Annotated in this window: 27 protein-coding genes and 3 pseudogenes; 12 read left to right on the top strand and 18 right to left on the bottom strand. The window is 35.2% G+C overall.

All coding sequences use genetic code 11. The features are described 5' to 3' along the window. Positions 1-216 precede the first annotated feature (216 nt). Complete coding sequence (locus SAGCYANO_RS08855) at positions 217-411, top strand: hypothetical protein (RefSeq protein ID WP_202219729.1); 195 nt, start codon at positions 217-219, stop codon at positions 409-411. A 208-nt stretch (positions 412-619) separates the two neighbouring features. Here SAGCYANO_RS08855 and SAGCYANO_RS08850 read toward each other — a convergent pair whose 3' ends face one another. Together SAGCYANO_RS08850 and SAGCYANO_RS08845 are read right to left on the bottom strand one after the other, a co-directional pair. Beyond that, positions 620-6,151: a CHAT domain-containing protein gene (locus SAGCYANO_RS08850; RefSeq protein ID WP_237395987.1), complete on the bottom strand. Its 5,532-nt coding sequence runs from the start codon at positions 6,149-6,151 to the stop codon at positions 620-622. A 496-nt stretch (positions 6,152-6,647) separates the two neighbouring features. Continuing rightward, positions 6,648-7,820, bottom strand: a complete 1,173-nt coding sequence (locus tag SAGCYANO_RS08845) for a transposase (protein ID WP_237395985.1) — start codon at positions 7,818-7,820, stop codon at positions 6,648-6,650. Between the two features lie 505 nt (positions 7,821-8,325). On the opposite strand from SAGCYANO_RS08845, the gene coaE reads away from it, so the two are divergent. Together coaE and SAGCYANO_RS08835 are read left to right on the top strand one after the other, a co-directional pair. Continuing rightward, positions 8,326-8,958, top strand: a complete 633-nt coding sequence (gene coaE / locus SAGCYANO_RS08840) for a dephospho-CoA kinase (protein WP_202219728.1) — start codon at positions 8,326-8,328, stop codon at positions 8,956-8,958. Positions 8,959-9,713: 755 nt separating this feature from the next. After that, the gene (locus SAGCYANO_RS08835) at positions 9,714-10,661 is read left to right on the top strand and encodes a DMT family transporter (protein ID WP_202219727.1); all 948 of its coding nucleotides are present in this window, start codon (positions 9,714-9,716) and stop codon (positions 10,659-10,661) included. A 145-nt stretch (positions 10,662-10,806) separates the two neighbouring features. Here the strand turns inward: SAGCYANO_RS08835 and SAGCYANO_RS08830 are convergent, their stop codons facing one another. The 5 genes from SAGCYANO_RS08830 to SAGCYANO_RS47435 all read right to left on the bottom strand — a co-directional run bounded on the left by SAGCYANO_RS08830 (position 10,807) and on the right by SAGCYANO_RS47435 (position 17,961). After that, entirely contained in the window at positions 10,807-11,811 is a 1,005-nt protein-coding gene (locus SAGCYANO_RS08830; protein WP_202219726.1) for a hypothetical protein, read from the bottom strand. An 880-nt stretch (positions 11,812-12,691) separates the two neighbouring features. Then, positions 12,692-14,083 carry a hypothetical protein gene (locus SAGCYANO_RS08825; RefSeq protein WP_202219725.1) on the bottom strand — a complete coding sequence of 464 codons (1,392 nt, stop codon included), beginning with the start codon at positions 14,081-14,083 and terminating at the stop codon, positions 12,692-12,694. A 490-nt stretch (positions 14,084-14,573) separates the two neighbouring features. Further along, the gene (locus SAGCYANO_RS08820) at positions 14,574-15,809 is read right to left on the bottom strand and encodes an LL-diaminopimelate aminotransferase (RefSeq protein WP_202219733.1); all 1,236 of its coding nucleotides are present in this window, start codon (positions 15,807-15,809) and stop codon (positions 14,574-14,576) included. Positions 15,810-16,816: 1,007 nt separating this feature from the next. Continuing rightward, the gene (locus SAGCYANO_RS47440; protein WP_255502503.1) at positions 16,817-17,236 is read right to left on the bottom strand and encodes a metallophosphoesterase; all 420 of its coding nucleotides are present in this window, start codon (positions 17,234-17,236) and stop codon (positions 16,817-16,819) included. Positions 17,237-17,325: 89 nt separating this feature from the next. Beyond that, positions 17,326-17,961: a metallophosphoesterase gene (locus tag SAGCYANO_RS47435; RefSeq protein ID WP_202219724.1), complete on the bottom strand. Its 636-nt coding sequence runs from the start codon at positions 17,959-17,961 to the stop codon at positions 17,326-17,328. Between the two features lie 482 nt (positions 17,962-18,443). Between SAGCYANO_RS47435 and SAGCYANO_RS44445 the strand changes: the two genes are divergently transcribed. Both SAGCYANO_RS44445 and SAGCYANO_RS08800 read left to right on the top strand, forming a co-directional pair. Beyond that, entirely contained in the window at positions 18,444-18,734 is a 291-nt protein-coding gene (locus tag SAGCYANO_RS44445) for a phosphodiester glycosidase family protein (protein WP_202219731.1), read from the top strand. Positions 18,735-20,625: 1,891 nt separating this feature from the next. Continuing rightward, positions 20,626-22,134 (top strand): diguanylate cyclase domain-containing protein, encoded by a 1,509-nt coding sequence (locus tag SAGCYANO_RS08800; protein WP_202219723.1) that lies wholly within the window; start codon positions 20,626-20,628, stop codon positions 22,132-22,134. Between the two features lie 1,162 nt (positions 22,135-23,296). On the opposite strand, the gene SAGCYANO_RS08795 is transcribed toward SAGCYANO_RS08800, so the two are convergent. The 5 genes from SAGCYANO_RS08795 to SAGCYANO_RS08770 all read right to left on the bottom strand — a co-directional run bounded on the left by SAGCYANO_RS08795 (position 23,297) and on the right by SAGCYANO_RS08770 (position 30,776). Continuing rightward, positions 23,297-23,656 carry a hypothetical protein gene (locus SAGCYANO_RS08795; RefSeq protein ID WP_202219722.1) on the bottom strand — a complete coding sequence of 120 codons (360 nt, stop codon included), beginning with the start codon at positions 23,654-23,656 and terminating at the stop codon, positions 23,297-23,299. A gap of 334 nt (positions 23,657-23,990) precedes the next feature. After that, positions 23,991-24,161, bottom strand: coding sequence for a hypothetical protein (locus tag SAGCYANO_RS08790; protein ID WP_202219721.1), 171 nt, complete (start codon positions 24,159-24,161; stop codon positions 23,991-23,993). Positions 24,162-24,407: 246 nt separating this feature from the next. After that, on the bottom strand, positions 24,408-25,844 hold the full coding sequence (locus SAGCYANO_RS08785; protein ID WP_202219720.1) for a DUF5009 domain-containing protein: 1,437 nt from the start codon (positions 25,842-25,844) through the stop codon (positions 24,408-24,410). Between the two features lie 1,648 nt (positions 25,845-27,492). After that, a complete protein-coding gene (locus SAGCYANO_RS08775) occupies positions 27,493-27,789 on the bottom strand; it encodes a hypothetical protein (RefSeq protein ID WP_237395981.1) in 297 nt (98 codons plus the stop codon). A gap of 947 nt (positions 27,790-28,736) precedes the next feature. Then, positions 28,737-30,776 (bottom strand): AarF/ABC1/UbiB kinase family protein, encoded by a 2,040-nt coding sequence (locus SAGCYANO_RS08770; RefSeq protein WP_202219717.1) that lies wholly within the window; start codon positions 30,774-30,776, stop codon positions 28,737-28,739. A 1,084-nt stretch (positions 30,777-31,860) separates the two neighbouring features. Between SAGCYANO_RS08770 and SAGCYANO_RS08765 the strand changes: the two genes are divergently transcribed. From SAGCYANO_RS08765 to SAGCYANO_RS08745, 6 genes and pseudogenes are all read left to right on the top strand, one after another. Continuing rightward, positions 31,861-32,778 (top strand): DUF4407 domain-containing protein, encoded by a 918-nt coding sequence (locus SAGCYANO_RS08765; RefSeq protein ID WP_307785850.1) that lies wholly within the window; start codon positions 31,861-31,863, stop codon positions 32,776-32,778. Between the two features lie 590 nt (positions 32,779-33,368). Continuing rightward, the gene (treS, locus tag SAGCYANO_RS50175; protein WP_375339908.1) at positions 33,369-35,234 is read left to right on the top strand and encodes a maltose alpha-D-glucosyltransferase; all 1,866 of its coding nucleotides are present in this window, start codon (positions 33,369-33,371) and stop codon (positions 35,232-35,234) included. Positions 35,235-35,278: 44 nt separating this feature from the next. After that, positions 35,279-36,700 (top strand): phosphotransferase, encoded by a 1,422-nt coding sequence (locus SAGCYANO_RS50170; protein ID WP_375339907.1) that lies wholly within the window; start codon positions 35,279-35,281, stop codon positions 36,698-36,700. Positions 36,701-37,350: 650 nt separating this feature from the next. Further along, positions 37,351-37,902: a PEP-CTERM sorting domain-containing protein gene (locus tag SAGCYANO_RS08755; protein WP_202219715.1), complete on the top strand. Its 552-nt coding sequence runs from the start codon at positions 37,351-37,353 to the stop codon at positions 37,900-37,902. 3,967 nt (positions 37,903-41,869) lie between these two features. Then, entirely contained in the window at positions 41,870-42,601 is a 732-nt protein-coding gene (locus SAGCYANO_RS08750) for a PP2C family serine/threonine-protein phosphatase (protein ID WP_202219714.1), read from the top strand. A 188-nt stretch (positions 42,602-42,789) separates the two neighbouring features. Next, positions 42,790-43,934 (top strand): annotated as a pseudogene (locus SAGCYANO_RS08745) (anhydro-N-acetylmuramic acid kinase). 281 nt (positions 43,935-44,215) lie between these two features. On the opposite strand, the pseudogene SAGCYANO_RS08740 reads toward SAGCYANO_RS08745, so the two are convergent. Beyond that, positions 44,216-44,918 (bottom strand): annotated as a pseudogene (locus SAGCYANO_RS08740) (IS1 family transposase). Positions 44,919-45,248: 330 nt separating this feature from the next. On the opposite strand from SAGCYANO_RS08740, the gene SAGCYANO_RS08735 reads away from it, so the two are divergent. Next, positions 45,249-45,752 carry a DinB family protein gene (locus tag SAGCYANO_RS08735; RefSeq protein WP_202219713.1) on the top strand — a complete coding sequence of 168 codons (504 nt, stop codon included), beginning with the start codon at positions 45,249-45,251 and terminating at the stop codon, positions 45,750-45,752. An 878-nt stretch (positions 45,753-46,630) separates the two neighbouring features. On the opposite strand, the pseudogene SAGCYANO_RS08730 reads toward SAGCYANO_RS08735, so the two are convergent. The 5 genes and pseudogenes from SAGCYANO_RS08730 to SAGCYANO_RS44435 form a co-directional block, all read right to left on the bottom strand. After that, positions 46,631-47,360, bottom strand: a pseudogene (locus tag SAGCYANO_RS08730) (DNA adenine methylase). A gap of 159 nt (positions 47,361-47,519) precedes the next feature. After that, positions 47,520-47,651, bottom strand: coding sequence for an HNH endonuclease (locus tag SAGCYANO_RS50165; protein WP_202219730.1), 132 nt, complete (start codon positions 47,649-47,651; stop codon positions 47,520-47,522). 351 nt (positions 47,652-48,002) lie between these two features. Continuing rightward, positions 48,003-49,403: a reverse transcriptase domain-containing protein gene (locus SAGCYANO_RS08720; protein WP_202219712.1), complete on the bottom strand. Its 1,401-nt coding sequence runs from the start codon at positions 49,401-49,403 to the stop codon at positions 48,003-48,005. 1,367 nt (positions 49,404-50,770) lie between these two features. After that, entirely contained in the window at positions 50,771-50,929 is a 159-nt protein-coding gene (locus SAGCYANO_RS44440) for an HNH endonuclease (protein ID WP_237395989.1), read from the bottom strand. Between the two features lie 212 nt (positions 50,930-51,141). Then, positions 51,142-51,402, bottom strand: coding sequence for a group II intron maturase-specific domain-containing protein (locus SAGCYANO_RS44435; RefSeq protein ID WP_237395979.1), 261 nt, complete (start codon positions 51,400-51,402; stop codon positions 51,142-51,144). Positions 51,403-51,573 lie beyond the last annotated feature (171 nt).

Raw genomic sequence — 51,573 nt, 5'->3', positions numbered from 1 at the left:
GGGAAATATTTGGTAATGGTTGAAGATGGAACATTTTTTTATACCGAATTAAACAGATTTGATATTACCTAAGCACGAAAATCATAGCTAAATTCACCAACACCAAATATAACAGAGTTTAAATTTATTTTATGAAATATTGAGATTAATGACCGGAGGGATTGATTAATTCAATAGTAGGTTAATGTTAAATTAGCCAATAATTTGGATCGAAAAATGACTGAGAAAGAAAAAAATCTCCTACAAAATACTTTGAATAACGTAACTGAAAAACAACAAATTCAAATTAACAATAACTTAAAATCTCTGGTAGCTGTGTCTGATGATGAGAGACTAACAAAAGCAGACCCTTTTGAAACTATGAGAGGGTGGAACTATGGTATCCCTGGATGGTATGTAGAACGGTATTGAATAGCGATCGCACCAGAGCAACGTTTAATTTACTATTTTATTTCCCTATTTTTCCTTCTGCCTTCTTTTACCGAAAAATTGTGGGTATGCGCCTCCCTTTTAAGGGGATACAAAAAAGAACATATTCCATATTTGAAGCCTTTTGCTTTCCTAGGTCATGCTGCGCAAACAGCTAGAGGTACTGATAACTGATAACTGATAACTGATATTACCATGGCGAACCAATCATCGTAAATGCTGCCCAATAATAAGGATGAGATAAATCCCTTCTACCTCCTCTAGCTAACTCCCGTGGTAGAGACAGATGTTGATTACCATTTCGGAGTATATGACCATCTTGTAAATGCACCTCTCCCCGTAACATTGCTAACTGTGCTTGTCGTAATGCTGCTGCTTTAATTGGTCTGTTAGATAAACTCTGATAAAACTCAGTCATTAAAGCTAATGTACCAGTATCACTAACATACCAAAGACTTGCTAAAGCAGACTTGACTCCCGCTTGTACTGCTAACCCAGCAAAACCTAACTCTGCTTCTTCATCTCCGACTGCAGTAGTACAAGCGCTCAAAACTAATAGCTCTACCTGTGCATTATATAAACGTAATTGCCGTAATTGATTTAAGCGTAACTTAGTATCCCAGAATTGAATATAAGAATTGTCAGCACCCCCTGGATGAAATTCTCCATGGGTAGCTAAATGAATAATTTTGAATTTTTCTTTGCTACTTTGCTCCTTTAAATTTTCGAGAGTAAATCCTTGATTCAAAAAAGATTTACCAGGCCAAATATTATTCACGATGGTTTTAAGTTCTACAGGAACTGCAGGTAGAGGAGTTTGCTCGATATTACCAGGAAATTCAGATGCTCCCATTGCCAAAACTTGAGAACCATTTAATCCCACATAGCTTGTATCAGTTAAAGTAAAACTAGGAATTAATCCCAAACTATATTTTTCTACCAGGAACTGTTGACCATCGTGTAGAGCTGCTATAGGAATAGTTCGCAAACCTCTACCCATAGAAAAAACGATTGTATTAATATTATGATTTGCCAACTCTTCAGCAATTGGTGCAATTAACCATTGATGTAATTTTTGAGCATTTTGTAAATAATTATGAGAATTTAATTGACTGGGAGTCCTAATCTGATTTGTAAATTTTTTGGCAACCTCAATCACTTCATCTCTTTTTTGCCCACTACTTTTGACAATAGGTTTACCGTTTGGCAAAAACAATTGCAGTTCTAAATTATTGGGTTGCGCAGATACATATACAATTGCTGGTCTAATACCAATTTTTTCAACGCTACTGAGAGTATTTCGGATATTTGCTGCTGTGGCAGTTTTTTTAGTAATATTTTTTCCTAAATAACCAGCGAATTCTCTACCTCTGTTTAACTCTATTTGCGATAGGGTATCAGTTAAACTAATTTGATTGTAATTATCGTTGGGAGAAATTTCGGAAGCAGTGATAGTTATATTTTCTTCTACTACTATAGTTGGAGTTGGTTTCTGAGAGGACTTACCTTGGGCGGGATTTTCTATAGCAACAGTTGGTTCTAATACTGGTGGAATTGAACTGGAGTTAGTATCTTCTACAAGAATATTTGTCTCCACATTTTCGGCAATCATAAGTTGAGAGTTATTCGGTTGTTCAAATTCTAATGTAGTTTGATTTTGATTTTGATTTTCCACAACTAATGGGAGAATTTGTTCCCCTGAACTACTCATTGGTAATGGAGTGTTTTCTTCTATTGGCATAATTTGTTCGTCTGAACTACTCATTGGTAATGGAGTGTTTTCTTCTATTGGCATAATTTGTTCGTCTGAACTACTCATTGGTAATGGAGTGTTTTCTTCTATTGGCATAATTTGTTCTTCTGAACTACTCATTGGTGATGCAGTGTTTTCTGTTATCGGGGTTGTAGGTTCAGAATTATCTAAAACTGGTGAGTTTGATTCGTCGTTGGGGTTTTGAGATACTATCTGTATATCTTGCTGTATATCTTGATTTGTGTTTGAGGGTTCTTCGTTATCTGCATCAGGGGGAATTTGAGTTTGCGGTTCCTCTATATTGTTGTTTGACTCCTCAACTAATTCTGGTTGAGTTTCGGTAACGGTAGTAGTTTGATTTTCCTCAGAATTACTAGATTCTGTTGATTCTGGTTGAGTGACATTTTCAGGGGTTGATTCTTCTGACTGAGGTTGATTTTCTTGACTTTCTGATTCGGTTGTAGTTTCACTAGACTCAGATGTTGTTTCAGTAGACTCAGATGTTGTTTCGCTAGACTCAGATGTTGTTTCATTAGACTCAGATGTTGTTTCGCTAGACTCAGAATTTTGTGATTGAGAGTTTTCTACTTCTTTGAGTTCAAAACTACTAGGTAGAGAGCGGTCTGGTGAAACTGTTGATTCTCCATCTGTAATTGCTCCTACAGAACCATTGATTGTAGCATCTCCGACGATAAAAGGTGTATTTCCGGTGCTAATAGCAATATTCCCTCCCACTAACTCACCTGCGGTAGAAATACTTGCAATATTCTGATTTTGGTCTAAAAAAGTACCTGTTATCCTGAGAGTATCACCTGTAGTAATTTCGACATTCCCTCCACTATTTCCACCTTCTGCTTGTATAGATATGACCTCAATACCGTTTTCCGCATTCAGTTTAACTTCTCCTGCATTTCCTGGTGTAGCGCTAGAATTTATTCTACCTATAGTCATACGATCGCCTGCTTGTACATTAATATTTCCTCCTGCTGTTGTTCCTGTGGTGGTTAATTTTCCTGTTTCGATAGAACCGCTACCACTGGTAATATCAATATTGCCAATACTATTATCTGATGTATTTGCCGTCACATCTCCAGTCTTAATATTGCCTTGAATACTGGTAATACTAATACCTGTGGATGTGGAAATATTGCCAGTGGAAATATCGCTATTAGCATTTATAGTAATTTGGGCATTATCTACCCCAGTTATTGTACCTGTACCTGTAATTGTTTCTGCTTGAATAGCTGTGGGGTCATTGAATACAACTCCATTTGTACTGCTGTTTTCTGTAGAAGCAATAGTAATATTGCCAGAATTTTCAGATTTGCCAATGGTAACGGACTCAAAACCATTTGCTAAAGTTGCTAAATCTCCTGTTGTCAAGTGTAGAGGCAAATTGCCGTCTGTCCCTTCTATATTTTCAAATCCTCCCAGAGTAATATTTTGATTTTCTGATGCTGGTTGTAAGATAAGTCTCCCATTACTACTGACACTGTTTTCTCCACCTAAAAGGTTTATTTCATCTCCAGTAATAGTAATGTTGCCAGTTTCTCGACTACCGCTTGATGTGGATATTCCTCGCAAGTTGAGAGTATTTCCAGCTCTAATATCGATATTCCCGCCACTTTGTGTACCTTCAGCATGAATGCTTTCTGTATCAATATTAGTAGCAGCATTCATAGTAATATTCCCACCTCTAGAGTCTCCACTCGCATCAATTTCTCCTGTAGTAATATCTCCCTGTGCTGTAATATTAATCTCTCCACCACTTTGTTGACCTTCAATATTAATGCTTTCTGTATCAATATTAGTAGCAGCATTCATAGTAATATTCCCACCTCTAGAGTCTCCACTCGCATCAATTTCCCCTGTAGTAATATTTCCCTGTGCTGTAATATTAATCTCTCCACCACTTTGTGTACCTTCAACATTAATGCTTTCTGTATCAATATTAGTAGCAGCATTCATAGTAATATTTCCACCTCTAGAGTCTCCACTCGCATCAATTTCCCCTGTAGTAATATCTCCCTGTGCTGTAATATTAATCTCTCCACCATTGCTTTCTACTGTCATATCTGAATTGGCAGTAGATAAATTATTAGTCATCACAAAACCTTGACTACTGGTAATATTAAGTTCTCCTCCTTCTGTATTAATATCTCCAGTATTTATTATCGTGCCAGAAATATTAACTGCTGCTCCTTGAGTATTGATAGTATTTTCCGAGTCTATTGTCAAAGACCCCAAACCATTTTCGTCACTATCTGCAACAAATGAGATTTCACCTTTTGTCTGAGCAAAGTTTAATTGAGTTTCAGATAAATTGTTAACAGTAATATCATCGGATGCTTGAAAAGTAATATTTGTACTATCTGATATGTTTTCTATTGATGATTTTGATATTTGAGATTCTATTGCCGTTTCCCCTCTTAAAGGATTATCTGCTACCTCAATATTTGCATCTACAATATTAATATTTTCAGCCTTAAATGATAAACTACCCAACACATCTGGAGAACCTAAATTAACAGTACCATCAAAAATTAAATTTCCTTGACTAGAAACTTCTACTAGATTTTTGCTGGAATTTTCTTCTGCCGATATAGACTGTTCCTCAATCCGACCAATAGCTTCTATTTTGCCAAAAAAGCTAGTTTCTTCATCACTCCAAATAACTATATTGCCTCCCTCACCCCTGAGAGAGCTAGCAAATATTTCTGTATTTTCATCTACATAAGTACGAGTAGCACGAGGAACTGTTCCTAAACCTTGAGAATCTCCACCAATTCTAATATTGCCACTACCATAGAGACCAGAAGCATTAAGTTTGGCATTAAATAATCCTACTTTTTCTCCAAAAATATTAATTCTACTTGTATTTGCCAATTCCGAATTTTCTGCCAAAGAAACATCAAGAGAACCAGATACAATCGTTGTACCTAAATCTGTCGGAATTACTTGATTTGAACCTGTTAAAACTACTTCATTATTATCATTAACTCTAACTCCAGTAGCCATTTCCATCACTTCACTATTACCTGTTAAAAGCTCTGGTATAGATAAGGCATTTAAACTGTTTAATTCTTCTGGTAAATCATTAGAACTTTCTCCATTCTCCGTCGCTATTTCTAAATTTAATAAACGTCCTTCTTGACTAATACGGACTAAATTTTCTCCAGGAACTGTAGAGATCGTAATTTCACCACCTGGTGCAGAAATTTTACCTGTATTAATAATTGTTCCCCCCAATAAAGTGACACTTTCTCCTGCTTCCACAGTCAGCTCACCTTCATTTAAAATTACTCCAGGATTCGTCATTGGGAAAGAAAAAGCACTGGGATTTCCTGTTAAAAGATCGTAGTTATTTTCACCTATGCTATTGAACCAACCAGAGTCAAAACCAATACCTGAACCAGTAGTTACGACAAAAGATGCAGGGATATTCAATCTAGCATTTGCACCAAAAATTATACCCGCAGAATTCATCATCAGTAAGTTAGAATTGCCCCCTGTTACCTGAATTAGACCATTAATTACAGAAGCATCTCCACCAGTAACACGAGTCAGAATATTTTTGATATTTGGGTTAGAAATAAAATTAACAATTTGGTTTTCTCCCACATTAAATTTCTCAAAGCTATGGAAAAGATTCGTATTATCTTTTGATTGCTTCCCACCTGTAATATCAAAGCGAGTTTGAGAGGAATCTGGGGATGGTGTTACCGGAGTTACTACTGTATTGGTTGAATTTGCTTCGGGAACTATTGGTGGAGTTGATGTTTGAGCTGATGCGATTTTAGGGGAAAAAATTTTCCATGAAATCATTCTTAATCTACCATTATTTTCGTTGTCATGGAATGGTAGGAGGGCAGCAGTATCCAATACCCAAAGTCCAGTTAGAGGGACAGCTATGAAAATCTGGTAAATTTTATAGATGGGTGCATAGTTCATTGGTTTGCGGTCTTTCATTTATTATCATATAACTACTCTTTAGTCAAGCTTTTTGACCCTCTAATGATTAAATTACATCTAAAATCAAATCAAATCAGTATTATATAGCAAGGAGCGAGTTAGTGTTTGAGTTATGTTGACGATAACCTGAGACAGAAAAAAGCTTTTGTCAATGTTCCCTGTTCCCTGCTATAGAGAAAATTTCTGTTTGAGCTACTTTACTTTACATTTCTACTGTAATCTAAAATTTCAGTAACTTGCTTGTAATTTGCTCGGAAAAATAAAAGTGATTATATTATATAGAAGAGAGCATATAAAATGAAATAACTCATTTGTATATTGACACTCTCACCGTTAAATCGGAGATTATAACGGGAGATTCTTGTATCACAGATTCTCGGGCTAGATAACAAATCAAACAAGTTGAGTTGCACCCCCGCTACTACCATCTCCACAAGCTTTCTTGCTCCGTCTTTACGCTGAGGGAACCTCAGCGCAGGCGGTGCGCTTTTCTTTAACCGTTTGCCCCACGGCTATTAATCCTCACCCACCCCTCTTGCTCCCTCCCGGGAGGGGATGGGGTGGGTGCAGCAGCTACATCCCGATTCAGTTGATAACCACAGTTGCTGCAATTATGTTTTCTATCAGACAACTTCTTCTTCTGAATATGGCCACATAACGGACATTCTTGAGAGGTATAATTCTTGTTAACTTTTGCATAATACTTACCTCGTTTCCAGCAAACATACGGCAATATTTCGTTGATAAACTGACCTATACCACTGTCATTAGATTGTTTTCTGACAATACCTCTAGAGCAAGATTTAAAATTGATATCTTCAACAAAAATATTATCTGTAAAATCGCAAAGTTGATGAGCTAGTTTGAAATGCCAATCACGTCTAGTATTAGCTATTTTTTCATGTAGTCTAGCTATTTTATTCTGGAGTTTTAACCAGTTATTTGAACCTCTTGTTTTCTTCTTAAGTCTTCTTTGCAGCAATTTCAGCTCGCGTAGTGAACTCAATAAAAACTTAGGAGATTTGATTAACTTTCCAGTGGAAGTAGCTACAAAAGATTCTATTCCTGCATCTATACCTAATGATCTTTTACCTATTGGATTTTCTGGCACTGACTCTGATGAAAAAAAGGTAATCATCAGATAATAACCACTAGCTTTTCTAACTATCCTAGCTTGTTTAGCTTGAAAACCATCTGGATACGGCCTACTTTGTTTAATCTTAATCCAACCTAGCTGAGGTAGTTTAATTCTATTATTACCTAGACAATTTTTCAGCATGGCAGGAAAAACAAAGCTTCTCATCTTTTTCTTAAATCTAGGGAAACCTTTACCCAGAGATTTCATTTCCGAAAATGCTCTATCTAAAGTTTTTAAAGTTTGTTGTAAAACTTGAGCATTAACTGACTTTAATCTAGGATTAGTTTTCTTAGCTATTGTTAAGTTTTTAGCTTGATAATTATAATTAGGGTAAGAAGTATCAGCAGGGATAATATATTCAGTTAGGATGGAACAACTATTGATTGATGACTTCCTTGAACTTAACCAATCTTTACGCTCTCTTAAAGCGTAGTTATACACGCTTTTACAGACATCAAGAATATGATTAATTTCTGCCTCTTGATGCCAAGTTGGTTTAAGCTTGTACTGGTAAGTAAAAGTAATCAAGTTTGTGGTTTTTGCTGATTTCTAAACATTATATAACCCTAACACAAAAATTGTTTCGTTATCACTCAATTATTTTTCTGGTTGAAATTCATGAGGGGCTGTCTGCGTGGGTTTCCCGCGCAGTTTATACGCCCCGTCTCACTGCTAAATTAAAAATTATAACGGGAGTCCTCTTTCAACATTCTCTGATAGACATCTCCAAAAATCCAAAATTAAATCAATTCTTATCCATACTACTTTTAACTTTTGACTTTTGACTTTTATTCCTGCCTGTTCCCTATGCGTGGAGGAGCTGTCTAATAGACATCTCCAATAATAAAAAATCAAATCAATTATCAGACATAAATTATCAATTCTTTCCCCTCTACTGCCTACTGCCTACTGCCTACTCCCTATGCATGGAGGAGATGTCTAATAAATGCTATAAATTAAGCTAAACCACTGAAAGTTAGGCTCTGTCTATACTACTTTTAACTTTTGACTTTTAACTTTTGACTTATTTATAATGCGATTCATTGGTTTAACCGGGGGTATTGGTACAGGAAAGACTACTGTATCAAATTATTTGAACAAAACTTACCATCTGCCAATTTGGGACGCAGATATTTATGCTCGCAAAGCCGTACAACCAGGTTCATTGATTTTAGATAGTATAATAGAACACTATGGTACTGATATATTGTTACCTAATGGTAATCTTAATAGGCAAAAATTAGGAGAGATTGTTTTTAACAATCAAGAGGAGTTATTCTGGTTAGAGAAACAAATTCATCCTTATGTACGCGATCGCTTCGAGCAGAATATTCAGCAGTTTGTCAAAAAAAATAATGAACCTGGGTATCAGACCTCCGAGCGATACCCCACAGCAATATTAGTAGTACCATTGTTGTTTGAGGCCAAAATGACTGATTTAGTAACAGAAATTTGGGTTACATACACTTCACCTCAACAACAAATAGAAAGATTGATGAAACGGGATGGGTTAAGTCAAGAACAAGCTTACACTCGAATTAATAATCAAATACCTCTAGAAAATAAGTGTCAACAAGCAGATGTAGTTTTGGATAACTCCTCAACCTTAGAAACTTTGTTGCAGCAAGTAGACTCAGCGATCGCTCATTCCTCATCACCTGAATAACGGAAGATCAGGACTTACGCACGCACCACCAAATATAGTAGGGGTTAACGGCCGTTAACCCCTACAAATTGTAATTATTAATTATTAATTATTAATTATTAATTATTAATTGTTGAACTTGGCTATACAATACCGATGCTACCGGATATGATATAATTCTCTATTTTGCATAAGTCCTGAGTATCTGGCCGCAATTTTCCGGGAATAGGTAAAACATAGGTAAAGACACTGAATTGTATCCTGAAAAGATGATATAACTGCCGTATTTAGTAGTAGAAACTCCTGAAATGAACAATAAAAACTCCTATGAGTCTCTACTTATTTATTTACATTTCCATCGTAATTTCAACGATCTTATTTCGTAGTATCTGCAGCTGGCAACTCAATTACTCAATCTCAAATACCCAACTATCTTTCGCTCAAGTTAGGGTTTACTGTGATGAAAGAGGTAGTGGACGTGGCGAAGCATAATGCATTGGCAACAATGCATAGACTCTTGTGTACTTTCCTATCCACATTACCAGACATATAAATTTCCCAACATCCTGACTTCTGCTCGATCAACTACTTTCTTATTTTCTAGTTATACCAGTAGTTGCTAATATAGTGCTCATGGATGTGATATGATTCATCGGAAATCATATAATACTTTTAGCTATTGGGTAGTTCCTGCAATTTGTAAACATACCAGCACGCACTACTAGAATTAATGACACAATAGTAAAGGTCTTGAAACTGTCCTTTGCTATAATTATATGTTTGGTTTTTTCATTGTTATACTTGCATCATTCTGTTTCTGTTTTCAAAATGTAATTGTCAGAATTTTATTCAATGAACAGACAATTTTGGGCATTTTTCAGACAGGGGGGTTTGTTACTCCCACTCTACAAAATTCTTTTTTGCTCATGTTCATGCGAATGGTATTGGTCGTTCCATTGATGGCATCCTTTGCCACAAAACTCTACCCGCACACTTGGCAAAATGTTAGAGATTTAGGAAATACTGAATCTCGTCCCCTTTTGTGGCGATCGCTAGGTGGCGGGATACTTATGTTTCTTTACTTAGCGCTGCTTTATGTGTCTATTGGATCAATTGAAACTGGAGTTGCATTAACTCTATTTTTTACTTACCCAATGTTCACTTCCCTATTTTCTTGGCTATTGTTAGGTATTCCCCCTACTCGCTTTCGCTGGATGGTGATGATAGTGGTATTAGTAGGAACTTTTTTGACTATTCCCTACAGTCAAACTGCATCTGATAGTTATAATGCGGTCGGAGTAATTTTCGGTATTGGTTCTGGACTTACCTATGCACTTTATACAGTAAATGCACAAAAAAGTTTTGAAACTCTGCATCCAGTACCTTTTACTTGGATTAGTTTTGCTACTGCTCTAGGACTATCTGCTTGTAGCTTATTCATTTGGCAAGGAAGTAGCGGTCTTAATTGGACATCTCTCTGGATTGGCGGATTTTTCTCAGCAATTGTCACTTTGGCTGGCCATTTAATGTTTAATTACGGCATTAGTCTGATTGGTGCTACTTCTGCTGCAACAATAGGTGCGACTAATCCTAGTTTAACTGCTATTTTAGCATGGTTGACAATTCAAGAAACTCTCAATAGTTTACAACTGCTTGGTATAGTTATTGTCACTCTGGGTGTGTTGTTACTAAGTCAAGAACATCGACGTTTGGTGAAAGAGTAGGGGAGTCATTTCAGTTATCAGTTATCAGTTATCAGTTATCAATACCTCTGCAATCAGGAATTTTGTACCTCACCAGCATGGGAATTGCTTTAACGAAGTCAGAAGTCAGAAGTCAGAAGTCAGAAGTTATTTTTGTAACGGGGATTTAAGCTCCGCTCCAAAAATATTGCGCCTTAAAAGGCGGGGTTGCGCGACCCATATTATTTTGATAACTGAGATAATTACCAAAAACTTGACTCAAAGCATCAGCTTTTAAATGATAATTCCAACGACACATTTGTATCATTACTTTCATCAAACTATAACCAATCTCAATACCATATTTGAGATGAGAAAATTTGATAATATCTTGACCAGAAGTTCGCTCTTTTTGATGATGATTTAAGAGTCTAATTAGGCGATAAATACTGCCAATAACTCGCCGAAAAAATGAATTACCAAAACCCCATCTGGTGATTCCCCAAAACTTAGCCAAATGATTAACTTCATCTTGTAAAGGTTGAGCGATCGCCATTTGTAACGCCCCAGTATAATGAGACATTAACCATATATAAATAGATACGGCACTCCATTCGGAACTAATTCTACTTACTCCATGATTATAGATTTCTGCCCGTACATTTCCAGTAGGTTGATAACCATGAACGGTATTAGGTTTTTGCTGTAATTTTTTCCCTGTAAGTTGTTGATAAATCTTGCTAAAAGCAGGGGCGTGTTGTCGTTCTTCTTTTTCCCAAATACCAACTTCAATTATGTTCCCATTTTCATCAGTTACACCTCCTATAAATCTAGCTAGTGGAGGATGAGCAGTTTGTAAATAGCCCCAACTTTCTTGGGAATAGGAACGAATGGGTGCTTCTATTTCTACAGCGGAGGCAATTACTTGTAAAAATAATTTTGGTTCTATGCCAACAATTTGACTATGATTTATAGCTTGCAAATTAATTTTTTGCCAAGGTCTTTGTTGAGGATTTTCAAATTGTTGAGGTAAGTCTAATAGTCTTTCTGTAAGAATGTCTTGAGAAAGATAGCGTTCAAGTAAATAATTAATTCTGGCTCTGGTTTGTAGATAGTTAGGAGTGGAATGACAATAACCAGCTAGGTCAAATTGGGTCTGATTAGAGGAATTAATTGTTGTTACTAAGTTCATAGTTTTTCAGTTAAGTTATTTTTGGTGTAATGATTTATATTATGTTCGGATAAACACTAACTATAAAGTCATTGCGACTGGAACGCAGTGGAAGGAAGCAATCTCAGGGGTTTGAGATGTTTCTTACATCTATACCCTAATCATAACTATTCAACCGAACATGATATTAGAGGCATATTTGAAAAAGTGTTACCCTATCTCTGACAGATTATTAATAGAAACTGACCAGATGAAAAAGTGTCACTCTTGTGTTTTTGCCTTTCTTAATACCAATCCTAAGCTAACTATTAAGGTAGAACTTAGTATGTAGGTGACAGTTATTTAGTTGTCATAGAAGATGGTAGACAGTTGTAGTTATTTTTCTAAACTGGCACAGTTGAAATAATTTCAATATTTAAGCAAGATAGAGAGGAGAAGTTTTTTTCATCACTAATTAAACTGACTTAATATTATCAAGACTTACGCACAACCACTATATATAGTAGGGGTGTTAGGAAGTATGCGAAGCAAACGGCCGTTCGCCCCTACAGATTGTGTATAATTTGATATGCGTGCGTAAGTCCTGGTTATACTATTTCATTAAAAGAATTGGTATGACAACTGGTATTGGCGATCGCTCTCAACCTTCAACCCCCAACTTCTGGTCAAACCAAAACTAAGACATTGGGCATTGGTGAATCAAGCTATGAAATCTAAATTTGGCAAAACATAAAATGCTTTTCAGTTAATAGTTAGGCAATAGCCATTAAAGCACAATCATAGCCACGCATCACCAACACCAGACATTGAAACTATATTTAACATCTGCTTATACGTCGAGCGTTGTTTTGTCTGCTTGCTGTCGCAACGCTTTATTCTAAGATATTTGACCCAAATTAGTTTACGAAACTTTTTCTAGCTCTTTCTCTAGAGATTTGGAGGATTTCAGTTTGCGTTTGAGGGTTGATGCTGATCCTAGAGTACCGAGAGCGATAAGGCTGAGAGTAGAAGTTGGTTCAGGAACCTTCTGCATAAAAACATCAGCCTGTATATAATCCAAAGATACTGTATTGTCAAAACCTGAATTAACAGTTACATCCAACTGAATTTCACCATCTGCTAAGATTTGTTCTAAGAGTGGAATCCCTAAGAATGATTCTAGATCAAACCGAAGACTTGTAAATAAGCCGCCTGATTGATTCAATGGATTTCCATCCATTCCAGAAGTTAGTAATAAATCAGTTAAGTCGAAGCGTCCAAAATCTTCAATCAATTCTAAATTGATAGCACCTGCTGTATAATTATATATTCCTAGGGATAGGAAAGCAGAACTAATAGCTAGATTGACATCTGGTTCAACGAATGGAAATAGAAAAGAGGTTACACCTTCAGAAAGCAATTCATCAGTTCCATCCCCATCTGGATTAATAATTTCGCCAGGACTTATAGTAGCTACTTCTAACAAATCATCTCGCACACCATCTGGGTTTGTTCCGTGATCATCTACATCCCCTACTTTTGAGGTTTTTTGCTTAGTTGGCTTATATTTATCCTTCCCACCTATTTTCTCTCTTAGCATTCTTGCATCAGCGTCTTTGAATTTTAAGTTTGTTATGTCAGGAAATGTTCCCTGAGCCATAACCCCAGAAGAAGGCTTGTAAGTATCAATAGCTCCCACTGTCGGGGTATCATCAGGACCTGGTTCATTCTTCATCCTCATTGAATTATTCTCACCAAGTCCGAATAAATGTCCTAACTCATGAGCAGCTGTTTTGCTTAAAGTATTAGTTACTTCGGTTTTATCGAGAAGACCGTCTTTACCATCTCTCCAAAATTTTAAATTGGTGTCTGCCCAAACATCAACAAATATCCAAGCTTTATCCCCATTAAGTGGTGCTGTACCAGCAGAAATTTTTCCTTTTCGCTTAACTCCTCCAAAAAAATCAAGAGTTTTAAACTTTCCTTCAGTTGGTTTTTCTTTAGTAAAAGTAATCCAGTAGTCAGAATAAAGACTTTCAAGATTGCTCTTGATATCGTTCATAATCATATTGGCAATTTCTTGTTTATTATCTTGTCCATTGCCGTCTTCCATGTCCAGTCGGTTAACTAAAGCACTATCGACAAATTTAGTAGGTGTCCCTTCTTTGAATTTTTTAAACTCGTCTTCAACTGTAACTGAGTCAAAATCTAAGAAAACAAGGGATGACCCCCAAGCGGAACTTCCTATAAGTAGAGAAAATAAAGTTATTCCAAAGCTTAGAGATGTAGTGATAGATTTATTTAATAAGTTCATTGTATTTTTCACATAGCGATATGTACTTCTCTAGCTTTTTATAATCTCACAGTAATTCCACGGCGGTCGCTCATTTTTCTGCTCACCTATCTGCTCATTTTTTTATAAAACTGTTCACTTTTCTGTTCACTTTTCTATAAAACTGCTCACTTTCTGTTCACTTTTTTATTCAGAACGTTCAAAAACAAAGATTCCGCAAAACTATGGCCAGTGTCTAAGTCTTAGATTTTGCAGGCTTCCTATCATTATCTAGAGTTGTTCAAAATATGAAGAGAGAACCCATAAATGTCCCTTAGCAGTCCTTTGGGTCTTTATAAATGGCCCGACCAGATATTTGTCAAGAAATGTTAAGTCAAGGATTGACATCCCAGAGCGATCGCTCAAACTAAATATTTTAGGGTAGACAAATAAACTTGATTTACCACAGTATATCCATACCTCAAGATTTGCCCACCCTACTTAATCTTACTTGATTTTAGCGATCGCCTACCTAAACTTTAAATTTCTCAGTTATTCGCTTCATCGCCTCATTAACATTTTCCCGACTATTAAAAGCGGAAATTCGGAAGTAACCTTCACCTGCTGCACCGAAACCAGAACCGGGAGTACCAACAACATTACAGTTGTGCAACAGTTTATCGAAAAAATCCCAACTAGATAAACCTGTAGGAGTCTGCACCCAAACATAAGGCGCATTCACCCCACCATAAATAGTTAACCCTGCCGCTTGTAACTGGGAACAAATAATTTTGGCATTCTCTAAATAAAATTCGATCAACCCCTTTACCTGTGCTTTCCCTTCATCGGAGTAAACTGCTTCAGCACCACGCTGCACAATATAAGAAACTCCATTAAATTTTGTACAATGACGGCGGTTCCACAGTTTCCATAATTCTACATCGCTACCATCAGCAGCTTTCCCTTTGAGGGTTTTGGGTATAACAGTCAACGCACAACGAGTACCAGTAAAACCAGCATTCTTGGAAAAGGAGCGAAATTCTATTGCGCAATCTTTTGCTCCTTCTATTTCATAAATGGAGTGGGGAAGACTTGCATCAGTAATAAATGCTTCGTAAGCAGCATCGAATAAAATAATGGCATTATTCGCTTTTGCATAATTTACCCAAGTCTGGAGATATTCTTTTGTGGCAGTCGCACCAGTAGGGTTATTCGGGAAACACAGATAAATCAAATCTACTTTTTGAGTAGGAAGTTCGGCAGTAAAATTATTTTCTGCGGTAATTGGTAAATAAACTAAACCCTCATATTCCCCTTTCTCATTCACATCTCCAGTATTACCTGCCATTACATTAGTATCTACATACACTGGATAAACTGGGTCAGTTACCGCAATAGTATTATCGTGGCCAAAAATGTCGAGAATATTACCACTGTCACACTTAGACCCATCAGAAATAAATATTTCCGAGGCATCTATATCGCATCCCCTAGCTTGGAAATCTTGAGTCGCGATTTTTTCCCGCAACCAACCATAACCTTGTTCTGGGCCATAACCTTTAAAAGTTGAGCGATCGCCCATTTCTTCTACTGCTTTAATAATGGCCTGACGACAAGCTTCTGGCAGGGGTTCGGTGACGTCCCCAATACCTAGTTTGATAATTTTGGCCTCTGGGTGAGCTTCAGCGAAGGTATTGACTCGACGGGCGATTTCTGGAAAGAGATAACCTGCTTTAAGTTTGAGGTAATTATTGTTAATTGTTGCCATATATGTATAAATTGCCAAAAATAATTCAACACAGACAGTATGTCAGATTATCCCAATTTTTGTTAAATAGGCAACATTACTTTTTTATTCCCACAAAACAGAACGATTTAAACCTGTAATTTTTTCTGGTAATTCCTGTGAATTAATCACTGCTAAAATGTTCAGAACCTGTTGTGTAGAAACTCTGAGTTTACTCTAGATTAATATCAACAACTCTTCAAGTATTTCTGGGAGATAAGTTACTGCTAATTAGGGTTTGCTGAAAAAGTCTTCTAGGGGTAGGAGAAAACCCACCCCTAACCCCTCCCAGGAGGGGAAGACAGGAGACAGGAGAGATGGGAATTATAGAGGAGGTAGTCGGAAAAATTTTCCCTCAATTTTTCTGCCATAATCATTCCAAAATACTAGCTTTTTGCAGCTCTTGCCACCGAAAAGCTGGTACTTTTTTCAACCCAAAAACGCTAAAACCAATATCAGTCAATACTTTGATAATTAATCAGCAAGCCCTAATTAAATTACCAATAGATAATTTATAATTAATCCATTTGGTTTAAAGCCTCTCCTTTTAAGGAGAAAGAAGGAATCAGATTTGCTTATATTCAATTCCGTAACAGTTTTAACTAGAGGTAATTTCAGTTATCAGTTATCAGTTATCAGTTATCAGTACCTCTGCAATAAGGAGGTTTGAAATACGGAATTCTCTTTTTTTTATCCCCTTAAAAGAGGAGGCTTTAGACCACGATTTTTCGGTAATTATCCATTATTCATTATTAATTATCAATTAATGAAGTATATCCCACCTGAAGCACCAGAATCAAATAATTTTCAATTACCTTGATAGACAGTATGTTATACCAATTTACTTAAGAAATGCCACAAATAGTTAGTAACTGATGAAGTCAAATGTTCGGCTTAAATTACTGTAAAGTAGAGGCTTTAAGTACTTAAAATATCACTTTTAAATTTTAACTTTTAAATTTTAACTTTTAAATTTTAACTTTTAAATTTTAACTTTTAATTTTTGACTTTAATGAAGCTTCTTTTTCCCGTAAAACTGAACCATTTATACCTGTAATTTTTTCTGGTAATTCCTGTGGATCAACCACTGCTAAAGTGTTCATATCATAGGTAGTATAAAAACTCTGGTTTTCCTCTAAATTAATATCAACAACTGTCAAAGTATTTCTGGGAGATAAATCACTACCAATTAAAGTACGCGGACCGCTACCTAAAGCACCAGAATAAAGCAATTTCAAATTACCTTTATAACCAGGAAAATAAGCATGATGATGACCGCTAATATATAGGTGAACATTATACTTTTCTAACATAGTTATTAACTCATCGGCTTTAGCTAAAACATCACCCATTTTATTTTTAGTAGGAGCAACAGCATAAAAAGGTAAATGCCCCATTACAATTCGCATTTTTGCTGTTTGTGCTTGACTACTTGCTAGACTTTTTTCTGCCCATTCTAATTGTTGTTTAGGAATCCGAAGAATAGAAGCATCCCAAATTAAATAAAAATTTCTTTATGGAGAAAACTGTAATAAAAAGGAAATCCATCTGCTTCTAGAAAGTTTATGTTTAAATCATTTTGATGTTTGCTCCAATAAAGTTGTGCTTGTCTACGTTCTTTTGCATATTTATATCCATCCTGAGATTTATTGAAATAACCTGAAGCATCATGATTGCCAATAGTAATAGCAAAAGGTTGTTTTACTTGACGTAATGGTGTGGCAATGTAACGGTCAAAACCACCCCACATAGCTTGAATATTTTCTTCAGTAAGTGACTGTTTTTGTCCGGCGATCGTATCACCTGCACAAAGCACTAAATCTGGTTGCCATTCAGGTATTAAAGGAATAGTTTTTTCTACTTGTGATTGGTAAGTTGTGGAGCCATAACTACTGTTTAAATCACTGATAACTACGAGTCGAATATCTCCTCGTTTTGGGGCAAACATTCCTGGAGGAGCGGGTGTTGATGGAGTTGATATTTCTGAGGGAGAAATAGTCTGATTTGCGGGAATTTGAGAGTTAAAATTTTCTGCGTTTGTAGTCTTGGTTTGCTGGAAATTTTTGCAAGAATTAAAAGCTAATCCTAATGCACTGCCGAGAGAAATTAGGAAATAACGACGGTTGAATTTCATTTTTTTCTCCACAATTACAATTAACTATAGCAATGTGATTTTAGTTGTGAGATATTGGAGACTTTTGTTTTAGGTATGGGGGGAATAGGGAATAGGTATGGAGGGAAGAAACGAATACATAAGAATAAGAAAACTGCTATATCCTATGCTTTAAAGGAACACCTCAATTCTCACATCTGATTCCTGATTGCTATAGGTTAATTATATCTCAAATTTAGGTAAGGGTTTGATTAGCTTGGTGTCATTTCAGTTATCAGTTATCAGTTATCAGTTATTAGTATCTCTGCAATAAGGAAGCAAGAAAATACGGAATTTTCTTTTCTCTTTATCCATTGGATATGGGGAGGATAACTCGCCATCCCACCCTACGGGAAGCTCCGAAGATCGACCGCTTTTTATCTTCTTAAAAGAGGAGGCTTCAATAATTGATAATTGATAATGGATAATTGATAATTACCTCTCCCTAAAAGGAAGAGGATTGAATAAAAGGAAAATTTAATGAACCTCGTCACCGAGCATTTTGGGGTATTCATCGTAGCGGTCAACCTATTATTGGTGTATCTTATAAAAGAATTGGTTCTGTTAAACTTGCTCAACTTTTAGCACAAGCAGGATTTCGGGATGCAGTAATGTTAGATTCTGGAGCTAGTACATCTCTAGTTTATGAAGGCAAGTCTTTAGTTAGATATACTCCACGTCCTGTTCCTAATGTAGTTGCTTTAGTGACACCAAAGTTAGCTTCAAAATCAACTTGTGTTGTAATACCAAATTGATAAATATTTGCTACAAATAGCTAGGATATTTCTTAGGAGTCAGGAGTCAGGAGTCAGGAGTCAGAATTAATAGCTTTAATACCATTTTTCAGGTCATAAATCATTCTTTTTGTCAAAGGACATATCCTGCATTTGTCTTTTTATTCCTCTTACTATTCGTAACATTCTTTTTTCAAATTGGTATAACTCAGTATTGATAAATAAAAGGCAATTATTAGATTGAAAAACTGATTAATTGAATCAAGAGATATCTCCAGAAAAGAGAGAGTAGGGAATAGGGACTTAATTAATGTAAGCATTTCCTCCGGAATGCTGCGCAAACAGCCGTCAGCTAGCCTCCTGTGGTCGGAACTGCGGACTTCAGCTAGCCTCCTGTGGTCGGAACTGCGGACTTCAGCTATTGCTTTTCCTGTGGCTTTAAAGCTGTATTAATTGAGCTAGAATTAATCTTACTACAAAAGTTGTTAAAGTCTATATTCATTTAAACTATGTCCTTAAAAGCAGGGTCTTATTGCCCTCGAGCTGACTACTAATAGCTGTTTGCGCAGCATTCCGCAGGAAAGACTTACGAAAATATAGTATAAGTTAAACGAATTTTTACTTCATTCTTTAAAAAGCTGACAGCTGACCGCTAATAGCTGTTTGCGCAGCATTCCGCAGGAAATGCTTACGTATTAAAAATGCTAGTTTTTTTAAACTAACTTTTAAAAAATTTAGTAAAGTTAAAAATTAAGCCCTCTTTTCATCCTCCTCTGCTGATATCATCCGACCAACAATTAGTAGTAAATAAACCAGATGAAAGCTGATTTGAAAATTTTCTGAATCTAATACAAATTACTTATATAAAATTGGCAAAAAGAACTGTATCTTTATTCCACTATCAAAAATCTCGATCTGCTTTATTTCTTATTGGTTTTTCCTCAAAAGTATTTTCACCACTAAAATGAAAATGTTATATTAGTTAAAGTTAAATCTTTTTATATTAAAGTTATGTTATACATAAAGATAGCAACTTTTATACTTATGAGGTACAAAAATTTAGGTTTGAGAGACCAGCATATCTGAAAACAGAAAAGCAGAAAAGCTGGTAGTACCTCACTAAACTGAAAACTGCTATGTTTAACACAGTTCAGGGTAAATATCGCAATTCAAAAATGGTTGTAGCTTCCTTAACAGAGTAAATAAAATTCAGTTAAACAGCTATTAACTATTATTTGAAAGAGTTAATATTAAAACTCTATACTCCCTCTAAATATAACACAAATTTCTTGAAGAAGCCTGAAGGGAAAATTGCTTATGGATAGTCAATAAAGGGCCACTGTAGTGTCTACAAACCCCAAACAATTTCAAGCACCGTATAGACGGTGAGATGTTATGGCAGTCCAAGGAAAGGTGAGGACAGACCACAAGCTTAAAACTCAGACAACGTAAGATTTTTTGCTCCTTCGGTCCTTTATTCTTCCTTCTTCCTTCTGCTATAAACTCGCCACAGACAAAGATAAAATTAAATTTGGCTAATAGCCACACAAAATATTCAAAAATTGATAATTACTGAACAATTGTGGTCTAAATTCTCCCCTTTTAAGGGGATAAAAAGCGGTCGAGAGATGGCTAGGTTTCCTCGCTATCTCTAATCTACCAAGAGAAAAGAGAATATTCTTTATGTCAAGTATCCTTATTGCAGGAGGTACTGAAGTCCACAGTTCCTCATCAGGAGGCTAACTGATAACTGATAACTGAAATAACCTCTTCCTAAAAGGGGGAGGTATTGATACAAGGGAATAAATTGTTAGATTTTTTATTCTTAAAAAGAAGAAGTATTAAAGTTTAATTAATTATCAATTGTAAATGATCCATTGATAAGCAATATTTACTCTACCCCAACTCAATCATGTATCAACAACAAAATTCTATACTTAGAGAAAGTATCTTAATTATTAACGATAATCCTAAAAGTTTAAAGCTGTTGACTGAGTTGTTATCTGTGCAAGGGTATAAAGTGCAAATTGCCACGAGTGGAAAAGAAGCTCTAGAAAATATTCATTTTGAGCCTCCAGCTCTGATTTTATTAGAAGTTAAAATGCCAGAAATGGATGGCTATCAAATTTGTGAATACCTGAAGATAGATAAACAAACTGCCAATATTCCTGTAGTTTTTATCTCTGCTTTAGATGGAGTAATGGATAAAGTTAAAGCCTTTACTGTAGGTGGAGTAGATTATATTACAAAACCATTTGAATTAATTGAAATTTTAGCCAGAATTGAAAACCAATTACGTCTGCGATCGCTACAGCAGCAATTACAACAACAAAACGCTTTATTACAACTATTATTAAAAGTGACTCATGCTATTAGTGAAGCATCTGATATTGAATCAGCATTAGAAGTAACTTTAGCAGAAGTTTGTCAAACAATGAATTGGGATTTTGGAGAAGCATGGATTCCTAATCAAGAGACTACTATGCTCAAATTTAGTAGAGGATGGTATTCTAGCAATAGTAATAACGGTACTTTACCAGTAACTCTAAAATTTAGACAACAGCATCAAATTATTACTTTCAGTTCTCAACAAAGCTTACTACAAAGGGTGTGGAAGTCTCAGCAAACAGAATGGGTAAAAGATATTTCTCAGGAAAAAGAATCGGTTTTAATTGGCTTTCAAGTTGCCGAAAAAATAGGCATTAAATCTGCTTTAGGAATACCGATTATTCTAGGTAAACAGGTTTTAGCTATCTTAGTATTTTTCCAGAAATCTTCTCAAATCTTAGAGCAAAATTCTATACAGTTAGTTAATGCTGTAGCAACTCAGTTAGGAGGATTAATTCAACGGAAAAAATCTGAGTTAGCTCTTAAAAAAGCAAACCAAAATTTAAAACGAATTGCCAGTTTTGATAGTTTAACTTCTCTAGCTAATCGTCGTACATTCGATGAATATTTTCATCAAAAATGGGAGCAGCTTAAACAAGAAAAGAAATATTTATCTCTCATCATTTGTGATGTGGATTATTTTAAATATTATAATGATTGTTATGGGCATCCAGAGGGAGACCAATGCCTTAAAAAAGTTGCTCAAGCTATTAGTAAGGTAGCTAAATTGTCTACAGATTTAGTCTGTCGTTATGGAGGCGAAGAATTTGGAGTTATATTACCAAATACAAATATTGAGGAAGCTTTACGAAGAGCAGAATTAATTAGGAAAGAAATCAAAATACTTCAGATACCTCACGCTTGTTCAAAAGTCAGTCCTTATGTAACTGTAAGTTTAGGAGTAAGTAGTGTAATTCCTACGTTACAATTATCAGCTCGTACATTATTAATAGATGCTGATCGGGCGCTTTATCAAGCAAAAGAACAGGGACGAGATTGTGTTATTGTTCATAGAATTAACTATGTTTGTTAAGATTAGGGAATAGGGAATAGGAAGCAGGGATAAATTTATCGGGGAAAACATTTTTATTATGGCGTTCTTAATGAGGTTTGATATTAAAAACTAATTATCTAAAGTAAATACGAAATATTTCAATACAGTCTTGAATTTATAGGGAATAGGGAATAGGGAATAGGAAGCAGGGATAAATTTATCGGGGAAAACATTTTTATTATGGCGTTCTTAATGAGGTTTGATATTAAAAACTAATTATCTAAAGTAAATACGAAATATTTCAACCCACATTCCGCACCACAAAATGTAGTATAAAAAACAAGTCAAAAGTCATGCATTCAAAAGTCATGCATTAAGAAGGAGGTAAGAAGTAAGAAGTAAGAAATAAGAAATAAGAAGTAAATTATAGTGGTCAATAGGAGTCAAGGATTCAGTAAGTGTTTATGCTGCCATAAGTAATCTGAGAATTTGACTCTCGATTGAGGTAAATGAAGATAATTTATATAGTATAAATATCTAAGCAAGCTACGGATTTTATACTGATTTTCATGTTACAAATTGAAGTGCGGAATGTGGGTTTCAATACAGTCTTGAATTTATAGGGAATAGGGAATAGGTAATAGGAAGCAGGGATAAATTTATCGAGGAAAATATTTTTATTATGGCGTTCTTAATGAGGTTTGATGTTAAAAACTAATTATCTAAAGTAAATACGAGATATTTCAATACAGTCTTGAATTTATAGGGAATAGGGAATAGGTAATAGGAAGCAGGGATAAATTTATCAGAGAAAACATTTTTATTATGGCGTTATTGATGAGGTTTGATCTTAAAAATTAATTTATTCAAAATCAATACGAAATATTTCAATACAGTCTTGAATTTATAGGAAATAGGGAATAGGTAATAGGAAGCAGGGATAAATTTATCAGAGAAAACATTTTTATTATGGCGTTATTAATGAGGTTTGATGTTAAAAACTAATTGTCTAAAGTAAATACGAGATATTTTAATACAGTCTTGAATTTATAGGGAATAGGGAATAGGTAATAGGAAGCAGGGATAAATTTATCAGAGAAAACATTTTTATTATGGCGCTCTTAATGAGGTTTGATCTTAAAAATTAATTTATTCAAAATCAATACGAGATATTTCAATACAGTCTTGAATTTAACTGAATTTAACTATTAGATTTAGTATATATTTCCACTATAACTCCTACAAATGAGCCAAATATTCCTCCAATAATTGCTCCCCAAAATGGGATAAGCAGTGGGTTGAAACAGGCATAAAGTCCATCTAAACCATCAGCACAATTTAAAGGTTGAATTTGTTGATGAGCTACAACGAGAAAAACGAACATACTCAAAAGTGAAGTAAAAGTTGCTGCATTAAATATTCTCATCGTGCATCTAAATTTAGTGATTAAGTTGGTAATTGCACCAACAATTCCTCCAATAGTACCTCCAATGACAATACCTACACAAGCTCCAAATAATGTGACAAACCATACAAAAATAACAGGAACTATACTACTCATCAAATCCTCCTTCTTTTATTCATAAATATTAGTAGTAGTGTACAAGTAGTAATATTCTAATAGTTACAAAAAATATAGACAAATATAACTCTATCTAAATTTCTTGTTTATAAGGGCGAATCCTTATTGGCTGAACTATACAACCTCTATGGGATGAGACAATAAAGTCATTTCCCACTACTTTTTGGCCTATATTTAATGAACCGTTTAGATCGGTATTAATCTTAATTCTTTTGCTGGCTTTAAATAAATCTCTTTTAACCCTTTTTCCTAAATAAATTTGGTGTTTCTTTAACTATTCTAGTTTTAAAGCTGAACATTTGGAAGTATAAAATTATTCAGTTTCAATCACTTCAATTCCCGCTAATAATCCCTTAGATTTTAACTGTTCTATTAGCTTTTTATGAGGAGTATTTACGAATTTATGATTGTTGATTTTTCCGATATTAATTGAATCTTTAAAATTCTGATTCCAACCAATAATTAATTTACCAATTTGGTTCATAACAAGTTCGCTATAGCCCACATTCCGCACGTCAAATTATAACATTAAAAGTAGTATAAAAATCCGTAGCTGGTTAAGTATTTATACTATATAAATCATCTCAATTACTTTTTTAGTTCATCAAATTCTGAGTAAATAATTAAGCATAAATACTTACTTGATTGTTTACTCAATCACGGCAGCTATGATTTTCTCCTAAAATCTGACTCCTGACTCCTGACTTCTGACTCCTGACTCCTTCTTCTTTTAAGTCCTCCAAAAAAGCTTTAATTTACTAAAAATACTAACAATTAATGCCACTATTAATGTATAAATAAATCCCGTAAATAATCCTACACTTGTGGTTTGAGTCATTTGTGCAATTTTTTCATACCATCCAGTTAATTTCAAGATAGGTAAGACTAAGTTACCAAAAACAACATAAGCTATCATTGGATTTTGACCATTATAGACCAATAATTTGAGAAGATTTTTCTGCTGAAAGTAATCTCTAACAACAGTGAATAGAATTAGTAAAAAAATAGACATTCCTGTAGTAATGAAAAAGTAGCTTAGGGTAGCACTATCTTTTTTAATTCCACCTTGAAAAGGTTCAAAAGCTAATCCTAATACTAGCCAATAGATTCCCCAACCATAAAGTTTATTGAGTAAATTTTCTATCTGATTACTTGGTTGCCGGAATAATAACCAACCGGAAGCACATAAAACTCCGCTGATTAAAATTGTTTCTAAAACTAGCCTAGACTGTAACCCAATCAATAATATCAAGTCAATAGTTATCATTAATACTGCAATAGTCAAAAAACGACTAGCTGGCCATTTTTCTAATATCGAATCGCGATCGCTACTTTCATTATTTCTCATCCATTTTAAAATTAAATCTCCGCTAATAGTACCTGGAATAACAATAAATAAGTACTTCAAATAATCAAACCTAAAAATCCAAGGCAAAGGAGAGTTAAACCAAAATTCTTTCACCCATCCATCATCAGCAGCAGAAAATCTTAACCCTAATAATATTCCCAATAATCCTAAACGTAACCACCAATTAGATTGAGTAAATAACCAAATTATTGAACCAAAAACAGCCATATTAGTTAAAACTATGAGAATAATATCGCTACGCTCTAATGAAAAGCTACTACCATCTGGATATGTTAATCTACTCAGAACTAAAATACATATACTCCACCCAGCTATACTGATAAGTTTATTTAGAAACTTGGGGAAAAATTTAGGTAAACGACTGTACATTAAAAATAGGATTAAAAATCCTAATAAAGCCAATTTCCACTTTTCGGGAATTTCCTCTGTATTATTAATAATGTGTGGTCTAAAATGTTGAATAACTATAGAAAATGTACCTAGTAAAAAACCTCTTCTCAGGATGAATAAAAATATTGAAATGTATCGCCACCCTTTATTTATTAATCGAGATAAAGCTAGGGGTATAGATGCTCCCATTGAAAATAAGAAAATTGGAAAAACAATATCTACCCAAGTTAATCCAGGAATATTAGGATTAAATACATAATTTGGTGGTGGAGTTTGAGCATGATACATCCAAGCAGGTAATGTTCCATCACGAGGAATTATGCCAGATAATACCATCATTAAAATGGCAAATCCACGCAGAGCATCTAGAGCTTCAGCGCGTTTTTTAGAGGTTGGTTGTTTTTCCATAGTTATATAGTCATCCTAATTTCATTTGTAATATTTTAGTGTTGGTTAGGAGTAAGAATTGCTGGAGTCAGCGAGTCAGAATATAAAGGATTTTTAATAGATATCTACAGAAAATAAACTTGCTCTTTATTTAAGATAAGCTAGAGCTGTAAAAGTCACTTACAAAATTATTTTTCGTATCTTGATTATGAAAAGATCTTCTCTGTTTCCGGTTCTCTACTCTTGGAAAAATCTATATCTTTTTGAAAGATGTCTAGTGCCTATTAACTATAATAATATTTTTCACAAGCTATTAGAATTTTTCTCTGAAAAATAGTTAGATTAAAATGTCAAAAAATTCTTGAATTAAAATACACTTGCTGCTTGACATTATATTAATTATAAAACTTGAGGCTGTAGTTGATTTTTGCTAATTTTATATTTCTAATTTTTTAAAGCTATACCCATAATTTTACGGAATAATTAAGGTTTAATGCTTCTCCTTTAAAGGAGAAACAAGAAAAAATTTCCTTTTATTCAATCCTCTTCCTTTTATACCAATTTGATAAATATTTGTTACGAATGTTAGAAGTAATAAATAAGGAAGAGGGAATAAGGAAGAAGGGATAAATATTTTAAAAAATGGAAAAACAATATAAATAACTATCTAAAATTAACTAGACTAGCTATTTTTAAGCATATCCGATCAAGGTCTAACTTTTTGTAGCATTCTTTTTTAAAATTGGTATTAGAGAGAGGTAATTATAAATTATCAATTATCCATTATCAATTATCAATTATTGAACTCTACCTTGAGCTTTAGCAATGCGTCTAGCTAAAGCAACTTCAGGTGATTTTTGACCAAAAAATAAGGTCTCAAGCTTCCCCTTTCAAGGGGATGAAAAAATTTCAATTCAATTCAATTCAATTTAGTATTTCAATCCCGATGCTTTAGCCAAAGGTACTGATAACTGAATCATTTCGTACGGAGGTGATTAGTCTAGTGATATATTCTAATGTTTCAGTATTAACGAAGTATTTGGGATTTTGAGAAAACATATCCCGCACTTCATCTAACTTTTTTCCTAGTGTTTTGTTTTCCAAATCAGCACTTTTGATAATAGTTAAAATGATATTTGCGACTTCTTCAACTCCAGCAGAGGAAGAAAAAATAGAATGACGATAACTATAGGTTTCTTCAGTTACTTCACCAATTAGGCGAGAATTTACCCCAGATAAAAGCGATTCTCGTAAATGTTCAATATCAAATCAAGAAGGTAATAAATTTGTTAGGCAATTTACAAGATCGTTAATATTTAAGCGATGGCGTAAAACTTCTGTGTAGTTTAATTTTCCGAAATTATCAAACTCCCTTATCGGCGGAAATTTGCGATATTTTATACTGACGCCTGCTTTTTCTAAATAATGGTAAAAAAGACTAGCTTGCTTTTTTCTAATAACTGTATATTTAGAGAAATCTATTTCCAACGAATAAATATTTTCGTAAGCATTCCGTAGGAATAGCTGATAGTTGACCGCTGAATGCTTACATATTTTCTATATCAAGTACATAAGCAAAAACAGCAAGTATAGACTTAAGAGATGAAATACCACCTGTCAAGTCAATATAGTTTTGTGGGTTATCAAGAGGGTTAACAATTGTTCGTAGTTACTCTACAAGAACCCTAAATCTATCAACATTAGAATCTTCTATTTTTGTGACATGATGAACTAAACTTGTTGAAGAAATTTTATAGTTGCTTAGAGCTTCTTGCCAAGCTACTGAAGTTGTCAAAGCTTGTAATGATTGTTCAGAATGAAAAATGTGTACTTGACGAAAAGTTAAATCGCTATTTTTGGTATCATTTCGCCCTTGAAGAGTAGCTCCAATAATAGCGTTAATCATTGCAGGAATGTTTGTATTTTCCGCTAAAATGAGCTTGAATGATTTTTGATAAATGTTCATTTTCAATTTGTTGAATTTCCTATAATATAATTTATATACTGTATATTAGAGTTGAAATTTTATACTAAATCTAGTCATGAAAAGATACTTTTTCCAACTCTTTTTTAATCATTCTGCCTTTTGCCTTTTCCCTTCCCCTCTTTAGAAATATACTAATTAGGGTTTGCGTATGGAAAGTCTTTTTGCTGGGGTAGGAGACAGGAGACAACCCACCCCTAACCCTTCCCAATCCACCCCTAGTCCCTCCCAGGAGGGGAGGGGAAGACAGGAGAAATGGGAACTATAGAGGAAATAGTAGGAAGAATCGTCCCTTGATTTTTCTGCTCAACTCTTGACCAAAATCCACTCATTTTTGAACCATTACCACCTAAAACCTCGCACTTTTTGATACTTAAAAAGGCTAAAACCTTTGTCTATAAAAACTTTTAGATTTAATCGGCAAGCCCTAATTAGGGTTTGCTAAAAAAGTCTTATAGTTGAGGATATAATTCAGGATTTATAATTCTGAATTCTGAATTCTGAATTTAGAGGATTTAGGAGAAAGAAATATCCCTTTATTTTTTATCCTTATCTACTCAAAACTCTAACTTTTTTAGCTTTTTAGACCAAAAAACTTGCACCTTTTTAACTCTAAAAATTATCAAGTATTGACAGATAAAGGCTTTGAAAATTAATCAGCAAGCCCTAATTAAATTAAATTTGGTATTATACAAGTTGGAAAAAGAATGTTACAAATAAACTGGTTATAATAATCCAGCTAAAACCTAAAACCTAGCATCTAGTACCTACTACCTACCACCTAACACCTAGAAAATTATTTGTAGCAAACATTTATCAATTTGGTATTATTGCTCAATTAAGCCTCCATTTTTGAAAAAAATTAGTTGCCAGTAGAAACTTTTCTTACTAACAACTAATAATAATTAACTATTAAATAATTAATCAACTTACCTAGGAATAGGCAAAGAAAGTTGAGGTTTAGTATCTGGTTGATGACCATTACCATTACCATTAGAATTCTCTGGAGATAATAATACTTGACGAATCAAACGAGCGATCGCCCGTTGAGTCAAACCACTTGCAACTTCTTGCCCCATCTTTTGCATTTCTGGTTTAACCAACAAATTTGGTACTAACTGCGCTAACTGCATAGCATCAAAACCAGGAGTATCTTGAATAATTTGCCAAATACGTTGAATATGCTCTACTCTTTTTTCTTCTGGAGAATTTTTAGATGTAATTCTGGTCGGTTTTTCTTCCTTCATACCTAACAATTCACCCACTCTATTTCTCACATTAGAAAAAGTATTTCTGGATGCTAGGTCAAGACTATTAATCAATTCTTCGACTAAACGCACCCTAATAAAATCACCACGTTCAGACAATAAAAAATCTAGAGCTTGGTCTAACACCTTGCTAATATCATAATCATCACTATTACTGGCATTTCTTAAGAGATTTTCCAATCTATTCCAACGAAAATCACCATCCTTAAAAAGTAAATCTTTCAGAGAAGTTCTTAACTCAGGAGCAGGGTCAGTTAGTAAACGTTTTGCCACATAAGGATAAGCCTTACTCAACACCTTAAAATTAGGCTCGACATTAATCGCAATACCTTCCAAAGTTACCAAAGAACGAATAATCAAAGCATAATAAGCAGGCACAGTAAATGGATACTCATACATTAAAGCTGATAACTGGTCTGTAATACTCTTAAAATTAAGCTCTGCCACACTAGCACCAAGAGCATTATTAAACACACCAGCTAAAGCAGGAATAATCGGAGTTACATCAGTATCAGGAGTCAAAAATTCCAGCTTAATATAATCCTGAGCTAAGGCTTCAAAATCACGATTTACCAAATGTACAACTGCTTCTAATAAACCATATCTCTGATAAGGTTTAACTTCACTCATCATCCCAAAATCTAGGTAAACCAACTTACCTTCTGGGCTAGCTAATAAATTACCAGGATGAGGGTCAGCATGAAAAAAACCATGTTCCAATAACTGTCTCAAAGAACATTGCACACCAATTTCTATCAGATATTTGGCATCAATATTTTTGGCTTTTACCGCTTCCAAATTAGTTAGTTTAGTACCCGTTATCCACTCCATTGTTAATACACGACGACCTGTATATTGCCAATAAATTTTAGGAACATAAATATCTGGAAGATGACCGTAGAGTTGCTTAAATTTTTCCGCATTACGACCCTCTTGAGTGTAGTCCATTTCCTCAAATATTCGAGTCCCAAACTCATCCATAATAGCTACTAAGTCACTGCGGAGTCGCTTAATACTTTTATGTGCCCAAATAGCTAGTGTTCTTAATATATAAATGTCTAAAGCAATATTTTCCGCTAAACCAGGACGTTGTACTTTTACTGCTACTGGTTCGCCTGTTTTAAGTTTGCCTTTATAAACTTGTCCAAGGGAAGCAGCAGCAATGGGATTAGGTGTTAATTCTGCATAAATTTCTTCTGGACGGAAACCTAATTCTTCTTCTATAAAACGATAGGCTAATTCATTAGGAAAAGGGGGTAATTGGTCTTGTAATTTAGTCAACTCTTCTAAATATGTGGGAGAAGCTAAATCTGGTCGAGTAGATAGTGCTTGTCCCACTTTAATAAAAGCAGGACCTAGATTTGTCAATATTTCTCTTAACCTAATTGCCCGTTTTGGTTCATTTTTAGTGGCATTACCTGTAATTTTGTCCAACCACAAGCTAAAAGCAAATGATAAAAAAGTCCATAAAACACTGATGCGCCTTTTCCATACTGGCAAAGGGCGTTTACTGTATAAGGCTGTAATTGCTTCTGGGTCATAGCGTAGAGCATTACTTTCTACTGGTTTTGAATAATCTTGAGACTTAACCATATCTATATTTGTGACTGGTGTTGCCTCAATTTCTAATGTGTCTAATTTCTTATTATGTGAATTCAAATATTCTCGTTGAGTAGTAGATGATATTGTTTCCATATTCATAAAATTTTAGAAAAATTTAATTACTTTTGTTAAACATTGTAACAATATGGCTGTCGTTTCACTGAAGTCTTTGCTGAAGTCAAAAGTCAACTCAAGTCAAAAATCAAAAGTCAAAAGTCAAAAGTCAAAAGTAAGAATTTGACTCTATTTCTCCCTACCCAGAATTTCTTCTAGTCACAGAAAAATTGTTAGTAAATCAAGAATCGAAAAATTAATTGTAAAATTTCACTGTTGCGACATACACAATAGTAGAACATCAAACCTAGAGAGTAAGGAAACTCAGACTTTATTTCCACTGACAGAAAATATTTGACTATCTCTCTTCACAAAATTTCTTCTAGTCACAGAAAAATTGTTAGTAAATCAAGAATCGAAAAATTAATTGTAAAATTTCACTGTTGCGACATACACAATAGTAGAACATCAAACCTAGAGAGTAAGGAAACTCAGATTTTATTTCCACTGACAGAAAATATTTGACTATCTCCCTCCCTACTCAGAATTTCCTCTAGTCACAGAAAAATTGTTAGTAAATCAAGAATCGAAAAATTAATTGTAAAATTTCACTGTTGCGACATACGCAATAGTAGAACATCAAACCCAGAGAGTAAGGAAACTCAGACTTTATTTCCACTGACAGAAAATATTTGACTATCTCTCTTCACAAAATTTCCTCTAGTCACAGAAAAATTGTTAGTAAATCAAGAATCGAAAAATTAATTGTAAAATTTCACTGTTGCGACATACGCAATAGTAGAACATCAAACCTAGAGAGTAAGGAAACTCAGACTTTATTTCCACTGACTATGAAAATATCTGACTCTAAATCTCTCTTCACAAAATTTCCTCTAGTCACAGAAAAATTGTTAGTAAATCAAGAATCGAAAAATTAATTGTCAAAGCAGAAAATTTACTGATTTGATATGATGATTGATGAAAATCAAAAAATTTTGATACGATGATTGGTGGAGATCAAACAATCAAAAATCTGTCAAGCTTTTAATAAATTATTTTTTACATTTCTAGAAATTATAATAAAAATGGTTAATAATAAAGATAAGCAAAAACTTCACTTTTAAGATTCATCACCACTCCATTTCAATCTTTCTTAATTTGGTGGACAGGTGTAGACAATAAAAAGTTACCGCTACACTTAAAAAAATCTTATGCTGGCTTAGGAGCAATGGCTATAGTATCAACAACCCTTGCTACATTTGGTGGTTATACTTTTATTTTAATTTCTCTTGGTTCACCTGTAGGAGGTATTTTTGGTGGAGTTTTAGCAGGATCGTTTATGTGGGGTATGGATCGAAGTATTCTTAGTTTTTCAACTAACTTAAACCTATCTTTCTTAGTTAAGCTTTTAGTCAATATAATTTTTTCAACTGCTCTAACTACACCTCTTACTACACTTATGTTAATGGGAGCAGTTCAAGTAAGAAATGTTGATAAAGTAGAGTCTAAAATTGAACAAAAACAACGATCAATCAAATACAATTCATCTGATGAGATAATTAAAAATTTAACTCAAGAATATCTCCAGTTACAACATCAAAACTCTAATTTCAAATATAATAATTCTGGAATATTTGGTCGCTTATTTCCTACTCAAGAAGAAAAACTTGAGAACCAACATCATCTGGAAAAAATGAGTGAGTATCACAAACATGAGATGAGAATTTTTTCAAAGATGTGTGCAGCTAAAGAACAAGAACTTGAAATGCAGATAGCAGCTGCACTATCTCGAAAAAGAATAGTTTTAGATGCACAAACAAAAGAGCATATTGCTAGAATTTATGAACAATTTAGTGTCACTATGGATGGGCGAATTAAGGAAGCGTTTAAGCGGTATTTAGAAGGTTTACAATATGCCGAAACTCTTCCTAATGAACAAGCTAAACAAACAGCAATTAGCATTGTGGAAAAAAAAATTAAGCAAGATTTGGATTTGATTCAGTATTTAATTGATGATTTGTTGGGAAAGATTTATTCTGGCTTATAAGTCACCAACTACTTGAAAGTACTGTCTCAACATAAGTACAGAAGTTATAAATAATAAGAAAATGTTTATATGCAGATATTCACACAAATCTTGTTTGTTTTAATTGTCGATAAATGTTTCCAAAGTAGAATAATAAAAGACAAAAGCAACAAAGTTTAGTTCTAGTACAAGCTAGACCAAATTTATACATTATCATCAGGTAGAGGTTAAGTATCTATATACCCTAAATAATCTACTTTAAACATCTCTAAAAATAGTTAACTCTTTATTGCCTAAGAATTAATAATTAAATAATTAAATAATTAAATAATTCAGGTTTAAAGCCTCCTCTTTCAAGGGAAAAAAAATATTTTTTTCTTTTCTTCAATCCTATCCGTTTTTAGGGAGAGGTAATTATCAATTATCAATTATTGAATATCTTGTGAAATGAAGAGTGATTTAGAACTATATTTGGAGATGTTTATTATGCTTAACAGTCTCAGCTTGACCATAATACCTAAACTTTCTAAACTTTGTGACTACTGATACATATATAATTACCACTCATAACTGATAACTGATAACTGATAACTGATAACTGAAATAACCCCATGCTAAAAAACGACCCACTTTGGTTCAAAGACGCCATAATTTATGAAGTACCAGTTCGAGCTTTCGCTGATAGTAACGGTGACGGTATTGGAGACCTCCGGGGACTTACAGAAAAATTAGACTATTTGCAAGACCTGGGAGTAACAGCAATTTGGACTCTACCATTTTTCCCCTCTCCCCTCAGAGATGATGGTTATGACATTGCTGACTATAGAAGTATTAACTCTATCTACGGCAACATAGAAGATTTTCAACAACTTCTAGATGCTGCCCATGACAGAGGTATTCGGGTCATTATCGAACTTGTAGTTAACCATACCTCGGACAAACACCCTTGGTTCCAAAGAGCACGTCGCGCTCCCAAAGGTAGTGTAGAAAGAGATTTTTATGTTTGGAGTGACAGTGCTGATAAATTCCCAGAAGTTCGGATTATTTTCCAAGACTTTGAAAATTCTAATTGGGCATGGGATTCTGTGGCTCAAGCTTACTATTGGCATCGCTTTTTTTATCATCAACCAGACCTCAACTACGAAAACCCTGCGGTACAAGATGCTGTTTTAGAGTTGGCAGACTTTTGGTTGAGCATGGGGGTTGATGGAATGCGCCTTGATGCAGTTCCCTATCTTTGTGTTGAAGAGGGTACTAATTGCGAAAACCTGCCAGGAACCCACGTTTTTCTCAAAAAGTTACGGGGGCACATAGATTCTAAATATCCTAATAGAATGTTATTAGCAGAGGCTAACCAATGGCCTGAAGATGCGGCTAAGTATTATGGGGCCGGAGATGAGTGTCACATGAATTTTCATTTCCCTCTGATGCCTCGTTTATTTATGGCTTTGCGGATGGAGGATAATTTTCCAATCTCTGATATTCTCAAGCAAACTCCTTCCATACCCAATAACTGTCAGTGGGCTTTGTTTTTGCGTAACCATGATGAGTTGACTCTGGAAATGGTCAGCGATGAAGACCGAGATTATATGTATAAGGCTTATGCTCAAGACCCACAGGCCAGAATAAATTTGGGCATTCGTCGCCGTTTATCCCCTCTATTGGGAAATGACCGTCGGCAAATAGAGTTGCTGAACAGTTTATTGTTGTCTTTACCTGGGACTCCGGTTTTGTATTACGGGGATGAAATAGGTATGGGAGATAATATTTATTTGGGCGATCGTAATGGTGTGCGGACTCCGATGCAATGGACTGCGGACCGGAATGCTGGTTTTAGTCGTACAAATCCACAAAGGTTATATGCTCCTGTGATTGTTGACCCTGAATACCATTACGAAACAATTAATGTGGAAGCTCAACAGGCTAATTCTAATTCTTTGTGGTGGTGGATGAAGCGTTTGATTTCTACGAGGGAACGTTTTCAAGCTTTTGGACGTGGTTCGTTTGAGTTGTTGCATCCGGAAAATAGGAAGGTTTTGGCTTTTACTCGTACATATTCTGGTCAGCATATTTTAGTAGTAGCTAATCTCTCTCGTTTCGTGCAAATAGTAGAGTTAGATTTATCAGCTTTTAATGGTATGGTTCCTGTGGAAATTTTTGGTAGAACTAAGTTTCCAGCTATCAAGGAGTATCCATACTTTTTTAGTCTAAGTCCTTATGCTTTTTACTGGTTTACTTTACAACCACAACAAACTTATATTGAGACTCCAAAACCTCTGAGTAAACTTCCTGTTTTGACCGTAGCAGGTAATTGGAAAGATATCTTTTCTCAGGCAGAAATCAAGAGTAGATTAGAGTCAATTTTACCTAATTATTTGAGCAGCTTCCCTTGGTTTGGAGGTAAAAATAAGGTGATTCAATCTACAGAAATTACAGAAGTTATTCCGATTGATTATCAACAAAAGAAACTGCTTTAATATTTTTAGAATTTAATTATACAGAGGGGTCGCCAGAAACATATTTGATTGGTTTGAGCTATTTAATTCCCACAGAAATAACTCCTCAAATTCCTCGGGAACAGATTGTGGCGGAGTTGCAAATACAGCAGCAAGAAAAGCCCGGAATTTTGTTTGATGTGTTGGGAGATAGAGAATTTTTAAATATGCCTTTTGATGCCATCGCCCAAAACCAAAAATATCAAGGAAATAAAGGTGTTCTTCGAGGAAAATATACGGATGTATTAGCAGATATAATGCAGACAAATACAGGAAATATTAATCCTCAGATTTCCTCTGAAAAACATGATAAAACTCTGATTAATTTCGGTACAGAATTAATATTTAAGTTATTACGAAAACTAGAAGTTGGTATTAATCCAGATTTAGAAGTTGGCAAGTTTTTGACAGATAAATCTAGGTCTCAAAGTTCAGAAATTGCAGGAAATATTTCTCAAACAGCAGGATATCTGGAATATCACCAACAGGGAACTAATTTAATGACCATTGGTATATTAGAAGAATTTATTCCTGAAGCAATGGATGGTTGGTCTTATACTTCTGGTGTTCTGAGGGATTATTTTGACAGAATAATGGTAGAAAATACATCTGTAAATGAGTTAGAAATTCCTCAGATTACTGTTAGTAATAGTTTAAATACAGAGATTACCGAATCAGTCTACGATGTGATTGGTTCTTATATCAATGTAGCCGAAAACTTAGGTAAAGTTACAGCAGATATTCATCGCGCTTTAGCTTCTGATTTAGAGAATCCAAATTTTGCTCCCGAACAGTTTACACCTTTTTATCAAAGGTCAGTTTATCAGTACATGAGAAACCAGACAGGAAGAATATTATTAAAGCTGAAAAAACACTTATCAGGATTTCCACAAGATAAACAACAATTAGCCAAAAGTGTCATTAATCGTCAGGACCAAATTATGACACATTTAGGTTCTGTCGTAGAACGAAAAATTACCGCAATGCGTACTCGTTGTCATGGAGATTATCATTTAGAAAACGTATTATTTACAGGTAAAGATTTTGTAGTTGTTAATTTTGAAGGAGAAGGAGTTCGACCTTTAAATGAACGTCGGATGAAACGTTCCTTACTTCGAGATATAGCAATAATGTTGGAGTCATTTTATTATGCAGCTAATGTTGCTCTCCGGGAAGAAATAAAAAATGGAATGATTCGTCCTGAAAATTTACTAGCCATGGAACAATGGTCTACATTTTGGTATAGCTGGGTGAGCATATCTTTTTTAAAAGCTTACCTCAACAATACAACGTCAAGCTCATTCTTACCTAAAACAGAAGAAGAAATACAAGTACTTTTAAACGTTTATCTATTAGAAAAAGTCGTCTACGAACTAGATTATGAACTTACCTATCGTCCAGAATGGGTAGAGATTCCCTTACTAAGAATTGAACAATTAATTCCGTAAATGCAAATATAAGCATTTCCTGCGGAATGTAGGCAAACAGCCATTATCCGTCAGCTATCAGCAAGAAAAACCTCAAGATTGAGTAAGAGATTTTAACAAATATAGGCTTGAAAATTAGTTCTTGTAGTAAGACTTAACTCTGAATAATAAAGCCTTTATCAAAAACTTAAAACACTCTTATTAGGACTGAGAACTGACGGCTGTTTGCGCAGCATTCTGGAGGAAACGCTTACCTGTAAACTATCAAGAAAAGAGTCAAGAGTTATTTCAGTTATTAGTTATTAGTTATTAGTTATTAGTTATTAGTTAATAGTCAAATAATTTTTAAGGAGATGTAGGGGTTTTCATTATGCGCTGAGTTTTTAGATGATAATCCCCTATTTTGGGGCCAACTATCGTCCAGTCCCAGGTAATCTGTGCGTATAACGATAGTTATATGAGCGACGTTGGTTTTTGTCTGATTACCATCGAAGCGCCTATTTACGGTAGCTTAGAGGTCATTTTGTTTTCTGAACTGAACAATTTGAATAGAAAAGTGAACAGAAAAGTGAACAGTTTGAACAGAAAAGTAAACAGAAAAATGAGCGATCGCCGTGGAATTACTGTGAGATTATTAGAGTTATTGGGAAATAACTAAAGATTTAGTAACTATGAATTATTCTTTTTCTAAACTAATGGCCTTATGTGCTTTGCTCACTGTATCTAATAATTTTTTCAATATTGAGTCTGCTAATGCAGCTAGTTTAACTGGTCAAGTTGCAGGAATGTTTGATATAGAACTTCAAACACAACTTGGATTAACTGATAAAGCTATTTATACTTTTGATAAATCTTCTGGTAATGGAGTTTTTCGAGCATTTGGTGAAAATTTTACTTTAGAAGATGCAACAAAAACTGAAAATGAACTAGGTATTTTTGATATTGAATTTACAATTATTAGTAGTAATAATCCGAATTTAAATGGATTTTTTGAAGGCAATGCTGGCGGGGATAATACAGGGACAGGTACAATTCCTTTAACTTTAAATAATGTAACTACATTGGTCAATTTTTCTGCCACTAACGTAACTGCTCAACATGTACCAGAACCCACCTCTGCTCTAGGATTCCTAGCTGTCGGTACTCTAGGAGCAGCCTCAACCCTCAAGCGCAGACTGAAATCCTCAAACCCCGCAGATAAAGAACTAGAAAAAGTTTCGTAAACTAATTTGCAGTAAAAATATTGAGTAAATCGGTTACATTTACCCTGAGAGATGTAACCGTTTTTTTTGAAGGTATGGTTTAGATGATTGAATATTTACGGGCGATCGGTAGTAACCGAACGAAAACGTACGTTAAGGACAACTGACTGTCCAGTAGGGTTTGCTGATTAAATTTCAAAGTGCTTACTGGCAAAGGTTTCAGCCTTTACAGGTACTAAGGAAGTACCAGCTTTTAGGTAATTCCAGTTCAAAAATCTAGGATTTTGGACTGTAACCAGTCATAATTCATTGTGTGAGCCTCCAAAAACAGGAGGTAGAGGTAAGTGAGTAGGAATCAATCTTCCCTCCACCCTCAATAGTTGGAGGCTCACAAAATGTGAAAAACTCTGATCAGAAAACTCAAAGGTTATAGTTTCAGATATTTCCACCCAGTCAGGAATCATTGTGTGGGCCTCCAAAAACAGGAGGTGGAGGTAAGTGAGTAGGAATCAATCTTCCCTCCACCCTCAATAGTTGGAAACTCACAAAATGTAAGAACCTCTCATCAGAAAACTCAAACGTTATAGTTTCAGATATTTTCACCCAGTCAGGATTCATTGTGCGGGCCTCCAAAAACAGGAGGTAGAGGTAAGTGAGTAGGAATCAATCTTCCCTCCACCCTCAATAGTTGGAGGCTCACAAAATGTAAGAAACTCTGATCAGAAAACTCAAACGTTATAGTTTTAAGATATTTCCACCCAGTCAGGATTCATTTTCAAGCAGAATTTATACTTAACTATCAAAGCTGGCTCAAACAACCCATATTCATTTAAACCCCCTGATCAAAGCTGATAATCGACCAAGAAAAAAATAATATATCCTTATATTCAATCCTCTCGATTTTAACCAGAGCTAACTATCAATTATCAATTATCAATTATCAATTAATCAAACTAACCAGTCAGGAATCATTGTGTGGGCCTCCAAAAACAGGAGGTAGAGGTAAGTGAGTAGGAATCAATCTTCCCTCCACCCTCAATAGTTGGAAGCTCACAAAATGTAAGAACCTCTCATCAGAAAACTCAAACGTTATAGTTTCAGATATTTTCACCCAGTCAGGATTCATTGTGCGGGCCACCAAAAACAGGAGGTAGAGGTAAGTGAGTAGGAATCAATCTTCCCTCCACCCTCAATAGTTGGAGGCTCACAAAATGTAAGAAACTCTGATCAGAAAACTCAAACGTTATAGTTTTAAGATATTTCCACCCAGTCAGGATTCATTTTCAAGCAGAATTTATACTTAACTATCAAAGCTGGCTCAAACAACCCATATTCATTTAAACCCCCTGATCAAAGCTGATAATCGACCAAGAAAAAAATAATATATCCTTATATTCAATCCTCTCGATTTTAACCAGAGCTAACTATCAATTATCAATTATCAATTATCAATTAATCAAACTAACCAGTCAGGAATCATTGTGTGGGTCTCCAAAAACAGGAGGTAGAGGTAAGTGAGTAGGAATCAATCTTCCCTCCACCCTCAATAGTTGGAAGCTCACAAAATGTAAGAACCTCTCATCAGAAAACTCAAACGTTATAGTTTCAGATATTTTCACCCAGTCAGGATTCATTGTGTGGGCCTCCAAAAACAGGAGGTGGAGGTAAGTGAGTAGGAATCAATCTTCCCTCCACCCTCAATAGTTGGAGGCTCACAAAATGTAAAAAGCTCTGATCAGAAAACTCAAACGTTATAGTTTTAAGATATTTTCACCCAGTCAGGAATCATTTTCAGGCAGAATTTATACTTAACTATCAAAGCTGGCTCAAACAACCCATATTCATTTAAACCCCCTGATCAAAGCTGATAATCGACCAAGAAAAAAAATAATATATCCTTATATTCAATCCTCTCGATTTTAACCAGAGCTAACTATCAATTATCAATTATCAATTATCAATTAATCAAACTAACCAGTCAGGAATCATTGTGCGGGCCTCCAAAAACAGGAGGTAGAGGTAAGTGAGTAGGAATCAATCTTCCCTCCACCCTCAATAGTTGGAGACTCACAAAATGTAAGAAACTCTCATCAGAAAACTCAAACGTTATAGTTTCAGATATTTTCACCCAGTCAGGATTCATTGTGCGGGCCACCAAAAACAGGAGGTGGAGGTAAGTGAGTAGGAATCAATCTTCCCTCCACCCTCAATAGTTGGAGGCTCACAAAATGTAAGAAACTCTGATCAAAAAACTCAAACGTTATAGTTTAAGATATTTCCACCCAGTCAGGAATCATTGTGTGGGTTTCCAAAAACAGGAGGTAGAGGTAAGTGAGTAGGAATCAATCTTCCCTCCACCCTCAATAGTTGGAAGCTCACAAAATGTAAGAAACTCTGATCAAAAAACTCAAACGTTATAGTTTAAGATATTTCCACCCAGTCAGGAATCATTGTGTGGGCTTCCAAAAACAGGAGGTAGAGGTAAGTGAGTAGGAATCAATCTTCCCTCCACCCTCAATAGTTGGAGGCTCACAAAATGTAAGAAACTCTGATCAAAAAACTCAAACGTTATAGTTTAAGATATTTCCACCCAGTCAGGAATCATTGTGTGGGCCTCAAAAAACAGGAGGTAGAGGTAAGTGAGTAGGAATCAATCTTCCCTCCACCCTCAATAGTTGGAGGCTCACAAAATGTAAGAAACTCTGATCAGAAAACTCAAACGTTATAGTTTTAAGATATTTCCACCCAGTCAGGATTCATTTTCAAGCAGAATTTATACTTAACTATCAAAGCTGCCTCAAACAACCCATATTCATTTAAACCCCCTGATCAAAGCTGATAATCGACCAAGAAAAGAAATAATATATCCTTATATTCAATTCCGTAGCGTTTAAAACCCGAGGTAACTATCAATTATAAATTATCAATTATCCATTAATGAATTGCCATTTATTAGTGATTCATACAACTATTATTTAACATCAAATGTTGGAATTAATACAAATTGATAAATATTTGCTACAAATAGTTAGGGCATTTCTTATAATTAAGAACTTAGAACCCAGAATGGAATAGATTTAATACCATTTTTGATGTTGCAAATCACCTTTTAGTGAAACAAATTTTATCTAAAAGTCTTTTTATGGTACTTATTATTCGTAATATTCTTTTTTAAAATGGTATAACCCAATTAGATAAAACATAAGCATTCAGCTATTAGCAGTCAGCTATCAGCAATTAATAATGAATAACTACTTCCCAGGTTGTGGAAGGAGACGCATGATAGTAACTTTTTATTCTTTCCTCAATTTCAAAGGTTTTTTACCTTTCCCAAAATTAATAGCTGTTAACGCAGTTCCGACCATAGGAGGCTAGCTAATAGCTGACGGCTGAATGCTGACGATAAAACTTATTAATAAAATAATTTTATCGGAGGATATATACTGTATTAATTATTGTTCTGCTAATTAAATCTCAAAGCACTTAACCATAAAAAAAAGTGCCTTTTTGTAGTCGAAAAAAGATTAGGAGATAGGAGGATAGAAAAAATTACCAAAACTTGCCTACTTTTCAGTCAATAAGTGTTTTTTTACTCTGACTAAAATAGTGAAAAGTCAACTTTTAAGTGGTTGCACACTATAGAATGACACTGCAAAAAAAATGGTTTAGACTTTGACTAAAAAAACATTAATTAATAATTCTAGCAATTGATTAATCCAAAATCCTGTTCATCAAAAATCTCAAATCACTCGTCACTGTGCAACGCCACTTTTAATCAGAAACCAAAAGCCTCCGTCCCCGTGTCTCAGCGTCCACGCATCCCCGCGTCCCCGCGTCTCCTACCCCTACTAATAGACTTTTTCAGCAAACCCTAATGGGCAACATTGTAGTGCTAGAATACCAGTAAAGTATATAAAAATTGGGATATTAAATAATATAGGTGGATAATAAACATCAAAATGGGACAAAAAGCCTTCAACAAAATTCTATGAAATTGAATTTCGCAGGCACTACTGATAAAGGTTGTGTTCGCTCAGTTAATCAAGATTCTTACTACATAGACCCGGAAGGACGATTCTTTATTGTTGCTGATGGTATGGGAGGACACGCAGGTGGCCAAGAAGCTAGTAGAATTGCTGCGGAAGTAATTAAAAATTATCTTGTTAACCATTGGCAGGATGTTATAGAATCACCAAAATTGTTAGAAGATGCTTTTCTCAAAGCCAATGAAGCCATTTTATGCGACCAACTAGAAAACCCAGAACGTTCAGATATGGGCACCACCGCAGTAGTGGTTATCTTCCGAGAACAAAAACATTGGTGTGCAAATGTAGGTGACTCTCGCTTCTATCGACTTCGAGACCAAAACTTAGAACAAATTACAGAAGACCAAACTTGGGTAGCTCAAGCAGTCAGACAAAATGCTTTAACTCCCGATCAAGCTAGAGTACATCCTTGGCGTCATGTGCTTTCTCAATGTTTAGGTAGGGAAGATATGGGAAAAGTAGACATCTTACCTATTGATATTCAAACAGGCGATCGCCTATTACTCTGTAGTGATGGATTAACAGAAGATTTATCTGACACGGTAATTGCCCCCATATTAAGTTCTAGTGACGATAGTGAACCTATTGCTCAAGAACTTGTAGATGCTGCTAAAGATGGAGGAGGTCGCGATAATATCACAGCAGTAATTGTCATTGTTGGTGATGAGAAATGACCGAAACATTCTGGTCAATAGCGTTCTCTTTTAACCCACAAAATGTAGCATAAAAATCTAAGTCAAAATTAAAAAGTAAAAAGTAAAAAGTAAGAAGAAAATTATAGTGGTCAAGAGAATATTCCAGATTTCAAGTCTCCTTATTGCAAGAGATACTGATAACTGATAACTGATAACTGATAACTGAAATGACCAAAATTATTGGTTTGATTAGTGGCACTTCCGTCGATGGTATAGATGCAGCTTTGGTTGATGTTGCTGGTGGTCAAACAAATTTAAAAATTGAACTCCTAGCAGCAACTACTTATCCATACTCAGAAAAGTTACGCTCGCAAATTCTTAGTGTGTGTGGCGGTTCTTCTCTGTCAATAGCTGAATTGGCAGAACTTGATGATGCTATTGCCCAAGAATTTGCCCAAGCAGCATTTACAATTAATCAAAAAGTGATAAAAAAGCAGAAATTATTGGCTCTCATGGTCAAACCGTTTATCACCGTCCACCATCTCAACAATTAGGCTATAGTCTTCAGTTAGGACGTGGTGAAGTAATTGCCAATATCACAGGTATTCCCACTATTAGTAATTTTCGAGCTGCTGATATTGCCGCAGGAGGTCAAGGTGCACCCTTAGTTTCTTGTGTAGATATTCATTTACTGAGCCATCCTGAATATAGTCGCTGCATTCAAAATTTAGGTGGAATAGGAAATGTCGCTTATATTAAAAGTCAAAATTCACCAGACCTCAAAAATAGTATTTTAGGTTGGGATACAGGTCCGAGTAATACACTATTAGACTTAGCAGTACAACACCTTTCTCAAGGTAGGAAAACCTACGATAAAAATGGAGAATGGGCGGCTAGTGGAGTACCATGTCAAGACTTAGTAGAAAAATGGTTAAAACAAGACTTTTTCCAACAAAAACCACCAAAATCTACAGGTAGAGAATTATTTGGCAAAGACTATTTATTTAACTGTCTTGCTGATGGAGAAAATTATAATTTAAGCGCTGCTGATATACTAGCAACTCTCACAGAATTAACAGCAGCTTCCATTAATCATAGCTATCGAAATTTTTTGCCCAATTTACCAGATCAAATATTATTATGTGGCGGTGGTAGTCATAATTTATATTTAAAAGAACGGATACATAATTTATTAGTACCAATTCCAGTAATTACCACTGCTGAAGTAGGTGTAAATGTAGACTTTAAAGAAGCGATCGCCTTTGCAGTTTTAGCTTATTGGCGTTCTTTAAAAATTCCCAGTAATTTTCCAGAAGTTACCGGAGCAAAAGCCAAAGTAATGTTAGGAGAAATTCATCAACCGATTATTTAATTAGAATTTAGAATTTAGAATTTAGAATTTAGAATTCAGGAGTTATATAAAATCCGGTTTATATAGCTGGAGAGAGTGGGGGAGTCGGGGAGATTGGATATTGAAGTAATTATAGAATTATCGACATATATATATACTGTATAACCGGATTTTAGATTACGCCGTAATATCATGTCCGGATAATTAACGATTCAAAAACTTTCTCCTTCTCGTCTTCTTTCTTTCCTCCTGACTCCTGACTCCTCCCTTATTATTTATAATTGCGGCGTTGGTGAATTGAGCTATGAACGATAAGGGACTGGAACATCGTTCCAATAAAGATAATGAATCAGTAAACGGACAGAATACTCCAACATTTGCAACGACTTTGAATAACATAAAGTTTTTCGGTGTAGTCTAGCTAAATAGTGCCTGAGTCTTGTATTTTCTCCTTCGACCCTGGTCATATACGTTTTACTAATAATCTGATCCCCCTGTGAAATAAATTGTGGATATACTTTCCATCCATCTGTCACATAGAAATAACAGTTCCACTTTTCTACCTGTGCCCACAACGGTTCAAAGGTTTCTGCACTATGGTCTCCAATCACCCACTTCTTTAATACCTCTCTTAAAATGATCTACCGCAGTCCATATCCAAATCTTGTTTTTTTTTACCCACAAAAGTCTCTAGTTCATCTAATTTTCCCACCTGTGGAATCCTCAATGCGAGAATAACTATTGGGTAGTAAATCACCCACTTGTTTAATCCAATTAATTATGGTGGTGTGGTGAATTTTTTTGACCCTAGCGATCGCTCTAATTCCCATGCCATTGACATACATTGTTAAACATTCATGTTTAAATTCATTAGAATAACCCTGTTCTAATTGATAATTATCACTCTCATTGACGAGAACAATTAACACAGATGTAGTTTTGTTTCCCTTGCCGATTAATTCCGTTTTTGCGAATATGATGAGATTTACATTCGGGACATTCCATGATTTGAGACTATAGTAATCTTGATTTATTTTAATAATACCTTAATTCATAGCTTGATTCACCAACGCCATAATTGCTTAACCAGATATAGTATTCTTTCCTAATAGACATCTCCAATAATAACAGGACTTACGCAGAGAATTTACATATAGCGAGGGCGAATGGTATTCGCCCCTACAGATAGTGATTTAAAAGTCAATTTGCGTAAGTTATGAATAAAAATAAAATCAATTATCTCACTGTTATTCATCAATTATTTCCCCCTACTTTGTACGGACGTTGCATGCAACGTCCCTACTACTCTTACTCCCTCTTTTCTAGAATTTTATAATGAAAACAACCTATTATTTTCAAAGATTATCTCAATATAACCAATGGATGAACGAAAAAATTTACCAAGTTTGTGCATCCATACCCGATGAAATACGTCGGGAAGATAAGAAAGCATTTTTTAATTCAATTCACGGCACACTCAACCATATTTTATTAGCAGATAAATTGTGGTTAAGTCGTTTTAAAAATTATACTTTTGAAATTGAATCGTTAAGACAAGAATTAATTGCTGAATTTGATTTATTATGGGAAGAACGTCAAAAAACAGACAAAGAAATTCAGAGTTATATTGATTCGTTAACACAGGAAAAATTATCTGAACCTTTGACTTTTACAAGTAGGTCTCAGAAACGAGAATGTACATTTCCAATTTGGTTTTTACTCTTACATTTTTTCAATCATCAAACTCATCATCGTGGTCAACTTACTACCTTAATTAGTCAATGTGGTAAAGACTTCGGAGTAACAGATTTATTGTGGTTGCCAGAAGCTGAATTATAACGAAGTCAGAAGTCATTTCAGTTATCAGTTATCAGTTATCAGTTATCAGTACCTCTAGTTAAAGTCAGAGGCTTGAAATATTTAACTTTATTTTTTCTCGGTCGATTGGATATGGCACAGGTCTACTTGCCATCCCTTGATCGCTTTTTCATCCCCTTGAAAGGGAAGGCTTTAGACCCTATTTTTTGCTCAGAAGTCAGAAGTTGTTTTTAAGCAACCCTCCAAAACACATTTCGCCTTAAAAGGCGGAGTTTTAGACCCAATTATAGGGAGGCTTTAGACCACAATTTTTTGGTAAATAATATACAGCATATTCCAAGCATGAAGTACAGATATTAATAATTATAATAATTAAATTTTCCTAGGGCGGGCATCTTGCCCGCGAGGGGTGTACTACCATTTTGAAAAAGAATGTTACGAATAATAAGCACCAGAAAAAGAATTTCAGATCAATTATGTTTCACGAAAAATGTGATTTGCAACACCAAAAATGGTATTAAATCTATCCATTCTGCATTCTAAATTTTAAATTCAGAATTATAATACCCTAGATATTTGTAGCAAGTATTTATCAAATTGGTATACTTCAGCAAGGTAGAATTCCCTTGCATTAATTAATAATTAATAATTGATAATGGATAATTACCTCTGGTTAAAACCGCTACGGAATTGAATATAAGGAAATATTATTTCTTCTCTTGGTCGATGGTCGGAAAGCGAGGAGACTAGCTCTTGACAGAGCCGCTCCGAAGATCGCCATCCCACCCGACGGGAAGCTGCGCTACGACCGCTTTTTTCCCCTTAAAAGGTGGGAGGCTTTAAACCAGAATTATTTAATTATTAATTATTAATTATTAATTATTAATTATTCGGTAACTCTACACTGAAAAATTTAAAACTATAATTTCATTAACTTTACCTCTTTTCAAACCTTTAGAATTGATATTTCGTGCTGCCTTAACTATATGAATTTTATCCTGATAATCTTGATATAAATCCATAATAAAATCAGTCTGAGAATTACTCAACATAACTCGGCAACCTCTCTGTGTTAAATCATCAACAACTTCCTTCAATCTTTCCTGTTGATTCCGGTTAAAACCATTAGCATCATATCCAGTAAAAGATGCTGTATCAGAAACCGGATCATAAGGTGGATCGAAATAGAGAAAATCACCTTTTTTTGCCTTCTTAACAGCCTCCGCAAAATCCAGATTTAATAGTTTTACTTGAGGTTTGTTTAAATATTTACTAACAGCTTTTAAAACATCTTCATCTAAAATATTAGGTTTTTTGTATCTACCAAAAGGAACATTGAATTGACCTTGAGAATTTACTCTAAATAAACCGTTGTAACAAGTTTTATTCAAATAAATAATCCTAGCCGCCCTTTCTACTGCTGACAGATTTTTATATTTAGACATACGGTCTAAATTTCTTACTTCATAATAATAATCTGGACTATTTTTTCTTGATGTTTTTTAACTCCACAATTAAATCATCCAATGAATCTCTAACTACTTCGTAACAGTTAATTAATTCCAGATTTTTATCATTAATAACTGCCCTAGTTGGTTGTAACTCAAATAAAAGCGCTCCACCTCCAATAAAAGGTTCATAATAGGTATGTTTTTTAGGGATTTTTCATCAATATATTTGATTAACTCAGGCAACAATTGTCTTTGTTAGAGTCGAATGAGATATCGCTATCCCAAACTCTCCTTCAGAACCGAACATGAAAGTTCCCCTTCATTCAGCTCCTCCTAGCTAGTTTGACTTGCGATCGCGACTACCATCTTGAAAAATTTTCTGATGATGGCAGTAATTGTGCAGGAATTTTTTGTTAGCCATATTGTTTTTACCCCCTAAATATTGGAGAATTATATGGTCTATTTCCAGATTTTCTTCACTGGGAAAATATTACAGCAGTTATCAGGTTGATGAGGTACAAAGTTTTATTGCTCTAGGGAACAGGGAACACCGGAGCTGGGAACAGGGAACAGGGAATATACTAATAAATAGTCTTATAACTTTACCTCACTTGCTGTAGGGAATTATATGGTCTATTTCCAGCTTGTCTTCACTGGGAAAATATTGTTCACACAAGAAAGACGCATTTTCTATTGTGTAATCATATAGAATCCGGTTATATAATATATGTTTATAATTCTATAATTACTTCAATATCCCTACTCCCTACTCCCCCACTCCCTACTCCCCACTCCCTCGCTCCCCCACTCCCCCACTCCCCTACTCCCCTACTCCCCTACTCTCCTTATGGTTTCGCAATACTTTCCCGTCTGGTGTGATGAATTTCCATCCTTTTCCCTTATCAACTCCCCAATATTTGTTTACCGTATGCTTTTTACCCTGCATGGGTGTACGATAGTATCCCCATCTGAGAAGTTGATGGTATAAGATATTATCCATCTTTGCGAAGACTCTTGAACTTACCACAGAGTCATAATAATTGCACCACTCCCTAATTTTAGGTGTTAGCATTTCTATTAATTTCTCTTGCGGTGCATTGCGATACAGTCGGATTGTATGTTTTAAGACCCTGGTATGGCGTTTGATAGCTTCCTTCGCAGGTTTTATGAGAGTTTTAAACCCTAGTTTGTTACCATTTCCATCCGTTGCACTATTTATATCTTTGACTGAATATTGCCTGACATTAAACCCTAGATAGTCAAATCCTGTCTGAACTTTTCCATCTCCTAGAGTGTGAGCAATTCTTGTTGTTGAGTCTTTTAGTTTTAGACCCATATTTTCCAACCAGTCATTGATAATTTCTTGGCATTTTTCTATCACCTTTTTGCTTTCGTGTAAGATGACAAAATTATCCGCATATCTGTGGAATAGAGGTGGATTGAAATTGATATCAGGTTGTATCCCATAGGTGGTATATTTCTCGGAAAATTCCTCTTGTAATACCTCCTGCATTCCATGTAAAGCTATGTTCGCTAATAACGGAGAAATTACACCACCTTTTGGAATTCCATTTTCGGTTTTGTAGAAGACATCTTTTTCCATTACCCCTGCTTTGAGCCATACCTTAATTTGATGGCGCATAGCTGGATAAGTATTGAGTTTATCCAATAATCTTCTTTGGTCAAAGCACTGTTCTATTTCAGCATTTAGAACATAGTAACTCGTTCTTTTGATGTCACTATAGATAGCTGCGATCGCATCTTTAGCACATCTTCCCGGTCTAAAACCATAAGAATTATCTTCAAACTTTGCTTCCCATTCTGGTTCTAGAGCTATTTTAGCTAATGACTGTTTAGCCCAGTCTTCCATTGTGGGTATTCCTAATGGTCTTTTCTCCTGTTTGCTTGACTGAGGAATTTCAATCCTGCGAACAGATTTAGCTTTGCCATCCAGTTGAATTTTTTGGGCTATTTTAGCTATCCCATCCATTCCTGGAGTATTTTTACCCCTATTATCCTGTATTACTTTACTGACTGCGAGTAATTTAGCTGATTTAGACTTTACCAGTAACTTCTGTAATTTCCTGACAGTTTTGGTATCACCATTTAGCGACGCTTTGTAGATTCTTTTCTGAAGGCGAAATACTGCTCTATTAACCGATTTCCAGTTAATATCACTCCATTTCATTTCCACCGTAGTTGTTTCACTCGTATTGGTCATTTTGCCTCCTACTTATACCAATTCACTTTAAAGATGTCACAAATAGTTTCGCTCCTTGTTTTGAGCTTATAAAATCATAATGCATGACTTTTGACTTTTATAGCAATGTGCGCTGGCATATTTACAAATTACAAGAGATGTCCAATAGCTAAAAGCCTTATAATATCGGTTTTTTATTCCCCAGATGAGCTGTTGCTTTCCGGAGCTGTTGCCTGCGCACAGCGCTATAACTGTCTTGAGTGTGTCTTACATTCTGAGGAGACCTCAGAATTACACACTCGATGCATGACTTCCGTGAAACGGTATTAGTTATCGGGTAAGGTTCGAGAGTCACTTCTCTGTGCTCCCCTAAGAACCGTGCGTGACAGTTTCCCATCACACGGCGGCTGGTGGAGAAAATCACCAGAGGAGTTGGGCCTCCCATTTCAGACGACCAGTTCAGGTCGCGCTCTACTCTCTAGACTTAGGGATGTCCGTCTGCATATCCTGGGAATTACTCCAGACATTGGCTTTTGACATCATCCTTCCTCAATCAGGTTTATAGCTTGGCTGCCTACTCAATAGAGAACCGTATTGAAGTTACTTCGTTCCGTAGAGGTTTTGTCTGGTCGGGTTGGGTTCTGACTATACGCCGAGGAATGCTCTTATCGGTAAGAGAAGGATGTTAATCAGAAAGAGGAAAATCTCTGATTCTCATTCCTATAGCAGGGAACAGGGAACAGGGAACAGTTGGAAAAACATTTCCCTGTCTAAAGATAATTATCCCCATAAGTCCGTGTCCTATCTGTCTATTGCTATATTTCGATAGAGACTTGACCTATCGTATCTCTATCTTGGACTAACGACGCTTCCAATCATCAGTTCACGAATGTTAACCCTTTCGACCTCCCTTGCAGGGATTTAACTTAGATAGGTTAGTTATAGCAGTCGCCATTACTATTAGGACATTCTCGCTCCTCTCAAATTTAGTCACAGCAAGAGTTTAACTTCTGTACGGGCGAACGGCCGTTTGCTTCGCATAACTACCGTTAACGCCCCTACTGACTTCTGACTTCTGCTATATTACCTGCTTTTTATCCCGCTTCACTAATTCGAGCGCCACTCTCCTTAATGGGGATAATGGATTCAATCGAACATCTCGATGCTAGGACTTAAACCTAGAAACTCTCTACAGTTGTAGTCGATATAAAAAATCAACCCAGGTCATCCCCCGCTTTAAAGCGGTTTCGACCTAACGAGTCGCACTGTTAAACTAAGCCAGTTTGTTACCAAACCGACTCGTCTTCAGAACCGTGCGTGAGACTTTCACCTCACACGGCTCCTCTCTTAAACGTCCCTTGTCATGGGTACATCCCTGTCATCAGATGTTAACATATCGTCAACCCATAAATAATTTTCAGGTAAGTCCTGTGGCTTAAATTTTGTGATATGTCTTTTTGTCTAGATGCAGTTTTACTGTCATGGCAATGTCGGTGCAACAATTGTTTGTTTTTATATGTGTTGTCACCACCTTTAGACCTTGGAATTATATGGTCAACTTCAATTAGGTCATTTGGTCTAAAGGTTAGTCCACAAGATGCGCATTTATTCTTTTGCCGTTTTAATAGCGTTGTGACTTCTTTCCTTACGCCTGGGTATTTACCGATTCTATTACTCCAATAAGTCCAGTCACCGTCATAAGGGGATTTATTACCTTTAACTTTGATGTGCCTTACAATAGGTACATCTGAGTGTTGGTTTAGTATATATTCGCCATCGTTAAGAACCCAATTTCTGTGTTCCTTTCAATCGAGGGAAAATACTTTTCTTTTACCCATTTGGCCGATTTATTTGGATGCCTTCTACTTGCCCATCTCCATAATCTTTTCCATAGGAGGTTATCTATTTTTCTGAATACCTCTTTACTGACTACGGCTGAGTAGTAGTTAGCCCATCCTCTAATTACCGGATTTAGTTTGGCTATTAAAGACTTGCGTAGGAGCGGTTTTGTATTTATCACATATATCCGCCAGTTTCCGATAGTGAGTTTTAATACTCTTGGAGAGATGGTTTAATCAGCGTTTTAAATCCTTGTTTGGTTGACTTGGCCTCATATTGCCTAACATTGAAATCCTAGAAAGTCAAATCCGGGTTTGTTCCCTTCATATTCTTCCAAGGTGTGGGCAATTTT

The sequence above is a fragment of the Okeania sp. KiyG1 genome (assembly GCF_014132355.1).
In the GTDB taxonomy this organism is placed as follows: Bacteria; Cyanobacteriota; Cyanobacteriia; order Cyanobacteriales; family Microcoleaceae; genus Okeania.
The sequence above is the reverse complement of the archived record's forward strand: the minus strand, read 5'-3'. Positions and strand labels throughout refer to the sequence as shown.

Coding starts and splice junctions, on each gene's coding strand:
- SAGCYANO_RS08835 (WP_202219727.1), top strand. CDS start 9,714: ATGTTTGGTTTTTTCATTGTTATACTTGCATCATTCTGTTTCTGTTTT.
- SAGCYANO_RS08775 (WP_237395981.1), bottom strand. CDS start 27,789: ATGAACATTTATCAAAAATCATTCAAGCTCATTTTAGCGGAAAATACA.
- SAGCYANO_RS47435 (WP_202219724.1), bottom strand. CDS start 17,961: ATGAAATTCAACCGTCGTTATTTCCTAATTTCTCTCGGCAGTGCATTA.
- SAGCYANO_RS08720 (WP_202219712.1), bottom strand. CDS start 49,403: ATGACCAATACGAGTGAAACAACTACGGTGGAAATGAAATGGAGTGAT.
- SAGCYANO_RS08820 (WP_202219733.1), bottom strand. CDS start 15,809: ATGGCAACAATTAACAATAATTACCTCAAACTTAAAGCAGGTTATCTC.
- SAGCYANO_RS08855 (WP_202219729.1), top strand. CDS start 217: ATGACTGAGAAAGAAAAAAATCTCCTACAAAATACTTTGAATAACGTA.
- SAGCYANO_RS47440 (WP_255502503.1), bottom strand. CDS start 17,236: ATGCGAATTGTAATGGGGCATTTACCTTTTTATGCTGTTGCTCCTACT.
- coaE (WP_202219728.1), top strand. CDS start 8,326: ATGCGATTCATTGGTTTAACCGGGGGTATTGGTACAGGAAAGACTACT.
- SAGCYANO_RS08825 (WP_202219725.1), bottom strand. CDS start 14,083: ATGAACTTATTAAATAAATCTATCACTACATCTCTAAGCTTTGGAATA.
- SAGCYANO_RS08830 (WP_202219726.1), bottom strand. CDS start 11,811: ATGAACTTAGTAACAACAATTAATTCCTCTAATCAGACCCAATTTGAC.
- SAGCYANO_RS08795 (WP_202219722.1), bottom strand. CDS start 23,656: ATGAGTAGTATAGTTCCTGTTATTTTTGTATGGTTTGTCACATTATTT.
- SAGCYANO_RS08800 (WP_202219723.1), top strand. CDS start 20,626: ATGTATCAACAACAAAATTCTATACTTAGAGAAAGTATCTTAATTATT.
- SAGCYANO_RS08755 (WP_202219715.1), top strand. CDS start 37,351: ATGAATTATTCTTTTTCTAAACTAATGGCCTTATGTGCTTTGCTCACT.
- SAGCYANO_RS08790 (WP_202219721.1), bottom strand. CDS start 24,161: ATGAACCAAATTGGTAAATTAATTATTGGTTGGAATCAGAATTTTAAA.
- SAGCYANO_RS08850 (WP_237395987.1), bottom strand. CDS start 6,151: ATGAAAGACCGCAAACCAATGAACTATGCACCCATCTATAAAATTTAC.
- SAGCYANO_RS08735 (WP_202219713.1), top strand. CDS start 45,249: ATGAAAACAACCTATTATTTTCAAAGATTATCTCAATATAACCAATGG.
- SAGCYANO_RS08785 (WP_202219720.1), bottom strand. CDS start 25,844: ATGGAAAAACAACCAACCTCTAAAAAACGCGCTGAAGCTCTAGATGCT.
- SAGCYANO_RS08770 (WP_202219717.1), bottom strand. CDS start 30,776: ATGAATATGGAAACAATATCATCTACTACTCAACGAGAATATTTGAAT.
- treS (WP_375339908.1), top strand. CDS start 33,369: ATGCTAAAAAACGACCCACTTTGGTTCAAAGACGCCATAATTTATGAA.
- SAGCYANO_RS08750 (WP_202219714.1), top strand. CDS start 41,870: ATGAAATTGAATTTCGCAGGCACTACTGATAAAGGTTGTGTTCGCTCA.